Source organism: Paenirhodobacter sp. (assembly GCF_047600745.1).
In the GTDB taxonomy this organism is placed as follows: domain Bacteria; phylum Pseudomonadota; class Alphaproteobacteria; order Rhodobacterales; family Rhodobacteraceae; genus Rhodobacter.
The window spans coordinates 1-56,565 of record NZ_JASGKI010000003.1; the positions used below are offsets into that span (position 1 = coordinate 1).

The 56,565-nt window shown below is 68.1% G+C and carries 52 protein-coding genes, 1 tRNA gene and 4 pseudogenes (1 of these 57 only partly in view); 42 read left to right on the forward strand and 15 right to left on the reverse strand.

Annotated elements, in window-relative coordinates:
* Together QM789_RS06570 and QM789_RS06575 are read right to left on the reverse strand one after the other, a co-directional pair.
* The coding region (locus QM789_RS06570; protein ID WP_420351162.1) for a glutathionylspermidine synthase family protein at positions 1–378 on the reverse strand (378 nt) is incomplete at its 3' end.
* Between the two features lie 88 nt (positions 379–466).
* Positions 467–883: pseudogene (locus tag QM789_RS06575) on the reverse strand (glutathionylspermidine synthase family protein); the annotation flags it as partial.
* 84 nt (positions 884–967) lie between these two features.
* Here QM789_RS06575 and QM789_RS06580 point away from each other — a divergent pair.
* From QM789_RS06580 to QM789_RS06600, 5 genes and pseudogenes are all read left to right on the forward strand, one after another.
* Positions 968–1,276 carry a hypothetical protein gene (locus QM789_RS06580; RefSeq protein WP_420351163.1) on the forward strand — a complete coding sequence of 103 codons (309 nt, stop codon included), beginning with the start codon at positions 968–970 and terminating at the stop codon, positions 1,274–1,276.
* Between the two features lie 10 nt (positions 1,277–1,286).
* A complete protein-coding gene (locus QM789_RS06585) occupies positions 1,287–1,547 on the forward strand; it encodes a hypothetical protein (protein WP_420351164.1) in 261 nt (86 codons plus the stop codon).
* A 2-nt stretch (positions 1,548–1,549) separates the two neighbouring features.
* Positions 1,550–1,984, forward strand: coding sequence for a hypothetical protein (locus tag QM789_RS06590; RefSeq protein WP_420351165.1), 435 nt, complete (start codon positions 1,550–1,552; stop codon positions 1,982–1,984).
* Between the two features lie 472 nt (positions 1,985–2,456).
* A pseudogene (locus QM789_RS06595) lies at positions 2,457–2,720 on the forward strand (heavy metal translocating P-type ATPase); the annotation flags it as partial.
* A 49-nt stretch (positions 2,721–2,769) separates the two neighbouring features.
* Complete coding sequence (locus QM789_RS06600; RefSeq protein ID WP_420351166.1) at positions 2,770–4,038, forward strand: HAD-IC family P-type ATPase; 1,269 nt, start codon at positions 2,770–2,772, stop codon at positions 4,036–4,038.
* Here the strand turns inward: QM789_RS06600 and QM789_RS06605 are convergent.
* The 3 genes from QM789_RS06605 to QM789_RS06615 form a co-directional block, all read right to left on the reverse strand.
* Positions 4,035–4,967 carry a dihydrodipicolinate synthase family protein gene (locus tag QM789_RS06605; RefSeq protein WP_420351167.1) on the reverse strand — a complete coding sequence of 311 codons (933 nt, stop codon included), beginning with the start codon at positions 4,965–4,967 and terminating at the stop codon, positions 4,035–4,037. The two genes, QM789_RS06600 and QM789_RS06605, sit on opposite strands and share 4 nt — an antisense overlap.
* A gap of 43 nt (positions 4,968–5,010) precedes the next feature.
* Positions 5,011–5,718, reverse strand: a complete 708-nt coding sequence (locus QM789_RS06610) for a GntR family transcriptional regulator (RefSeq protein ID WP_420351168.1) — start codon at positions 5,716–5,718, stop codon at positions 5,011–5,013.
* A gap of 27 nt (positions 5,719–5,745) precedes the next feature.
* A tRNA-Leu gene (locus tag QM789_RS06615) sits at positions 5,746–5,829 on the reverse strand.
* 210 nt (positions 5,830–6,039) lie between these two features.
* Here QM789_RS06615 and QM789_RS06620 point away from each other — a divergent pair.
* From QM789_RS06620 to QM789_RS06695, 16 genes and pseudogenes are all read left to right on the forward strand, one after another.
* Positions 6,040–6,747 carry a hypothetical protein gene (locus QM789_RS06620; RefSeq protein ID WP_420351169.1) on the forward strand — a complete coding sequence of 236 codons (708 nt, stop codon included), beginning with the start codon at positions 6,040–6,042 and terminating at the stop codon, positions 6,745–6,747.
* Positions 6,748–6,961: 214 nt separating this feature from the next.
* Entirely contained in the window at positions 6,962–8,539 is a 1,578-nt protein-coding gene (locus tag QM789_RS06625) for a GMC family oxidoreductase (RefSeq protein ID WP_420351170.1), read from the forward strand.
* A 69-nt stretch (positions 8,540–8,608) separates the two neighbouring features.
* The gene (locus QM789_RS06630) at positions 8,609–9,733 is read left to right on the forward strand and encodes an aromatic ring-hydroxylating oxygenase subunit alpha (RefSeq protein WP_420351171.1); all 1,125 of its coding nucleotides are present in this window, start codon (positions 8,609–8,611) and stop codon (positions 9,731–9,733) included.
* A pseudogene (locus QM789_RS06635) lies at positions 9,730–10,305 on the forward strand (flavin-containing monooxygenase); the annotation flags it as partial. The gene QM789_RS06630 and the pseudogene QM789_RS06635, both read left to right, overlap by 4 nt.
* Positions 10,306–10,977: 672 nt before the next feature.
* On the forward strand, positions 10,978–11,391 hold the full coding sequence (locus QM789_RS06640) for a RidA family protein (protein ID WP_420351496.1): 414 nt from the start codon (positions 10,978–10,980) through the stop codon (positions 11,389–11,391).
* Positions 11,392–11,513: 122 nt separating this feature from the next.
* Entirely contained in the window at positions 11,514–12,185 is a 672-nt protein-coding gene (locus tag QM789_RS06645; RefSeq protein ID WP_420351172.1) for a DUF1028 domain-containing protein, read from the forward strand.
* On the forward strand, positions 12,182–13,666 hold the full coding sequence (locus QM789_RS06650; protein WP_420351173.1) for an aldehyde dehydrogenase: 1,485 nt from the start codon (positions 12,182–12,184) through the stop codon (positions 13,664–13,666). The genes QM789_RS06645 and QM789_RS06650 overlap by 4 nt, the downstream gene beginning before the upstream one ends.
* Positions 13,667–13,687: 21 nt before the next feature.
* Positions 13,688–14,626: a LysR family transcriptional regulator gene (locus QM789_RS06655; protein ID WP_420351174.1), complete on the forward strand. Its 939-nt coding sequence runs from the start codon at positions 13,688–13,690 to the stop codon at positions 14,624–14,626.
* A gap of 150 nt (positions 14,627–14,776) precedes the next feature.
* On the forward strand, positions 14,777–16,840 hold the full coding sequence (locus tag QM789_RS06660) for an NAD(P)-binding protein (RefSeq protein WP_420351175.1): 2,064 nt from the start codon (positions 14,777–14,779) through the stop codon (positions 16,838–16,840).
* A 22-nt stretch (positions 16,841–16,862) separates the two neighbouring features.
* Positions 16,863–17,936, forward strand: coding sequence for an ABC transporter ATP-binding protein (locus QM789_RS06665; RefSeq protein WP_420351176.1), 1,074 nt, complete (start codon positions 16,863–16,865; stop codon positions 17,934–17,936).
* Positions 17,933–18,793: an ABC transporter permease gene (locus QM789_RS06670; protein WP_420351177.1), complete on the forward strand. Its 861-nt coding sequence runs from the start codon at positions 17,933–17,935 to the stop codon at positions 18,791–18,793. The genes QM789_RS06665 and QM789_RS06670 overlap by 4 nt, the downstream gene beginning before the upstream one ends.
* 177 nt (positions 18,794–18,970) lie before the next feature.
* Entirely contained in the window at positions 18,971–19,585 is a 615-nt protein-coding gene (locus QM789_RS06675) for an ABC transporter permease (RefSeq protein ID WP_420351178.1), read from the forward strand.
* Positions 19,586–19,609: 24 nt separating this feature from the next.
* Positions 19,610–20,629, forward strand: a complete 1,020-nt coding sequence (locus QM789_RS06680; protein ID WP_420351179.1) for an extracellular solute-binding protein — start codon at positions 19,610–19,612, stop codon at positions 20,627–20,629.
* A gap of 77 nt (positions 20,630–20,706) precedes the next feature.
* Positions 20,707–22,320: an amidohydrolase gene (locus QM789_RS06685; RefSeq protein WP_420351180.1), complete on the forward strand. Its 1,614-nt coding sequence runs from the start codon at positions 20,707–20,709 to the stop codon at positions 22,318–22,320.
* Entirely contained in the window at positions 22,317–23,399 is a 1,083-nt protein-coding gene (argE, locus tag QM789_RS06690) for an acetylornithine deacetylase (RefSeq protein WP_420351181.1), read from the forward strand. The genes QM789_RS06685 and argE overlap by 4 nt, the downstream gene beginning before the upstream one ends.
* Before the next feature lie 66 nt (positions 23,400–23,465).
* Positions 23,466–24,347 (forward strand): GNAT family N-acetyltransferase, encoded by an 882-nt coding sequence (locus QM789_RS06695; RefSeq protein ID WP_420351182.1) that lies wholly within the window; start codon positions 23,466–23,468, stop codon positions 24,345–24,347.
* A gap of 12 nt (positions 24,348–24,359) precedes the next feature.
* Here the strand turns inward: QM789_RS06695 and QM789_RS06700 are convergent, their stop codons facing one another.
* Positions 24,360–25,076 carry a LysR substrate-binding domain-containing protein gene (locus tag QM789_RS06700; RefSeq protein WP_420351183.1) on the reverse strand — a complete coding sequence of 239 codons (717 nt, stop codon included), beginning with the start codon at positions 25,074–25,076 and terminating at the stop codon, positions 24,360–24,362.
* Here QM789_RS06700 and QM789_RS06705 point away from each other — a divergent pair.
* Entirely contained in the window at positions 25,075–25,203 is a 129-nt protein-coding gene (locus tag QM789_RS06705) for a hypothetical protein (RefSeq protein WP_420351184.1), read from the forward strand. The two genes, QM789_RS06700 and QM789_RS06705, sit on opposite strands and share 2 nt — an antisense overlap.
* A 481-nt stretch (positions 25,204–25,684) precedes the next feature.
* Here the strand turns inward: QM789_RS06705 and cueR are convergent, their stop codons facing one another.
* The 4 genes from cueR to QM789_RS06725 form a co-directional block, all read right to left on the reverse strand.
* Positions 25,685–26,119 carry a Cu(I)-responsive transcriptional regulator gene (cueR, locus tag QM789_RS06710; protein WP_420351185.1) on the reverse strand — a complete coding sequence of 145 codons (435 nt, stop codon included), beginning with the start codon at positions 26,117–26,119 and terminating at the stop codon, positions 25,685–25,687.
* The gene (locus QM789_RS06715) at positions 26,116–28,626 is read right to left on the reverse strand and encodes a heavy metal translocating P-type ATPase (protein WP_420351186.1); all 2,511 of its coding nucleotides are present in this window, start codon (positions 28,624–28,626) and stop codon (positions 26,116–26,118) included. Before QM789_RS06715 ends, cueR begins: the two co-directional genes overlap by 4 nt.
* Before the next feature lie 16 nt (positions 28,627–28,642).
* Positions 28,643–28,837 carry a heavy-metal-associated domain-containing protein gene (locus tag QM789_RS06720; RefSeq protein WP_420351187.1) on the reverse strand — a complete coding sequence of 65 codons (195 nt, stop codon included), beginning with the start codon at positions 28,835–28,837 and terminating at the stop codon, positions 28,643–28,645.
* 82 nt (positions 28,838–28,919) lie between these two features.
* Positions 28,920–29,876 carry a GlxA family transcriptional regulator gene (locus QM789_RS06725; RefSeq protein WP_420351188.1) on the reverse strand — a complete coding sequence of 319 codons (957 nt, stop codon included), beginning with the start codon at positions 29,874–29,876 and terminating at the stop codon, positions 28,920–28,922.
* 84 nt (positions 29,877–29,960) lie between these two features.
* Here QM789_RS06725 and QM789_RS06730 point away from each other — a divergent pair, with 84 nt between their 5' ends.
* Positions 29,961–30,503, forward strand: a complete 543-nt coding sequence (locus tag QM789_RS06730; protein WP_420351189.1) for a cysteine hydrolase family protein — start codon at positions 29,961–29,963, stop codon at positions 30,501–30,503.
* 93 nt (positions 30,504–30,596) lie between these two features.
* Here the strand turns inward: QM789_RS06730 and QM789_RS06735 are convergent, their stop codons facing one another.
* Both QM789_RS06735 and QM789_RS06740 read right to left on the reverse strand, forming a co-directional pair.
* Positions 30,597–31,283: a GntR family transcriptional regulator gene (locus QM789_RS06735; protein WP_420351190.1), complete on the reverse strand. Its 687-nt coding sequence runs from the start codon at positions 31,281–31,283 to the stop codon at positions 30,597–30,599.
* A gap of 40 nt (positions 31,284–31,323) precedes the next feature.
* Positions 31,324–31,605: a DUF1330 domain-containing protein gene (locus QM789_RS06740; RefSeq protein ID WP_420351191.1), complete on the reverse strand. Its 282-nt coding sequence runs from the start codon at positions 31,603–31,605 to the stop codon at positions 31,324–31,326.
* Between the two features lie 124 nt (positions 31,606–31,729).
* Here QM789_RS06740 and QM789_RS06745 point away from each other — a divergent pair.
* The 18 genes and pseudogenes from QM789_RS06745 to QM789_RS06830 all read left to right on the forward strand — a co-directional run bounded on the left by QM789_RS06745 (position 31,730) and on the right by QM789_RS06830 (position 50,634).
* Positions 31,730–32,333 (forward strand): annotated as a pseudogene (locus tag QM789_RS06745) (amino acid synthesis family protein).
* The gene (locus tag QM789_RS06750; protein WP_420351192.1) at positions 32,305–33,096 is read left to right on the forward strand and encodes an alpha/beta fold hydrolase; all 792 of its coding nucleotides are present in this window, start codon (positions 32,305–32,307) and stop codon (positions 33,094–33,096) included. The pseudogene QM789_RS06745 and the gene QM789_RS06750 overlap by 29 nt, the downstream one beginning before the upstream one ends.
* Positions 33,093–34,007 carry a flavin reductase family protein gene (locus QM789_RS06755; protein ID WP_420351193.1) on the forward strand — a complete coding sequence of 305 codons (915 nt, stop codon included), beginning with the start codon at positions 33,093–33,095 and terminating at the stop codon, positions 34,005–34,007. The genes QM789_RS06750 and QM789_RS06755 overlap by 4 nt, the downstream gene beginning before the upstream one ends.
* Positions 34,008–34,011: 4 nt before the next feature.
* Positions 34,012–35,049, forward strand: coding sequence for an LLM class flavin-dependent oxidoreductase (locus QM789_RS06760; RefSeq protein WP_420351194.1), 1,038 nt, complete (start codon positions 34,012–34,014; stop codon positions 35,047–35,049).
* A 7-nt stretch (positions 35,050–35,056) separates the two neighbouring features.
* Complete coding sequence (locus QM789_RS06765) at positions 35,057–36,523, forward strand: aldehyde dehydrogenase (RefSeq protein ID WP_420351195.1); 1,467 nt, start codon at positions 35,057–35,059, stop codon at positions 36,521–36,523.
* 73 nt (positions 36,524–36,596) lie between these two features.
* Positions 36,597–37,592, forward strand: a complete 996-nt coding sequence (locus tag QM789_RS06770; protein ID WP_420351196.1) for an ABC transporter substrate-binding protein — start codon at positions 36,597–36,599, stop codon at positions 37,590–37,592.
* A 22-nt stretch (positions 37,593–37,614) separates the two neighbouring features.
* On the forward strand, positions 37,615–38,415 hold the full coding sequence (locus tag QM789_RS06775; RefSeq protein WP_420351197.1) for an ABC transporter permease: 801 nt from the start codon (positions 37,615–37,617) through the stop codon (positions 38,413–38,415).
* On the forward strand, positions 38,415–39,215 hold the full coding sequence (locus QM789_RS06780) for an ABC transporter permease (protein ID WP_420351198.1): 801 nt from the start codon (positions 38,415–38,417) through the stop codon (positions 39,213–39,215). The genes QM789_RS06775 and QM789_RS06780 overlap by 1 nt, the downstream gene beginning before the upstream one ends.
* The gene (locus tag QM789_RS06785) at positions 39,212–40,282 is read left to right on the forward strand and encodes an ABC transporter ATP-binding protein (RefSeq protein ID WP_420351199.1); all 1,071 of its coding nucleotides are present in this window, start codon (positions 39,212–39,214) and stop codon (positions 40,280–40,282) included. The genes QM789_RS06780 and QM789_RS06785 overlap by 4 nt, the downstream gene beginning before the upstream one ends.
* Positions 40,283–40,337: 55 nt before the next feature.
* Complete coding sequence (locus tag QM789_RS06790; RefSeq protein ID WP_420351200.1) at positions 40,338–41,174, forward strand: transporter substrate-binding domain-containing protein; 837 nt, start codon at positions 40,338–40,340, stop codon at positions 41,172–41,174.
* Positions 41,175–41,188: 14 nt separating this feature from the next.
* Complete coding sequence (locus QM789_RS06795) at positions 41,189–41,872, forward strand: amino acid ABC transporter permease (RefSeq protein ID WP_420351201.1); 684 nt, start codon at positions 41,189–41,191, stop codon at positions 41,870–41,872.
* 10 nt (positions 41,873–41,882) lie between these two features.
* Entirely contained in the window at positions 41,883–42,629 is a 747-nt protein-coding gene (locus tag QM789_RS06800; RefSeq protein WP_420351202.1) for an amino acid ABC transporter ATP-binding protein, read from the forward strand.
* Complete coding sequence (locus QM789_RS06805) at positions 42,629–43,735, forward strand: iron-containing alcohol dehydrogenase (protein ID WP_420351203.1); 1,107 nt, start codon at positions 42,629–42,631, stop codon at positions 43,733–43,735. The genes QM789_RS06800 and QM789_RS06805 overlap by 1 nt, the downstream gene beginning before the upstream one ends.
* 64 nt (positions 43,736–43,799) lie before the next feature.
* Complete coding sequence (locus tag QM789_RS06810; protein ID WP_420351204.1) at positions 43,800–45,596, forward strand: sensor histidine kinase; 1,797 nt, start codon at positions 43,800–43,802, stop codon at positions 45,594–45,596.
* Positions 45,593–46,936, forward strand: coding sequence for a sigma-54-dependent transcriptional regulator (locus QM789_RS06815; protein WP_420351205.1), 1,344 nt, complete (start codon positions 45,593–45,595; stop codon positions 46,934–46,936). The genes QM789_RS06810 and QM789_RS06815 overlap by 4 nt, the downstream gene beginning before the upstream one ends.
* Positions 46,937–47,133: 197 nt before the next feature.
* Positions 47,134–48,087: a TAXI family TRAP transporter solute-binding subunit gene (locus QM789_RS06820; protein WP_420351206.1), complete on the forward strand. Its 954-nt coding sequence runs from the start codon at positions 47,134–47,136 to the stop codon at positions 48,085–48,087.
* Between the two features lie 61 nt (positions 48,088–48,148).
* Complete coding sequence (locus tag QM789_RS06825) at positions 48,149–50,269, forward strand: TRAP transporter permease (protein ID WP_420351207.1); 2,121 nt, start codon at positions 48,149–48,151, stop codon at positions 50,267–50,269.
* Positions 50,266–50,634 (forward strand): DUF1850 domain-containing protein, encoded by a 369-nt coding sequence (locus tag QM789_RS06830; protein WP_420351208.1) that lies wholly within the window; start codon positions 50,266–50,268, stop codon positions 50,632–50,634. Before QM789_RS06825 ends, QM789_RS06830 begins: the two co-directional genes overlap by 4 nt.
* On the opposite strand, the gene QM789_RS06835 is transcribed toward QM789_RS06830, so the two are convergent.
* The 3 genes from QM789_RS06835 to ptsP are packed head-to-tail and all read right to left on the reverse strand — an operon-like array spanning position 50,635 to position 55,796.
* A complete protein-coding gene (locus tag QM789_RS06835; protein WP_420351209.1) occupies positions 50,635–52,332 on the reverse strand; it encodes a fructose-specific PTS transporter subunit EIIC in 1,698 nt (565 codons plus the stop codon).
* Positions 52,333–52,350: 18 nt separating this feature from the next.
* Positions 52,351–53,295: a 1-phosphofructokinase family hexose kinase gene (locus QM789_RS06840; RefSeq protein WP_420351210.1), complete on the reverse strand. Its 945-nt coding sequence runs from the start codon at positions 53,293–53,295 to the stop codon at positions 52,351–52,353.
* Positions 53,292–55,796, reverse strand: a complete 2,505-nt coding sequence (gene ptsP / locus QM789_RS06845; protein WP_420351211.1) for a phosphoenolpyruvate--protein phosphotransferase — start codon at positions 55,794–55,796, stop codon at positions 53,292–53,294. The genes QM789_RS06840 and ptsP overlap by 4 nt, the downstream gene beginning before the upstream one ends.
* 180 nt (positions 55,797–55,976) lie before the next feature.
* Here ptsP and QM789_RS06850 point away from each other — a divergent pair, with 180 nt between their 5' ends.
* A protein-coding gene (locus QM789_RS06850) for a LacI family DNA-binding transcriptional regulator (protein ID WP_420351212.1) crosses the window boundary here: on the forward strand, positions 55,977–56,565 show its 5' portion. It continues 383 nt past the right edge of the window; only the first 589 of its 972 coding nucleotides appear in the window; its start codon is at positions 55,977–55,979; its stop codon lies off the right edge, out of view.

Below are 56,565 nucleotides of genomic sequence, written 5' to 3' on the forward strand. Positions count from 1 at the left end.
CAGGATCGCCTTGTTCGACACCAGCGCCTTCCACGGCGGTTCGAGGAAGGTGCAGCCGCTCCCCGCCAGATATTCGGCAAAGGGCTCGTTCAGCATGTTCTCCCAGGGATAGAGCTTGAACAGATAGCGCACCGGCCAGCCATCGGCGTCAGCAAAGCGGCCCTCCTCGGTCAGGCCGATCTTGTCCATCGTCAGGTAAAGCGGGTTGACCCCCGCCTCCTTCGCCGCCCAGGCGAGGGTCTCGACCGTGCCGTAATCCTCGCTGTTGTCGGGGACGGAGGTGAACCAGACGCTTGGCTTGTCCGGGAACAGCGCGCCGAAGCGTTCGACCAGCGCCTCCCATGTGCCGTTGAACTGATCCGCCCCGCGCGGCAGCACGCGCGCGCCCAGTTGATCCTCCAGCCAGCGCCATTGGAACGATGTGCTTCTCGAACAGGGACGTCGGCGTATCGGCGTTGTATTCCAACAGCTTCGCCGGGCCCGTCCCGTCATAGGCCAGATCCATCCGGCCATAAAGCGACGGGTCGCGGTCGTGCCAGCTTTGCGCGATGAAATCCCAATGCGCGCGCGGCAGGCCCATCCGCTCCATCAACTCCTCGGAGCCCAGGATCCGATCCACCGCATCCAGACACAGCCCATGCAGTTCCGTCACCGGATCCTCGATGTCCTCCTCGATTTCGCGCAGGGTAAACCGATAGGCGCGGAATTCGTTCCAGTAGGGTTCGCCATACATGGTGTGAAAGCTGAATCCGGCTTCCTCGGCGATCTCTTGCCAGTTCGGGCGGGGCGGCAGGGGGCGCAGTTCCACGTCTCTTCCTCTCTCGGTTCCCCCGATAAATGGGGCAGGCCGGCGGGAATTGCCAGAGCCCACCTTGACACGCATCAAGGGATTTCCCGCCGTGACGCCCTATGCTAACCGGGTAAGGGCCAGCCGCCGCCAGCCTGTTTCACAGAATTGAGGTGTCCGATGCGCGGTATACCGGATCTTGCGCCGTTCCTGCATTTACGGCGCCATATCGGCGTCGCCCATCATGTGCCGGGGCGGATCCGGCTGAAGCTCGCGCCCGCGGCGCTGGCCGAGGTGCAGGGGGTTGCGGTGGGGCCGTTCCTCGATCTGCTCAAACACCTGCCCGTGCATGTCGCGCGGGTCAATGCGGCGGCGCTGTCGGTCGTGGTCGAATACGATCCCCGGGTCGTTCCCGCGTCCGACTGGACAACGCTTCTGCGCGGCGATGCCGCACAGGCGCTGGCGGTTCTGGACCGGCATCTTGGATAGGAGAGATTTCATGAGCAACGGCACGCAAGACAATGGCTGGGGGCCGCAGGGGCCGCGCCGGGTCGATGTTCTCGACGTTCTCGAAGGCGTGATGCAGGACGGGTTCAGCTTCTCGAACCTGAGCCGGATCGCGCGGGCGAGCGGGTCGAAATTCTGGCTCGGGGCGGCGATCGGCGCGGGGGCCGTGGTGCTGGCACGCAAGCCCGAAGTGCGCGCCGCCGTCGCGGGCATCTTCCGCAATGACCACAGGAATGACCACAGGGAGGTGTGATCATGTCGAAAAAGACCACCGAAACGACCACGGACACCACCGGCGGCGTCCACTACCATTACCATTTCTACGGTGCGAACGTGCAGCCACCGCAGCAGGCGGGGCCTTCGGGCGGTTTCTCCTGCCCGCAGCCGCCCCAATTCCCGCCAACCCATGCCACGGAGCCGAACCCCCATGCCCATCCTTCGGCGGATTCGCTGGTGAAGGGGCTGGCGGTCGGGGCCGGGGCGGCCTGGCTTCTGACCAGCGAACCGGCGCAGCGGGTGGTGATGCGCACGGCGGTGCAGCTTTGGGCCGCGCTGCAAGGCGGGATCGAGGAGCTGAAGGAACGCTACCACGATGCCGAGGCCGAAGCGGCCGCCGAAACGGTTGCCGAACCGGAACCCCCCGCCCCCGAACCCAAACGCCGCAGCGGCCCGCGCCCGGTCAAGGCCTGAGCCGATGCGGATCGCGCATGAGACGCCGGGCCGCCTGCGGCTGCGGCTGACGCCGGATGCCGGGTGGCTCGCGCGGGTGGGCGCGGCGGTGCGGGCGCTGCCGGGGGTGACGGCGGTGCGGGTGAACACGCGCGGCGGTTCGGTGATCGTGTCGCATGACGGGCGCCCGGGCCTGCGGGCGCGGATCCTTGCCACCGCCGAACACCCGCCCGCGAATGCCGAGGGGTTTGTGCCCCCCGAAGGGGCCGATGGGCTGGACCTTGCCACGGCGGCGCTCGCGGTGGCGGGGGCCTTCGTGCTGCCCCGTCCGCTGGCGGGGGCGGTCACGCTCGCCAATGTCGCGCGCCCGATCCTGACCGGGGCGAAGGCCGCGCTGACCGAGGGGCTGAAGGTCGAGGTGCTGGACGCCATCGCGATGGGCCTGCCCACCCTGCGCGGCGAATATGGCACGGCGAATTTCACCCGCTTCCTGATGGAACTCGCGACCTATATCGAGGCGGGCACGGCGGAGCGCTCGGACGAGTTGCTGCGCACGTTGCTGCACCGCCGCCCCGAAGATGTCTGGGTCGAGCGCGACGGCCAGACCACCCGCATGCCCTTCGACAGCCTGAAGGGCGGCGAGCGCATCGTCGTCGGCATCGGCGAGACGGTTCCGGTCGATGGCGTGGTGCTCACCGGCGCGGCCTATGTCGACCAATCGGCGGTGACGGGCGAAAGCCTGCCGCTTTCGCGCATGGTAGGGGATGTGGTGCTTCTCGGGCAGCATCGTCACCGATGGGCGGCTGGTGATCCGGGCCGACCGGGTGGGCGATGCCACCACCACCGGCCGCATCACCCGCTACATCCAGGAGGCGCTGGAACGCCCCGCCGAAATCGAAACCGTTTCCGAACAGCTTGCGGACAAGCGCGTCGGCATCACGCTCGCCTCGGCGGCGGCGGTGTTCGGGCTGACGCGGAACTGGCGGCGGATGGAATCGGTGTTCATGGTCGATTACTCCTGCACGGTGAAGCTCGGCACGCCGATCGCGATCAAAAGCGCGATGTATCGCGCGGCAAAGGCGGGCGGGCTGATCAAATCCGGTCAGGCGCTGGAGGCGCTGGCGGGTATCGACACCGTGGTCTTTGACAAGACCGGCACGCTGACCCACAACACCTTGCAGGTCACCGATGTCCTGCCGCTGGCCAAGGGGCTGGACGAGGGGCAGGCGGTGGCGATGGTGGCGTCCCTGGGCGAACACACCGCCCATCCGATCGCGCGGGCGGTGGTGGAACTGGCACAGGCCCGCCATCTGGCCCATGTCGCGCATGAAGAGGTGGATTTCATCGTCGGTCATGGCGTCGCGGGCCGGATCGGCGACAATGTGATCCGCTTCGGCAGCCGCCGCTATATCGAGGATGACGAGCACGTTTCCTTCGCCGCCGCGCGCGACAAGGTGGCCAAGCTGAAGGCCGAGGGCAAGTCGATGCTTTACGCCGCGCGCGACAACGAACCGCTTGCCATGTTCGCCCTGCGCGACCGCCTGCGCGAGGAGGCGGCACCCACGCTTGCCCGGCTGCGGGCGATGGGGGTGAAGCGGCTGGTGATGATCACCGGCGATGCGCGGGAAAAGGCGCTGGCCCTTGGCGAGGCGCTAGGGCTGGACGAGGTGCATTACGAGCAGCAGCCCGAGGACAAGGCCCGGCTGATCACCGCGCTGCGCGAGGGGGGCGCGAAGGTCGCCTATGTCGGCGATGGGGTGAACGACGGCCCCGCGCTGATGGCGGCGGATGTCGGGCTGGCGATGCCGCGCGCCGCCGACATTGCGCGGGCGACGGCGGATGTGCTGCTGGTCGAGGACCGGCTCGACGCGCTGGCCGATGTGGTGGCGATCGCACAGGACACGATGGCGCTGATCCGCTCGAACTTCCGCGTGGCGGTGGGGGTGAATTCGGCGATCCTCGCCGGAGCGGCGACGGGGCGGTTCGCGCCCGTCACCACCGCGCTTTTGCACAACGGCACCACTATCGCGGTGCTGCTGCGGTCAATGGCGCATGGGCGCGGCGCGATGGCCTAGCGCGACCAGTCGGCATACCAGGTATCGAACAGCTTCAGCTGGGCTTCGATGAAGCCCTGCTGACTGGGCGAAAGCGCATCCGTTTCGTTGAAATGCAGCGCATATTCCGGATTCCCCTTCAGCACCATCATATGCTTGAAGAACAGGACCAGATCCGGCCCGGCATCGACCTTGGCGAGTTCATGCAGCGCGGCGTCCAGTTCCTGCGCCCGGCGGCGTGCCGTGGCATCGCCCGCCGCAGCGGCCCTGGACAGTTCGACCAGATGCAGCACCTCGCGCGGCAGAACGCAGCCGATCCCGGTGATCGCCCCCGAGGCGCCGCAGTTCACGAACCCATGCACCACCGCCGTATCGACGCCGACCATCAGCGTCACATCGTCGTCGCGCGAGGTGATGTGCTCCGCCGCATAGGACAGATCGTCATTACCGCCGAATTCCTTGAACCCGATCAGGTTCGGATGCTCTGCCCGCAGCGCGAAGAACAGATCCGCCCGGGTGGCGAACCCGTAATAGGGGCTGTTGTAGATCACCGCCGGCAGGTTCGGCGCCGCCGACAGGATCGCCTTGAAATGCGCCTTCTGCGCCGCGATGACGGACCCGCGCGACAGCACCCGCGGGATCACCATCAGCCCCTTCGCCCCTACCTTCTGCGCATGCGCCGCATGGGCGACGGCGGTTTTCGTATTCACCGCCCCGGTGCCGACGATGACCGGGATCCCCGCCGCGACCAGCCGCTCGACCCCCTCCATCCGCTCGGCATCGGTGAGCAGCGGCCAGTCCCCCATCGAACCGCAATAGACCACCGCCGACATGCCCAGCCCGATCAGTTCCGTGGCCTTGCGCACCAGCGCGTCGAAATCCGGCGTCCGGTCCGGTTTGCAGGGGGTCATCAGGGCGGGGATCGTTCCGGTGAAGATCGTCGAGCGCATGGAATCATCCTCTCATGGAATGCCCCACTGTAGCGCGTGTATTTTATTTGTCGACAGGATTCAGCGGCACCGCCTGCCGGTCGTCCCGCGCGATGAAGGCCCGGATCTGCCCGACGATCTGATCGGCATGCGCCGTGGCCAACAGGTCGGCGCGGTCGATGTCCCCCGCCTCGATCGCGGCGATCATCTCCTCATGTTCCTCGACAAAGCGCAGCGGCAGCCGGTCCTGATAGGAGGAATAATAGATCCGCAGGATGCGCCGCCCCTCGTCCAGCAGCCGCGCGAACAGCCCGATGTAATAGGGGTTGCGCCCGGCCTCGGCGATGGCAACATGGAAATCGCGGTTGGTGGCGATCATCGCCAGCGCGTCCTGCGCCACCACCGCGCGACGGAACGCCTCCTGTTGCGCGCGGATCCGGGTCAGGTCATCGTCCTGCCGGTATTGCGCCGCCAGCCGCGTCGTCACCCGATACATCAGTGTCAGCGCGTCGAAGAAATGATGCAGGTTGAGAAAGTCGATCTGCGCCACCACGGTCGAGCGGTTCGGCAACGTTGTCACCAGCCCCTCCGCCGCCAGCCGCACCAGCGCCTCTCGCACCGGCGTGCGCGACATCGACAGCCGCTCGGCCAGGTGCACCTCGTCAATCGGCGCGCCGGGCGGCAGGGTCAGGCAAAGGATCTCGTCGCGCAGCACGTCATAGACATGCTTCACCCCGGAGCCGCGCTTGCGGTCGGACATCGGTTCGGTCATGCGGCCCCCTTGCCTGCGGGATAATTCTGGTAGCGGCGGCGGGAGTCGAACCCGCACTCCGTTCGGAAGGGCATTTTAAGTGCCTTGTGTCTACCGTTCCACCACGCCGCCACACCTGCCGGGCCGCCTGCGACGGGCCCGGGATGCGTTCACCCAATCCATAAACCACCGCAGCGCGTTAGCCAATGCGCGTTCATGCCCGCCATAGCTTCGATGCGGGCCGGGTTCGCAACGGGCACGGGGCCATGGCGGGCGATCGGGCGGGAAAACCACAGAGTCATGGCGCGGAACGCTGACCACCCCCCATGGCGCGCGGACCCCATGGTGCGCGGGAACGCGACGCCCTATCCTGCGCCGATGCGCCCGACGACCCTCCGCCCCCTGCCGGTCCCGCCGCCGTTCCGGATCCTGTTCGCCGACGGTCCGGGCGCGGATCTGGTCATCGCCTTTTCGTCGGTCGGGCATGATCCGGAGCGCGTGCCCTCGCCCGAATTCGTCGCCACCGCCACCAATGGCGGGCGCCGGGCGCTGTTCGTCGCGGATGAAAGCCGCAGCTGGGCGAACCATCCGGGCTTTGCCCCGGCGCTGCAACAGGCACTGGCCCATGTCGGGACGGTGCGGCGGATCGCCACCACGGGGCTTTCGATGGGCGGGTTCTGCGCGCTGGCGGCGGCCGAGGTGCTGCCGGTGGATGTGGCGCTGGCCTTTTCGCCGCAATGGTCTTTAAGGAACGAAACCCGCTGGACGCGCTGGACAGATGCGCTGCCGCCCATCCGCTACCCCACCGCGCCGATTGCCGCGCGCTGGACCGTGCTGTTTCATGGCGCGCTGGACGACCTGCCGCAGGCCCTGCCCTTCCCGCAATGTCCCGGCCTCGACCATCTGATCTTCCCGGACCTCGCTCATTCCAGCCTTGTGCCCCATCTGAAATCGCGCGGGGTGCTGGCCGGGCTGATGGACTCGGCGCTGGCGGGGGACCGGCGCAGGCTGCTTCGGATCGCGGCTTCGGCGGGCGGGCGGCGGCGCTGAGGTTCGCGAACTGCCCATGCACCGGGCATATCGCCACAGGGACAGGCCAATGCCCTGCGCGCCGCCACCGCCGGGCCGGACGGCGCCCGGCATTTTCCACGATAATCCATATAGTTACGCATATACTTAGGATTATCCGAAGTCCGGCCAAGGAAAATACTTCTGCCGCCTAACCAGGCCCCGCCGCATGGTGCCCAGAACTTCGGGACAGGACATGATGCAGCAAGATTTCGACATCCTCATCATCGGCGCAGGCTCAGCGGGCTGCGTTCTGGCCAACCGGCTTTCGGCGCGGGGCGAAAAGGTCTGCGTGATCGAGGGCGGCGGTTCGGAAAGCGCGCCGAATGTGCGCGTACCGGCGGGGATCCTGTCGCTGTATGGCAATCCGAAATACGATTACGCCTATGTCGGCGTGCCGCAGCCCGCGCTGAACAACCGCCGGATTCCGGTGAACCGGGGCAAGGCGCTTGGCGGCTCGTCCACGATCAATTCGATGCTGTTCATCCGGGGCGCCTGTTCGGATTACGACGAATGGCGGGATCTGGGCTGTGCGGGCTGGGGCTGGGATGACGTCCTGCCGGTGTTCAAGAGCCTTGAGCGCAACGTGATCGGCCAGTCGCCCGATTGGCACGGCTTTGATGGCGAGGTCTATGTCGACCGCGCCCGCGATCCGAACCCGGTGTCGCGGATGTTCGTCACCGCCGGGCGGGCCGTCAACCTGCCCGAGAACACCGATTTCAACGCCGGGGTGCAGGAAGGCGTCGGCATCTACAACGTGACGCAGCATGACGGGCTGCGCTGGTCCTCCTATCGCGCATTCCTCAAGCCCGTGCTGGAGCGCCCCAACCTGACGGTGATGAGCGGGGCGGAGGTGAGCCGCCTGACCCTTGACGGCCGCCGCGTGACCGGGGTGCAGCTGCACAACGGGCAGGCCCTGACCGCGCGGGAGGTGATCCTGTCGGCCGGGGCGATCGGCTCGCCCGCGCTGCTGATGCGGTCGGGGATCGGGCCGGGGGAGATGCTGCGGGCGGCCGGGGTGGCGGTGGCGCATGACCTGCCCGGCGTCGGCCAGAACCTGCGCGACCATATCGACGGGATGATCACGGTGCGCTCGGACTCGACGCAGACGCTGGGCCTGTCGGTGCCGAACCTGCCCGCGATGCTCGCCGCGCCGTTCCGGTTTCTGTTGCAGCGCAAGGGGATGCTGACCACCAACTATGTCGAGGCGGGCGGCTTTGCCCGCACGAAATACGCGGGGGCCGAGCCGGATATCCAGTTCCATTTCGTCCCCGGCTACCGCAGCCATCGCGGGCGGCTGGTCGAATACGGCCATGGCTACGCCATCCATACCTGCGTGCTGCGGCCGAAATCGGTGGGCGAAATCCGCCTGACCGGCGCGGGGACGGAGATCGACCACCGCTTCTTTACCGCGCCCGAGGATGCCGCGACGCTGGTCGAGGGGATCAAGGTCGCGCGCGCGATCCTGGCCGATCCGGTCTTCGCCCCGATCCGCAGGCGCGAGATGCTGCCCGGCGACGGTGTGCAGAGCGATGACGAGATCCTCGCCTATCTGCGGGCCGAGGCGCTGACCGTTTATCACCCCGTCGGCACCTGCAAGATGGGCACCGATCCGCTTGCCGTGATCGACCCCATCAGCATGAAGGTCCACGGGATCGGGGGGCTGCGCGTTGCCGATGCCTCGGTCATGCCCACGCTGATCGGCGGCAACACCAATGTGCCGTCTATGATGATCGGCGAGAAATGCGCCCGCGCGATCTTAGGCACAACCTAATCAATGATGACGAATGATGTTCTTTTCCTGAAGCACGCCCTGCGCCATTGAACCCCGGAGGAGCCCGCCATGAATGCCGCCACTGAACTCGCCGCTTCGGTCGCCGTGCCGTTTGAGCGGGCACATGCGATGCCGGTGTCCGTCTATACCTCGCCCGAATTCCTGCGGCTGGAGGAGGAGCGGATCTTTGCGCGCAGCTGGCTTTGCGCCGGGCGGGCGGATGGGCTGAAGGCGCCGGGGGATTACCTGACGCTGGACATCGCGGGGGAGCCGGTGATCGTGCTGCGCGACCGCGACGGGGTGTTGCGGGCAATGTCGAACGTCTGCCGGCACCGGATGTCGGTCCTGCTCGAAGGGCGGGGCAACGCGCGGGTCATCACCTGCCCCTATCACGCCTGGACCTACAACCTCGACGGCAGCCTGCGCGGCGCCCCGGCGATGGATCGCAACGAAAGTTTCTGCAAAAGCGATGTCCGCCTGCCTCCGGTGCGCTGCGTCGACTGGCAGGGCTGGATCATGGTCACGCTGAACCCCGACCTGCCCGACCCCGCCGGGATGTTCGCCGAGGTCGAGGCGCTGGTCGGCCCCCTCGACATGGGCAGCTATACCGAGACCTTCCGCGAGGAACACCGCTGGAACACCAACTGGAAGATCCTCGCCGAGAATTTCATGGAAAGCTACCACCTGCCGATGTGCCATGGCGGCACCATCGGCGGCGCGGTCAGCCTGCGGGACATGACCTGCCCGGAGGGGTTCGCGGCGTTCAACTACCACCATATCCTGAAGGATGACTCGGTGGCGCTGGCGCTCGCGCACCCCACGAACACCCGGCTGGTGGGGGAGGAGCGGCGGCGGACATGGCTGCTGGCGCTTTATCCGGCGCTGCTGATCACGCTGACGCCCGGATATTTCTGGTATCTGTCGCTGATGCCCGACGGGCCGGACCATGTGAAGATCCTGTATGGCGGCGGGCTGTCGCCCGATTTCATCGCCGATCCGCAGGCCGAGGCGCATTTCGCCGCGCTCAAGGGCCTTCTGGATGCGGTCAACGACGAAGACAAGGGCTGCACCGAGCGCGTCTGGCGCGGCATGCAGGGGCGGCTGGCCGCGCCCGGCGCGCTGTCGCATCTGGAACGGCCGAATTACGAATTTGCCCGCTGGATCAGCGGGATGATAGCACGAGAGGCGGCATGACCGAGAAGACAGAAGTTCTGGTGGTAGGGGCCGGACAGGCCGGGATCGCGATGAGCCAACACCTGACGCGGGAGGGCATCGCGCATATCGTGCTGGAACGCGCGCGGGTGGCCGAGGCCTGGCGCACGGCGCGGTGGGATTCGCTGGTGGCGAACGGCCCGGCCTGGCATGACCGGTTTCCGGACATGAAATTCCCGGGCGATGGCGATGCCTTCGTGCCGAAGGAGCAGGTGGCCGATTATCTTGCGGATTACGCGCGGAAATTCGGCGGTGAGATCCGCACGGGGGTTTCCGTCACCGCGCTCAGCCGCAACGACGGGCGGCCGGGCTTCACGGTCGAGACTTCGGCCGGGCCGGTCGAGGCGGATTATGTGGTGGCGGCGACCGGGGCCTATCAGGTGCCGGTGATCCCGCCCCTGGTGCCGCAGGATGCCGGGTTCGCGCAGCTGCATTCGGCGCAATACCGCAACCCGGAGCAGCTTCCCGAAGGGGCGGTGCTGGTGGTGGGCGCGGGCTCTTCGGGCGTGCAGATCGCCGAGGAACTGATGCGGGCGGGGCGCAAGGTCTATCTGTCCGTCGGCCAGCACGACCGCCCGCCGCGCGCCTATCGCGGACGGGACAATGTGTGGTGGCTGGGCGTGCTGAACAAATGGGACATGGAGGCGAGCCCTGGGTCCGAGCACACCACCATCGCGGTCACCGGCGCGCGCGGCGGCTATACCATCGACTTCCGGCGGCTGGCGGAACAGGGGATGGTGCTGACCGGGCGGCTGAACGGGTATGAGAACGGCGCGGTGACCTTCGCCGATGACCTCAAGCGGAATCTGGATGCGGGGGATGCGAACTACCTCTCAGTGCTGGACGAGGCGGATGCCTATATCGCGCGCAACGGGCTCAACCTGCCCGAAGAGCCCGAGGCGCGGGTGATCCCGGCCGATCCGCCCTGCGTCACCGATCCGCTGCGCAAGCTGGACCTGAAGGGCGTGGGCGCGATCATCTGGGCCACCGGTTTTGCGCAGGATCACCGCTGGATGCAGGTCGATGCCTTTGACAAAAACGGCCGGCCCCGGCACAAGCGCGGCGTGTCGGAAGAGCCGGGGCTCTATTTCCTCGGCCTGCCATGGCAGTCACGGCGGGGGTCTTCGTTCATCTGGGGCGTCTGGCATGACGCCAAATTCATCGCCGATCATATCGTCAAGCAGCGCGGCTACCTTTCCTACCGCGCCGAACCCATGGAGAGCCCGATGGCCCACACCCGTATCCGCCCGTTCAACACCAAGGACACCTATCCGGAGCAGAAGCTCGACAACGACCTGTGTCAGGCGGTGGTGGCGCGCGGCACGACGATCTTCCTGCGCGGGCAATGTCCGCAGGATCTGGACACCGCCGAGGATATCGGCAGCCCGGATCCGGTCGAACAGACCCACAAGGTGATGCAGAACATCCGCCAGCTGATCGAGGAAGCGGGGGGCTCGATGGAGCATCTGTGCAAGGTGGTGGTCTACCTGACCGATGTGCGCCACCGCGAGGCGGTCTACCGGACGATGGGCGAATACATCAAGGGCGTGCATCCCGTTTCGACCGGGGTGGTGGTGACCTGCCTCGCGCGGCCGTCCTGGCTGGTGGAAATCGACGCGACGGCGGTGATCCCGGACTGAGGGGGGCTCCCGCGCGGTCGCGGTGCCTTGCGGCACGGCGACCCCTTGGGCCGCGCGCGGGGGACGCCCCCCGCGACCCCCGACCGCGCCGTTGCACGAAACCGGAGAGGAAAGGAAAGCGGATGACTTTTTCCATCGTCGCGCGTTGCGCGCAAAGCGGACAATTCGGGGTGGCGATTTCGTCTTCCTCTCCCGCAGTGGCGGCGCGCTGTGCCTGGGCGCGGGCCGGGGTGGGCGCGGTTTCGACGCAGAACGTGACCAATCCGGCGCTTGGGCCGCTGATGCTCGACCGGATGGCGGGGGGCGCGGCGGAAGCGGTGGCGGCGGCGCGCGATGCGGATGGCTATCCGGACTACCGGCAGTTGCTGGCGGTGGATGGCGCGGGGCGGAGCGCGGTGCATTCCGGGGCGAAGGCGCTTGGCCTGTGGTCGGCGGCGCAGGGGGCGGATTGCGCGGCGGGGGGCAACATGCTGGCCGATGCCGGGATTCCGGCGGCGATGGTCGCGGCCTTCGAGGCGGCGGATGGCCCGCTGGGCGACCGGCTGATCGCGGCGATGCGGGCGGCGGTGGCGCTTGGCGGTGAGGCTGGGCCGGTGCATTCGGCGGGGCTTCTGATCGTGGACCGGCAGGCCTGGCCCTATGCGGAGCTGCGGGTGGATTGGCTCGATGAAGGCTGCCCGATCGAGGCGGTCGCCCGTGCCTGGGAGGTCTACAAGCCCCAGGCGGATGATTATGTGACGCGCGCGCTGAACCCCACCGCCGCGCCCTCTTATGGCGTGCCCGGAGACGAATGATGCAGAGCCTTGCCCATTACACCGCCCGCGCGGCGGCGATGACCTTGCGCAACCAGTGCTGGATCGGGGGGCGGTTCGTGCCCGCCGCCTCCGGCGCGCGGTTCGACTGTGTGAACCCTGCCACCGCGCAGGTTCTGACCGATGTGGCGCGCGGCGGCGCCGAGGATATCGACCGCGCCGTGGCGGTGGCCCGCGCAGCCTTCGACGATGGCCGCTGGTCGCGCAAGACGCCGGGCGAGCGCAAGGAGGTGCTGCTGCGGCTGGCCGCACTGCTGCGCGAGAACCTTGAGGAATTCGCCCTGCTCGATACGCTCGACATGGGCAAGCCGATTGCGGAAACCGTGAATGTGGATGTGCCCGGTTCGGCGCATTTCTTTCAGTGGCACGCCGAAGCGGTGGACAAGATCTATGACGAGGTGGCCCCCACCGGCGGGCGCGATGTGGCGATGATCCGGCGGGTGCCCCTGGGTGTCGTCGGCGCGGTGGTGCCGTGGAACTATCCGCTCGACATGGCGACGTGGAAATTGGCGCCCGCGCTGGCGGTGGGGAACTCCGTGGTGCTGAAGCCCGCCGAACAATCGCCGCTGTCGGCGCTGCGGCTGGCGGAACTGGCCGCCGAGGCCGGGCTGCCCGACGGCGTGCTGAACGTCGTGCCGGGGTTCGGCGAGGATGCGGGGCAGGCGCTTGGCCGGCACCCGGATGTGGATTGTCTCGTTTTCACCGGCTCGACGGACGTCGGCAAGATGTTCCAGCGCTATGCCGGTGAAAGCAACATGAAGCAGGTCTGGCTGGAGACCGGCGGCAAGAGCCCGAACCTGATTTTCCCGGATGCCGATCTGGATCAGGCGGCGGATATGGCGGCCTTCGGCATCTTCTTCAATCAGGGCGAGGTCTGTTCCGCCAACAGCCGGATGCTGGTGCATCGCGACGTGGCCGAAGAGATGACCGCACGGATGAAGACCCGGGCCGAGGCGATCCTGCCGGGCAATCCGCTCGACCCGGACACGAAGATGGGCGCGATGGTGGATCACCGGCACGCGGCGCGGGTGGCGGAGTTCCTCGCCTCGGGCAAGGAACAGGCGCGGCTGGTGGCGGGGGGCGAGCGGCTGACGATCGGCGGCTCGGACGCCTTCATCCAGCCCACGGTCTTCGCCGATGTGCCCCATGACGCCCGGATCGCGCGAGAGGAGATCTTCGGCCCCGTTCTGTCGATCCAGACCTTCGCGGACGAGGGCGAAGCGGTACGGATGGCCAATGACAGCCCCTATGGCCTTGCCGCCTCGGTCTGGACCCGCGACCTGAGCCGGGCGATGGACCTGTCCGACCGGCTGCATGTCGGCACCGTCTCGGTCAACACGGTCGATGCGCTGTCGGCGATGACCCCCTTCGGCGGGATGAAACAGTCGGGCATCGGGCGCGACCTGTCGATCCATAGCTTCGACAAATACACCGCGCTGAAAACCGTCTGGATCCGGTATTGATCCCGGCGCTATAGTCTGCCCATGCCCCTGCGTTTCACCCTGCGACAACTGGAATATTTCGTGGCCGTGGGGGAATGCGGTTCGATCGCGCTGGCGGCGGAGAAGGTCAATGTCTCCTCGCCCTCGATTTCGGCGGCGATTGCGCAGCTGGAGAGTGAATTCGGGCTGCAACTCTTCGTGCGCCGTCATGCACAGGGGCTGTCGCTGACGCAGGGCGGGTTGCGGTTTCTGGACAGCGCGCGCGATCTGCTCGACCGGGCGCGCGGGCTGAACGATCTGGCCAATGACATCACCGGCAAGGTGCGCGGGCCGCTGAACGTCGGCTGTCTGGTGACCTTCGCGCAGATCGTTCTGCCGCAGTTGCGGCGCAGCTTCGTTGACCTCTGGCCCGAGGTCGAGTTTCATCAGTTCGAGCGCGACCAACAGGAAATCTTCGAGGGGCTGCGCTCCGCCCGGCTGGACATCGCGCTCAGCTACGACCTGAACATCCCGGCCGATGTGCGCTTCACGCCGCTGATCGACCTGCCGCCCTTCGCGATGCTGAACGATACGCATGAGCTTGCCCGGCTGGGCAGCGTGACCCCGGCGGAACTGGCCGATTATCCGATGGTGCTGCTCGACCTGCCGATGAGCGCGGATTACTTCCTGTCGTTCTTCACGCAGCTGGGCATCTCGCCGATCATCGCGGAACGCACGCGCGACATCGCGGTGATGCGCTCGCTGGTGGCGAATGGCTTCGGCTATGGCGTGGCGAATATCCGGCCGCTGACGGATCTGGCGCCGGACGGGCGGCGGCTGCGCTTCGTGCCGCTGAGCGGGCCGGTGAAGGCGCTGCGGCTTGGCCTGCTGACATCGGATGGCGAGGCGTCGCGCTCCGTGCGGGCCTTCATTGAACACGCCCGGGCGGAAATCACGCCGACCAGCGCGCCGGGCCTTCAGGTGCTGCCGGGGGCGGAGTGAGTTTTCATTCCGCTTATTCGGAAGGCCCTTTGCCAGCATAACCAGCAATTAGGATCAGCCTAACTCGGGCTTCCGCAACCTGTAATTTACGGGGGGTGCGACATTATGGATCGTCCGCCCTGCCCCGGAAATACCGGCAAGGGAGACATGATGCGCAACCCAGCCTACGACATTCTGTTCGAGCCCGCGAAGATCGGCCCGCTGACCGCGAAGAACCGCTTCTACCAGGTGCCGCATTGCAACGGCGGCGGCTACCGCGACCCGACGGCGGCGGCCACGATGCGGGGGATCAAGGCCGAAGGCGGCTGGGGCGTGATCTTCACCGAGCAGACCGAGATGCACCACACCTCGGAAATCACGCCCTTCATCGAACTGCGGCTGTGGGACGATGCCGATATTCCCGCGCTGCGGCGGATGTCGGAGGCGATGAAAACGCAGGGCGCGCTGGCGGGGATTCAGCTCGCCTATTCCGGCATCAACGGGCCGAACCTGTATACGAAGGAGGTGCCGCTCGCGCCCTCCGCCCTGCCGATCCGGACTTTCACCAATGATCCGGTGCAGGCCCGCGCGATGGACCGGACCGATATCCGCAACCTGCGCCGCTGGTTCGTGAATGCGGCGAAACGCTCGAAACTGGCGGGGTTCGATCTGATCTGCCTGTATGGCGCGCATGGGTTCGGGATCTTCCAGCATTTCCTGAGCCGCGCGACGAACCAGCGCTCGGACGAATACGGCGGGTCGCTGGAAAACCGCTCCCGCTTCGTCAATGAGGTGGTGGCCGATATGCGCGATGCGGTGGGCGATACGATGGGGATCACGCTGCGCGTGAGCCTTGACGAAACCATCGGCGCGCTTGGCTTTTCCAACGCCGAGGTGCGCGAGTTCATCGAGATGAACCGCGACCTGCCGGACCTGTGGGATCTGGCGCAGGGGACATGGGAGGACTGCTCCGGCCCCTCGCGCTTCAAGGAAGAGGCGGCGCAGGAGGTTCTGGTCAGGGGCATCCGGGAGCTGACCTCGCGCCCCGTGGTCGGCGTGGGGCGGTTCACCTCGCCCGATGTGATGGCGCGGCTGATCCGGCAGGGGACGCTCGATTTCATCGGCTGCGCGCGGCCCTCGATCGCCGACCCCTTCCTGCCGAAAAAGGTCGAGGAAGGCCGGATCGAGGATATCCGCGAATGTATCGGCTGCAACATCTGCATCACCGGCGACATGACGATGAGCATCAGCCGCTGCACCCAGAACCCGACCTTCATGGAGGAATGGCGCAAGGGCTGGCACCCCGAAAGGATGAACCCGAAGGGCGACAGTTCCAACGTGCTGATCGTCGGCGCCGGACCCGCCGGGCTGGAGGCCGCCCGCGCGCTGTCCCTGCGCGGCTATGACGTGGCGCTGGCCGAGGCGGGCACCGCGCTTGGCGGGCGGGTGGCGCGCGAACGGCTGCTGCCGGGGCTGTCGGCCTGGGGCCGGGTGGCGGATTACCGCGCCTATCAGATCGGCCAGCGCCCGAATGTCGAGACCTATTTCGACAGTCCGCTGAGCGCGGAGGAGGTTCTGGACTTCGGCTTTGAAAACGTCGCCATCGCCACCGGGGCAAAATGGCGGGCGGATGGCGTGGCGCGGCTGCATGTCGTGCCGATGCCGATGGATGCGGCGCTGCCGGTGTTCACGCCCGATGACATCATGGCGGGGCGGCTGCCCACGGGTAATGTCGTGCTGTTCGACGACGATCACTATTACATGGGCGGGGTGATTGCCGAACTGCTGGCCAAGGCGGGCTGTGCGGTGACGCTGGTCACGCCTTCGGCCTATGTGTCGGACTGGACGCTGAACACGCTCGAACAGGGCGCGATCCACCGGCGGCTGGTCGACTGCGGCGTGAAGATCGTGCTGAACACCGGGATCGCGGCGCTGCATGCGGATGGCGCCGAAACCGCCTGTGTCTACACCGATGCGCGGGGCCGGATCGGCTGTGACGCGGCGGTGATGGTGACCTCGCGCGTCTCTGACGACGGGCTGTATCAGGCGCTGAAGGCGCGGGAGGCGGATTGGGCCGATGCCGGGATCCGCTCGGTGCGGGTGATCGGCGATGCCTGCGCCCCCGGCCCGATCGCCTGGGCCACTTATGCCGGGCACCGCTATGCCCGCGAACTCGACCAGCCCGACATCGGCGATGCGCTGCCCTTCCGGCGCGAAGTGACGCAACTGGCCTGAGGCCAACACAGGGAGCCGGAAAATGACACGCGGAAAAGCGGTCGAAGTCTATAACGTGACGAAACGGTTCGGCGACTATCAGGCGCTGGATCGGGTCAGCTTCACCATCGACGCCAACGAGTTCTTCACCCTGCTGGGGCCTTCGGGCTGCGGCAAGACCACGCTTTTGCGGATGATCGCCGGGTTCGAAACCCCGACCGAAGGCTCGATCAGCCTCTTCGGGCAGGAGATCGCCACCCTGCCGCCGCACAAGCGCCGGGTGAACACGGTGTTCCAAAGCTATGCGCTGTTCCCGCATATGACGCTGGCGCAGAACATCGCCTTCGGGTTGGAGAACCTCGGCTGGGACAAGGCGAAGCGCGCGGCCCGCGTGGCGGAGATGCTGGAACTGGTCCACATGACCCCCTTCGCCGCGCGCCGCCCCGCGCAGCTTTCGGGCGGGCAACGGCAGCGGATCGCGCTGGCGCGCGCGCTGGCCCCCGAACCGCAGGTGCTGCTGCTCGACGAACCCCTCTCCGCGCTGGACCTGAAGCTGCGGCAGGCGATGCGCGACGAATTGCGCAGCTTGCAGCGCAAGACCGGCATCACCTTCATCTTCGTCACCCATGATCAGGACGAGGCGCTGGACATGTCCGACCGGATCTGTGTCCTGGGCAAGGGCCAGATCCAGCAGATCGGCACGCCCGCCGAAATCTACGAGGAACCCGCCAACCGCTTCGTGGCGGATTTCATCGGCGAGACGAATTTCATGGAGGTCGAGGTGCTCTCCGTCTCGGGTGGCGTCGCCCGTGTCCGGACCCCCTTCGGCTTTGACATCACCGCCGCGCAGAAGGGCATTTCCGGCCCCGGCCCCGCCACCCTGTCGCTGCGCCCCGAAAAGATCGGGCTGGAGGATCAGGCCACCGGCAACACCCTGACCGGGCGGATCGCGGCGCGCAACTACATGGGCGGCTATACCCATTACACGGTCGAAACGGCGGGCCGCAGCCTGCGGGTCTCGCGCCGGAACGACGGTGCGGTGTCCGAGGGCTATCCCATCGGGCGCGACGTGCGGTTGGGCTTTGACCCCGCCAATGCCCGGGTGCTGGCGCAATGAGGGGGTTCCGCTTCTGGGGCCTGATGCCGGCCTGGGTGCTGATGGGGGCGACGCTGATCATCCCCGTCGCCATCGTGCTGCTCGTCTCCGTCTCCACCCGGGGCGCCTATGGCGGGTTCGAGTGGGGCTTTTCAACGGACAGCTACCGCGAGATCCTGTTCACCACGGGCTGGTCGGACGAGCTGGAATTCGATCCGAAATACCTGATCATCATCGGCCGGACGCTGGCACTCGCGGCGGTGACGACGGTGCTGTGCATGGCGCTGGCGCTGCCCACGGCCTATGTCATCTCGACCTGCGCGCCACGGACCAAGGCGGTGCTGCTCTACCTCGTCACCCTGCCGTTCTGGGTGTCGATGATCGTGCGGGTCTATGCCTGGCTGATCATTCTGGGACAGGACGGGATCGGCGGGCGGCTGTGGCAGGCGGTGGGCGGCGGGCAGTTGCTGTTCACGCCGGGCGCGATGCTGATCGGCATGGTCTACACCTGCTTCCCGCTGATGGTGCTGCCGGTCTATGCGGCGATCGAAAAGCTGGACCCGGCACTGCTTGAGGCCGGGGCGGATCTGTATGGCAGCCGCTGGACCACGGCGCGGCGGGTGATCCTGCCGCTGACCTGGCCCGGGCTGGCGGCGGGGGCGATCCTTGTTTTCGTGCCCGCGCTCGGCACCGTGCTGGAGCCGATGCTTCTGGGCGGCGGCAAGCAGATGATGATGGGCACGCTGATCCAGACGCAGTTCGGCGGCGGCCGCAACTGGCCCTTCGGCGCGGCGATCGCGATCGTGCTGATGGCGATGGTGGTGATCGTTCTGCTGCTGAGCGCACAGCGCGCGCGGCGCAAGGAGGCCCGCGCATGAATACCGACATCCGCCACTACCCGGGGGCAAAGCTGATCGCCTGGGCCGTGTTCCTGTGGCTTTACCTGCCGATTGCGGTGGTGATCTGGTTTTCCTTCAACGAAAACCGCATCGTTCTCGGTCTGGACCGGGTTTTCGACGAAATGGTATGTCGCCGCGTTGCAGAACAAGGCGCTGATGGATGCGCTGCGGGTCTCGCTCACCGTCGCAGTGATTGCCACGGTGATCGCCACGGTGACCGCGCTGATGGCGGCGATGGTGCTGACTCGGCATGCCGACCTGAAGTTCCGACGCCTGTCCGAAACCGTGGTGAACCTGCCGCTGCTGCTGCCGGAAATCGTGGTGGCGGTCGCGGTGCTGATCCTGTTTTCGCAGCTTGGCATCACCAACGGGCTGCTGAAGCTGTCGCTCGCGCATTCGGCCTTCTGCACGCCCTTCGCCTTCCTGCCGATCCGCGCCCGGCTTCAGGGCATGAGCGCGGATTTCGAGGAGGCGGCGCAGGATCTTTACGCCACGCCCTGGACCGCCTTTCGCCGGGTGACGCTGCCCCTGATCGCGCCGGGGGTGTTTGCGGGGGCGATGCTGGCCTTCGTGATCTCGATGGACGATTTCATCACGTCGAGCCTGCTCAACACCGGCGGCACCACCACCCTGCCGGTCTATATCTTCAGCCTGATCAAACAGGGCACGACGCCGGAACTCAACGCCGTCTCGACGCTCCTGATCCTTGCCTCCCTCATCATCGCGACCGTCGCGCTGAGCCTTTCCGCCCGCGCGATGCGGCGCGGCTGACCAGAATCCAACAGGAGAAACGCAATGAAAACAAGACTGATCCTTGGCACTGCGCTGTCTGCCGCGCTGGCGCTGCCTGCCTTTGCCGAAGGCACGCTGAACCTTTACGTCTGGTCGGATTCGATCGCGCCCGAACTGATCGAGAAGTTCTCGAAAGAGAACGACGTGAAGGTCAACGTCGATGCCTACAACTCGAACGAAGACGCGCTGACGAAACTTCAGGCCGGGTCTTCGGGCTATGACATCGTGACCCCTTCGCAGCATTTCGTGAAGATCATGGTCGATCAGGGCCTGCTTGAGGACATCGGCGCGAAGGACATGCCCGCCTATGCCCAGGTCGATGACAAGTGGAAGGGTCAGTGGTGGGATCCGACCAACGCCTATTCGATCCCCTCGGCCTATGGCACGGCGGGCTTTGCGGTGAACCGCGACATCTACAAGGGGCCGATCGACAGTTGGGCGCTTTACTTCGATCCGCCGGCGGAGTTGCAGGGCAAGATCGGCTCGCTGTCCTACCCGGATGAGGTCGTGGGCGCGGCGGAACTGCTCCTCAAGGTGCCGTTCTGTTCGGATGACAAGGGCGAGATGAAGAAGGTCTACGACCTGCTGATGGCGCAAAAGCCTTCGGTCGCCGCCTATTCCTCGGACAATATCGAAAACCGGCTGGGCTCGGGCGAGGTCGCGGTGCATTTCTGGTGGGACGGCAATGTGCTGAAAACCCGGCAGGAGGGCGCGAACCTCGAATATGCGATGCCGAAGGAAGGGCTGGTCGGCTGGCTCGACAGTTTCGTCGTGCCGAAGGGCGCGGCCAATGTCGAGAACGCGAAGAAGTTCATCAACTTCATGGCCGAGCCGGGCAATGCCACGGTGCAGGCGAACTACTATTCGCATTCCTCGCCGATGCAGCTTGACCCCGCAAAGGCGAAATACACGCCCGAGAACGCGCCCGAACTGTTCCCGACCGTGCCGGTGATCTTCTCCGAGACCTGCTCGCCCGAGGCGCAGGATCTGGTCACCAAGGTCTGGACCGACCTGCTGCGCTGATCCGCCGCCCATCCCCAGCGGCACGCCCAAATGCCGCCCGTCCCTTTGGGGGCGGGCCAACCCCCGAGGCGAGAGACATGAGCGAAACCATCGAGATCCACAACGCCCGCCGGCTGGACGGCACGCCCACGGCGGTCACCTTCCGCGACGGGCGGATCCTTGCGGGCGGCACGCCCGACCGGCGGATCGACGCGGGCGGGCGGGTGCTGCTGCCCGGGCTGTGCGAAAGCCACCTGCATCTGTTTCCGGGGGGCGTGACGCTTGATCAGCTCTGCCTTCTGGGCATCGACAATGCCGAAGACGCCAGCGCCGCGCTCATCGCCTATCGCAAGGGGCACGAGGGCGAACCGCTCCTGGGCACCTGGTCGGCGAATTACGAAATCCTTGGTCCCGGCACCCGGCCGGACCGGCACGCGCTGGACCGGATCGTGCCGGATCAGCCGCTCCTGATGCTGGCGGTCGATCTGCATACCGCATGGGCCAATACCGCCGCGCTGACCGCCGCCGGGCTGATGGCGCATGTGCCCGAGGTGGTGAATGCCGAGGTCGTGCTTGGCCCCGATGGCAAGCCGAACGGCGAATTGCGCGAGGGCAATGCGATGCGCCTCGTCTCGCGGCTCTCGGTCACCGGCGGGCGCGAGGGGATCTGCATGGCGGGCGAGGAGCCCGAGAACGTCACCCCCGCACAGCGCGCCGCCGACAAGGCCGCGCTGCGGCGCGCGCTCGACACCTGCGCCGCCTTTGGCATCACCACCGCCGTGAACATGGACGGCAACCTGTATCAGGCCGATCTGCTGACCGAAATGGCCATGGCCGATGAACTGCCGATCCGCGTCAGCCTGCCGATGCGGATCGTCGGCGGCCATTCCGATGCCCGTGTGGCCGAGCTGATCGAGGCCGCCTGCCGCCCGCCGGTGGGGATGCTGTCCTTCGGCCGGATCAAGATGTTCATGGATGGCGTGTTCGACACCTGGACCGCGCTGCGCACCGACGATTATCCGGGCCGCCCGGGGTTCCGCAGCCATCCGCTGTTCGAGCCTGCCCGCTTCGCCGACATCTGCACCCGCGCCGATGCGAAGGGGCTGAACATTCAGGTCCATTGCGTGGGCGATGGCGCCGTGCGCGCGACGCTGGATGGCTACGCCGCCGCCCGCGCGGCGAATGGCGCGCGCGATGCCCGCCACCGGATCGAACATATCGACATGCTGCACCCCGACGACCTGCCGCGGATCGTCGATCTGGGCGTCGTGGCCTCGATGCAGCCCGTCCATCCGCCGGGGTCGAGCGGGCTGCCCCTGGAACCCACCGTGTCGATCATGGGGCGCAACCGCTGGAAGGATGCCTTCCCGTGGAAGGCGCTGCGCGATGCGGGCGTGCCGCTGGCCTTTGGCACGGACTGGCCCACGGCGCCGCTCTCGCCCTTCAACGCGATCCATTCGACGCTGTCGCGGCAGCCCTGGGCCGCGGATGTCCCCGATCAGCGCATCCCGTTCGAGGCGGTCTTTGCCGCCTATACCGAGGGCGGGGCCTATCCGCTGTTTGCCGAAACCGAACGCGGGCGGCTGGACCCCGGCATGGCGGCGGATATGACCCTGCTGGACGGCAACCCGCGCGATCTGGCACAGTCCGCCGATGCCTGCCGCGCCGTGCTGACCATCTGCGCCGGGCGTATTGTCCACGAGGCATCATGACCCGGATTCTGGAAATCCTTGCCCGGCTGATCGCCTTTCCCACGGTGACGAACGGGCCGAACCTTGCGCTCATCGACTGGGTGGAGGGGTTCCTGCGCGATGCGGGCTTTGCCGTGACCCGGGTGCCGTCGCGCGATGGCATGAAGGCCGGGCTGCTGGCGCGGATCGGCGAAGGGCCGGGGGGCGTGCTGCTTTCGGCCCATACCGATGTCGTGCCGGTCGATGGGCAGGACTGGACGCTTGACCCCTTCGCCCTGACCCGGCGCGGCGAGCGGCTGCATGGCCGCGGCACGACCGACATGAAGGGCTTCATCGCCTGCGTGCTGGCGCTTGCGGAAACGCTGCGCGCCCCCGCCCGGCCGGTGATGATCGCGCTGAGCTGGGACGAGGAAATCGGCTGCAAGGGCATCCCCGAGATGATCGACCGGGTGATCCCGGTTCTGGGCCGCCCCGATCTGTGCGTGGTCGGCGAACCCACGCTGATGCGCCCCGCCATCGGCCACAAGGGCAAGGCGAGCTACCGCGCCACCTGCACCGGCGAGGCCGGGCATTCCGCGATGGCGCCGCATTACCGCAACGCTCTGCACGGCGCCGCCGCGCTGATCCTGTCGCTGCGCGACGAACAGGCGCGGCTGCTGCGCGAGGGGGCACAGGATCCGATGCAGGATCCGCCCTGCTCGACGGTCCATGCCGGGGTGATGCGCGGTGGCGTCGCGCTCAACATCGTGCCCGACAGCGCGGAGGTGCTGTTCGAGATCCGCCATCTGGCGAGCGAGCCGCCCGGCGCGATCCTGTCCCGCATCGCGCTCCCCGAAGGGGTAACGGTCGCTGAAACCGGCAGCTATCCGGGGCTGGAAACCGACCCCGCCACCATCGCGCCGCTGCTCTCGGTCCTGCCCGATCCGACCCCGTGCAAGATCGCCTATGGCACCGAGGCGGGCTTCTTCGCCGCGCTCGGCATTCCCACCGTGGTCTGCGGCCCCGGCACGATGGCGGATGGCCACCAGCCCGATGAATCCATCGCGGAAAGCGAGCTTGCGCTCTGCGCTACGGTGCTGCGCCGCCTGACCGCGCCCTGAGTTTCGGCCTTGCGCAGCGCCGGGATATGCCTGACATAAGTCAGGTATATTCCCGAAAGGTGCCGCATGCCCGATCCCATTGCCCGCCTCCGCCGGTTTCAGCGCGCCGTCACGACCGAAGTCGGCGCGCTGGACGACTCCTTCCTCGGCCTTGGCCGACCGCTCGGCGTGGCGCGCGTGCTGAACGCCATTGGCTCCGGCATCACCGAAGTGCGCGAAATCCGCCACTATCTGAACCTTGATTCCGGGCTGATGAGCCGGATGCTGCGCAGCCTTGAGGCAGAGGGGCTGATCGCGCTCGACAAGGGCGCGGGGGATGGCCGGCGCCGCGCGGCGCGGCTGACCATGGCGGGGCAACGCGAATATGCCGCCTACGAAGCGCTGTCGGATGCGCGGGCGCGGGCGCTGCTCGACCGCCATCCCCACCCCGAACGGCTGCTTGCGGCGATGGACACCGTGGCGGTCGCGCTCGGGCAGGAGCGGGTGACGTTTCGCGAAACCGATCCCCGCGACCCGCGCGCCCGGGCCTGCATGACGGCCTATTATGACGAGCTTGCCCACAGGTTCGACCGGGGCTTCGACGTGGCCCTGTCAAAGGATCCCGATGCCGCGGAGATGATCCGCCCACGGGGCGCGTTTCTGCTCGCGCTTTCGGATGGGCTGCCGGTCGGCTGCGGCGGACTGAAGGGGACGGATCACGGCTTTGCCGAGGTCAAGCGGCTCTGGATCGCGCCCGCCGCGCGGGGGCTGGGCCTGTCGCGGCGCCTGATGGCCGAACTGGAACGGATCGCCGCCGAACTGGGGGTTGCGGTGCTGCGCCTTGATACCAACAGCGCGCTGCCGGAGGCCGTGGCCCTTTACCGCAACACCGGCTGGCACGAGATCCCCCGCTTCAACGACGATCCCTATCCGGACCTGTTCTTCGAGAAACGGCTTCCGGCGGCCTGATCCGCCGCGTGGTTACCCGGCCGTACCCAGATCACGCAGCAGGGCATCCTCCAGCCGTTGCGCGGCGGCGGTGGGCCGTGGGCCGCGCAGCAGGCCGATTTCCAGCTCGGGGATCGGCGGCAGGCCCTCGGCCTCGCCCACCACCCGAAGGCCGGGCGGCGCGCTGCACCGCGCCACGCCCGCGACCGCCAGTCCGGCCTGAACGATGGCGATCATCCCGGCCAGATTGGCGCTAGAATAGGTGCAGCGGAAGGGGCGCTCGGCCTCGGACAGGGCCTTCAGAATGGTCACCCATGCTGCGCAGAAACAGCGCGACCGGCAGCGGCGCGATGCCCCAGGCCGCATGAGCCAGACCATCGGTTCGCGCCGGATGACCGTCGCCGGGACTTCGCCAAAGCGCGTCACGATCGCCAGGTCGATCCGCTGCGCCTCGATCGCGCGGGTCAGGGAGATCGTCGGTTCACAGACCAGCTCCACCGTCACCTTCGGGAAATCCCGCCCGAACCGTTCCAGCGTTCCGGGCAGCAGCATCGCGTAATCCTCGGGCACGCCCAGCCGCACGGTGCCGGTTTCCTCGGGCCGGGTGACGCTGGCCCAGGCTTCGTCCGAAATCGTCAGCAACCGGCGCGCATAGGCCAGCAGGTCCGTCCCCGCCGAGGTTGGCGCCACCTTCGGCTCGCGCAGCAGAAGCGGCCGGCCCAGCGTCTCCTCCAGCTTCCCAATCTGCATGCTCACCGCAGACTGGCCGTTCCATGGCCGGCTGATCGGCCCGGCACAGGCGGCGGGGATGGCGCGGATCATCCTCGGCACGCTCGGGGTGCGGCACGGATGGCGTTTCGCGGGGCGCAGATCATGACCACGCGCCCTGCTCGCCGTTCTCCTCGGCATCGTCACGCCCAACATTTCGCTGACCAGCGCCGCGCTTCTGGCTATGACGCCGCAGGATGCGGGTGCGTTGGGCATCGGCTGGCGGCTGGCCCATCGGTCGCCGCACTGAGGTTCGGCGCCGGTGTCGCCGTGCTGGGGATGGGCGCGAGCTTGCTGCGCCTGCGCCCCCGGCTAGACACGCCAGCGCCGCCTTTCGATAGCAGGCTGAAGGCGGCTGGAATCGGCCTATACCCTCGCCTGGCAGCGTGGCGGAGACGCGCCGCTGATGGCGGGGATTATGGCGATGCAGACGGTGCTGGCGCTGGTGCTGATCGGGCTGGGGGCGTGGATCGGCTGAATGTGCGTGTGGCTGCGGGTCCGTTCCCATCCCACGGGCACCCGACCGTTTCATGTCCATGACGGTCATGCCGCCGAACTCGAACTTCGGTCCCACGGGCACCGGGCCGTTTCTACCTGAGGCCGCCTCTTGGCCGGATGGTGAGGTCTTCGCCCGGCGGGTCGGTTTCGAGGCGTTCGAGGATCGGGCAGTCGGGGCGGTGGTCGCCGTGGCAGCAGTGGACCAGTTCCTTCAACGTCCGGGTCATGTCCTGAAGGGTGCGGATCTTGTCCTCCAGCGCGGCGATGTGGTCGGTGGCGATGCGGCGGACCTCGCTGCTGTGGCGGGCGGTGTCGCGCCACAGGCTCAGCAGGTCGGCGATCTCGGCGACGGCAAAGCCCAGGTCGCGCGCCCGGCGGATGAACCGCAGCATGTGCACGTCGCTGTCGGAATAATCGCGGTAGCCCGCCGCCGTACGCCCGGCCGGGGGGATCAGGCCGGTCTCCTCGTAATAGCGGATCATCTTCGCCGACACGCCCGAAGCCTTTGCCGCCTGCCCGATATTCATGACCGCCCCCCCGGCACCGCAAACCGGCGCAGCCGCAGCGCATTGCCCAGCACGAAGACGCTCGACAGCGCCATCGCCGCCGCCGCAAACACCGGCGACAGCAGGATGCCGAAGCCGGGATAGAGCGCCCCCGCCGCCACCGGGATCAGCGCGGTGTTGTAGGCGAAGGCCCAGAACAGGTTCTGCCGGATGTTGCCGATGGTCGCCCGGGACAGCGCGATGGCATTCGGCACGCCTTGCAGGCTTCCGGACATCAGCACGACATCCGCCGCCTCGATCGCGATGTCGGTGCCGGTGCCGATGGCGAGGCCCACATCCGCCTCGGCGAGCGCGGGGGCGTCGTTGATGCCGTCGCCGACGAAGGCCACCTTGCCATGCGCCGCGCGCAGCCGCCGGATCGCCGCGACCTTGCCATCGGGCAGGACTTCGGCCACCACCTCGTCGATGCCGAGCCGCGCGGCGATGGCCCGGGCGGTGCGGGCGTTGTCGCCGGTGATCATCGCCACCTTCAGGCCGAGGCCGTGCAGCGCCGCGATGGCCTGCGGCGTGGTGTCCTTGATCGGGTCGGCGACGGCGATGATCGCCGCCAGCCGGCCGCCGATCGCGGCGTAAAGCGGCGATTTGCCCTCGGTTCCCAGCCGCTCCGCCACCGTCGCGAAGGGGGCGACGTCCAGGCCAAGCTGCGCCATGTGCCGGTCCGCGCCGATTTCAACCGGCGTGCCGTCCACCAGCGCGCGCACGCCGTAGCCGGTGACGGATTCAAACGCGCTCACCGGCGGCAGGGCGGTGCCGTTTGCCGCCGCGACGATGGCACGGGCGATCGGATGTTCGGACTTCGCCTCAACCGCCGCGACCATGCCCAGAACGTCGGCCCGGTCGAACCCGGGGGCCAGTTCCAGATCGGTCAGCGCGGGGCGGCCCTCGGTCAGGGTGCCGGTCTTGTCCACCGCGACGACCCGCGCATCCTTCAGCAGTTGCAGCGCCTCGCCCTTGCGAAACAGCACGCCCAGTTCGGCCCCCCGCCCGGTGCCCACCATGATCGAGGTCGGCGTCGCCAGGCCCATCGCGCAGGGGCAGGCGATGATCAGCACCGAGACCGCATTGACCAGCGCGAAGGTCAGCGCGGGCGTCGGCCCGAACCACATCCACGCCGCAAAGGTCAGCGCCGCCGCCGCCATCACCGCCGGGACGAAATACATCGTCACCCGGTCCACCAGCGTCTGGATCGGCAGTTTCGAGCCCTGCGCCGCCTCGACCATGCGGATGATCTGCGACAGCACCGTATCGCCGCCCACCGCCGTCGCGCGGAAGGCGAAGGCGCCGGTCTGGTTCACCGTGCCGCCGACGACCGTCGCACCCGGGGCCTTTTGCACCGGGACGGGCTCGCCGGTGATCATGGATTCATCGACATAGCTCTCGCCCTCGGTCACCGTGCCATCGACGGGCACGCGCTCGCCGGGGCGGACCTCGATGATGTCGCCGGTGATGACCGAGGCGATCGGCAGGTCCGTCACCGCGCCGTCGCGCCGCACCCGGGCGGTGCGGGCCTGTAGGCCGACCAGCCGGGTGATCGCCTCGGACGTGCGGCCCTTCGCCCGCGCCTCCAGCATCCGGCCGAGCAGGATCAGCGTGACGATCACCGCCGCCGCCTCGTAATAGACATGGATCGTGCCGGGCGGCAGCAGCCCGGGCGCAAAGGTTGCCACCAGCGAATAGCCATAGGCCGCGAGCGATCCCACCGCGACCAGCGAATTCATGTCCGGCGCACGCCGCCACAGCGCGGGCAGGCCCTTCCTGTAGAACCGCAGCCCCGGCAGGAACAGAACCAGCGTCGTCAGCGCAAATTGCAGATACCAGCTGTTGCGCATCCCGATCGTCGCGTCGATCAGGTGGTGCATGCCGGGGATCATATGCGAACCCATCTCCAGCACGAACACCGGCAGGGTCAGCACGAAGGCAAGGCCGAAATCGCGTTTCAGGGCGCGCAGCTCGGCATCCTTGCGGTCGGTGGTCGCGGCGGTCTCGACCGGCGCGGCCTCATAGCCCACACGCTCCACGGCGGCGATCAGGCTGGCCGGATCCGCCGTGCCCTGCACGGTCGCCCGCTCGGTCGCGAGGTTCACCACCGCGTCGCTCACCCCCGGCACCGCCTTCAGCGCGCGTTCCACCCGCCCCACGCAGGACGCACAGGTCATCCCCTGCACCGCAAGCTCGACCGTCCGCGCGGGCACCGCATAGCCCACCTTTTCCACCGCCGCGACCAGTTGCGGGCGCGGCGCGCTGCCCTGAACCGTGGCGCTTTCGGTCGCAAGGTTCACCACGGCCTCCGTCACCCCCGGCACCGCCTTCAGCGCACGCTCCACCCGCCCCACGCAGGATGCGCAGGTCATCCCCTCGATCGGCAGGGTGATGCTCGCCGCGCCGGGCCGGGATCCCTGAGCGGGGAAATCCTTCGCCTGGTCCGCGGGGTGAGTCCGATGGGTGATGTCATGCGCGGGCGTCGTCATCGCCGCCTCCTTCCGTTCAGGCTTCAGTCGCCGGGAACCCGGCCTCGCTCAGCGCGGCCAGCACCGCCGGAACCGCCGCCGTGGTCTCGACCGAGATCACCCGCGCCTCCAGATCGGCCGTCACCCGCGCCCCTTCATCCAGCACCGTCAGCGCCTTCGTCACCGAACGCAGGCAGCCGCCACAGGACATGTCGGGAACATGGAATTTCATCGCAAACCTCCTGATCCATAGCTCAGGCCCCCGATGTAGGCCTTCCAACCGTGGGAAGGTCAAGGGGCCGCGGAAAATAAGATCAGGCCCGGAACCTCTGCCGGTATTCCCCCGGCGGCAGGCCGACGATGCGCAAGAAGACCTTGCGGAAGGCGCCGGGGTCGGAATAGCCGACCTCCCAGGCGATGCGCTCGACCGGTATCTGGCCGAATTGCAGCAGCTCCTGCGCCTTGGCCACCCGCAGGCGCTGCGCATAATCGGTCGCGGTCAGGCCGGTCGCCTTCTGGAACCGGCGCAGGAAGGTGCGCGGCTCCAGCCCGGCCTCGGCCGCCAGAACGGAGAGCCGCGCCTCCCTGCCCTCCCCCGCTTGCAGGAAATGCTGCGCCTTCAGAATCGCGGCATCGCCGTGGCTCAGCCGGGGCACGAAGCCGCTGTAATAGCGCTGCTCCCGCCCCGGCGGATCGACCAGCAGCATCCGCGCGGTTTCGGCCATGACGCCGGGGCCCAGGAACCGCGCCACCAGCCTCAGCCCGAGGTCGGTCCAGGACAGCAGCCCGCCCGCCGAAAGGATGTCGCCGCCGTCGATGATCAGCCGATCGGCATCCACCCTCGCCTCGGGGAAGCGCGCCTGAAGCGTCTGGGCATAGGTCCAATGCGTGGTCACCGCCCGCCCGGCCAGCAGCCCGGTTTCCCCCAGCACAAACGCCCCGGCACAGACCGAGGCCAGCACCGCCCCCTCGGCATGCCGATCCCGCAGCCAGCGCGCGATCGGCGCGGCGGCCCCGGGCCCGATCGGCGGCTCCAGCGAGGGCGGCAGGATCAGCACGTCGCAAGGGGTTGCCTCATACGCCTGCGGATCGCTGTCGAAGACGGTCTGCGCAGGGGCGCCATCTTCCACGCGAAGGTGGAGGACACGCAACCGCTGGTCTTCCCGCGCGATCCGGGTTGCGATGCGAAACAGGTCGGTCAGCCCCAGCACCGCCGAAAGCTGCGCACCGGGATAGAGCAGGATGCCGATCCGCGCCATTGTCGTTATCACCCCGGTTTCTGTCGGTTGCGCCAATGGTAGCCATCCTCGCCGATGGACATGATCGCGGCAAGCACCAACCCGAAGGGAGACCCCATGCCGAACCGCGCCATCCTCGTCGTCGATCTGCAAAACGAATACTGGCCGCAGGGCAAATTCCCGCTGGTGGGAATCGAACCCGCCGCCGCCAATGCCGCCCGGGTCATCGCCCATGCCCGCGCGCAGGGGGATCTGGTGGTGAACATCCGCCATGAAGCGCCGGGCGGGCCGATCTTCGTGCCCGGCACCGATGGGGTGCGGATCAACGAGGCCGTTGCGCCGCAGGACGGCGAGCCGGTGATCACCAAGGCTTTCGCCAATTCCTTCCGCGAAACCGGGCTGGATGCGCTGTTGCGCGACAAGGGCATCGCCGAGGTCGTCGTCATCGGCGCGATGAGCCACATGTGCGTGGACGCGACCACGCGCGGGGCGAACGATCTGGGCTATCGCACCACCACCATCCACGACGCCTGCGCCACCCGCGACCTTGAGTTCAACGGCGTGACCACCCCCGCCGCACAGGTTCAGGCCGCCTTCATGGCCGCCCTCGCCTTCCTTTACGGCGAGGTCATCAGCACCGAGGACTTCATCGCCCGCTGAACCGGATACCTCCGTAGCGCCCCCGGTGCTACGGGGGTGTCAGGAAAACGATCCCGTAGCTGCCCCACGCCCCGGTTGGCGACGCGCGCGCGTTCAGGCGGTCTGATCCCCATCCGCAAGCAACTGTTGCCGCGCGAGTTCGGAGGCTTCCTCGATATGCTCGCGCACTGCGGTTTCGGCGGCTTCCGGGAGGTTCGCGTCGATCGCGTCGAAAATCCGCCGCATCCGGGCGTAGCCCGCGCGGTGCCGGTCCGCCGTCGAGAGCGTCATCCCCCGCAGCCGGCTGATCCGGCCATTCAGGCGGTTGACCACCTCCCAGGAAATATCGTGCCCGGCGGCGTAGAAGATGTGGCGATAAAACTCCGCCGACGCCTCGAACAGCTGATGGGCCGAGCCGCTGTCATAGGCCGCCCGCAGGGTTTCCAGCGCGGCGCGCAGATCGGCCTTCACCGCCGCGTCGGCGATCCGCGCGCAATCCCGCGCCGCGTCGGATTCCAGAAGCAGCCGGATGCGGTAGATCTGCCGCGCCTGCGACCAGTCCAGCCGCGCGACGATCGGCCCCCGGTTGCTGAGGAATTCGACCAGCCCCTCCGCCTCAAGATACCGGATGGATTCACGCACCACCGTGCGCGACACGCCCAGTTGATCGCACAGCGTGCGTTCGACCAGCCGGTCGCCGGATTTGAACAGCCCGCTCAGAATCGCGTCGCGCAGCCGCTCCGTCGCGATTTCGCGCAGCGTCTGCGGCAGGGTTTCGATTTTGAGGCTGGCACTGTCCATTGACTGATCCTATGGCATCCGCCGATCCGGGCCAAGGTGTTCAGGGCGCGGCGACGAAGCTGATCTGCACCTGAGCCGCCCCCGCGCGCAAGGCCCGCGCCGCGCGATATTGCGCGGAATCGTAGCAGGCATGCGCCGCTTCCAGCGTGGGAAAGGCGATGACGACATGGCGCGCGAAGGGCGTGCCCTCGACCGTTTCGCCCGGGCCGCGCACGACGAATGCGCCCCCGAACTCCTCGAACACGCCCCGGGCGGCCTCCTGATAACGGGCATAGGCGGTGGGTTCGGTCACGGTGACATGGGCAATCCAATAGGCGGTCATGTGTTCCCCTCAGTTGCCCGTTTTCCGGGCATGTAAATGGCTGGTTCTGTCCGGAGGTGCAAGATGCTTGACTTGCCGTATTATGGTATACCACCATACCATCAAGTCAAACGAGGATTTGGAAATGAATGGCTCCCTGCGCAAGACATTGCTGCATGTCGAAACGACGCTGATCGAAGGCGGCAAACCCGCCGCCACGCCGCTCAAGCTGATCGCGGCGGCGGCGGTGCTGAAGAACCCCTGGGCCGGGCGCGGCTTCGTCGAGGATCTGCGCCCCGAGATCCACGCGATCGCGCCGGAACTCGGCCAGCTGCTCACCGCGATGGTGATCGAGGCGGCGGGCGGCGGCGACAAGGTGGAGGGCTACGGCAAGGCCGCCGTCGTCGGGCTGGATGGCGAGGTCGAGCATGCCTCGGCGCTGATCCACACCCTGCGCTTCGGCAATTACTACCGCGATGCGGTGGGGGCGAAAAGCTGACCTGTCCTTCTGCAACACCCGGGGCGGGGCCGATGCGCCGGTGATGATCCCGCTGATGGACAAGAACGACGCCGGGCGGCGGTCGCATTACCTGACGATCCAGTTCTCGATCCCGGATGCCCCGGCGGCGGATGAGATCGTGGTGGCGCTTGGGGCCTCCATCGGCGGGCGTCCGCATCACCGCATCGGCGACCGCTATCAGGATCTGAAGGAACTGGGCCATGACGTCGACAATCCTGCGGGCCTCTGACGGCAGCCGCTTCGGCGTGACCGAGGCCGGGGCGGGCGCGCCCTTGGTGCTGTTCCACGGCGTCGGCATGTGCGCCGAGGCCTGGACGCCGCAGATGGATGTTCTGGCGGCGCAGGGGCGGGTGATCGCGGTCGATCTGCCGGGGCATGGCAACAGCGACGTGCTGCCCGGCGCGCCGGGGCTGGCGGATTACGTCCGCTGGGCCGCAGGGGTGATCGCGGCGCTGGACGTGGCGCCCACGGCGGTGGCGGGGCATTCGATGGGCGCGCTGATCGCGATGGGGCTGGCGGTCGAATATCCTGATCTGGTCGCGCGGGCCTGCCTGCTGAACCCGGTCTACCGGCGCGATGCGGCGGCGCGGGCGGCGGTGATGGAACGTGCCCGCGCGCTCGCGGATGGCGGCGGCGATCCGGAGGCCCCTCTGGCGCGCTGGTTCGCGCCGGGCGAGGCGCCCGAGGCCCGCGCCCGCGTCGCGCGCTGGCTGCGGCAGGTGAACCCGGAGGGCTATGCGAAAACCTATGCCGCCTTTGCCGCGGGCGATGCGGTCTATGCCGGACGGCTGGGCGAAATCCGCTGCCCGGTCCTCGTCCTGACCAGCGAATTCGACCACAATTCAAGCCCTGCGATGACCCGGCAGATCGCCGGTGCCATCCCTGGCGCGCGCGCGGTCGTCATCCCCGGCGAGCGCCACATGGTCGGCCTGACCGCGCCCGTGGCGGTCAACCGCGAACTGCTGCTCTGGCTGAAGGAACCCGTCGCATGACCGAAGCGGAACAACGCCAATTGCGCGATGCCTTCGGCTGTTTCATGACCGGGGTGACGGTCGTCACCACCACCGGGCCAGAGGGCACGCCGCTCGGCTTCACCGCGAATTCGTTCAGTTCGGTGTCGCTCGACCCGCCGCTGCTGCTGGTGTCGATCGCGAACCGTTCGGCCAATCTGGCGGCCTTTACGGAGGGGCGCGGCTTTGCGGTGAATGTCCTGAGCGAGGCGCAGAAGCCGGTGTCGAACACCTTCGCCCGCCCCGGCACCGACCGTTTCGCCGATATCGGCTGGGCGCCCGGGCCGTTCGGCGGGCCGGTGATCGCCGGGGCCTCGGCCTGGTTCGATTGCAGTCTGGAACAGGCGATCCCGGCGGGGGACCACACGATCCTGATCGGCCGGGTGCAGGGGTTCGAGGCCAGCACCGCCCCCGGCCTTGGCTATTACCGCGGCGCCTATATGACGCCCGCAGGCACCGCGCTCGCGGCGGATGCCGGGCCGCGTGTGGTGATCTCGGCCATCGTCGAACATGAGGGCCGGGTGCTTCTGGTCGATGACGGCACCGGGGGCGTGCAGCTGCCGGAAATCCGCGTCCGGCAGGGTGGGACGCGCGCGACGCTGAAAACCCTGCTCGACAGTCTGGGTGCCGATGCGGAACCGGCGCTTGTCTATGCGATCTATGACGATGTGCAGCGCGGGCTGCAATTCATCGCCCATCTGTGCCCGGCGCGCAGCGATGCCTGCACCCGGGGCGCCTTCGTGCCGCTCGACGACAGCACGATGGCCGATGTCACCGACCCGGCGCAACAGGCGATGCTGGCCCGTTTCGCGCAGGAAACCCGGCTGGGCAATTTCGGACAATATGTCGGCTCGCACGAAACCGGCGCGGTCCGCCCCTTCCTGAAAGGCTGAGACGATGAAGTTTTCCCTCTTCATTCACATGGAGCGCACCGATCCCGCCGAGGATCAGCAGCAGCTTTACGAAGAAATGATCGAACTGTGCCAGATCGCCGACGAAGGCGGGATGCACGCGATCTGGTCGGGCGAACACCATGCGATGAACTTCACCATCGCGCCCAATCCGTTCCTGACGCTGGTGGATCTGGCGCGGCGGACGAAGAACGTGCGTCTGGGCACCGGGACGGTGATGGCGCCGCTGTGGCATCCGATCCGGCTCGCGGGGGAAACCGCGATGGCCGACATCATGACCGGCGGGCGGATCGACCTGGGCGTGGCGCGCGGCGCCTATATGTTTGAATACGAACGGATGATGCCGGGTCTGGATGCCTGGACCGGCGGGCAGATGATGCGCGAGCTGATCCCGGCGGTCGAGGAACTGTGGAAGGGCGATTACACCCACGACGGCCAGTTCTGGAAATTCCCGAAATCGACCTCGGCGCCGATGCCGGTGCAACAGCCGCATCCGCCGATCTGGGTCGCGGCGCGCGATCCGAACAGCCACGAATTCGCGGTCTCGCATGGCTACAACGTGCAGGTCACGCCGCTGCACCTGGGCGATGACGAGGTGGTTTCGCTGATGGACCGCTTCACCGCCGCCTGCGCGAAATTCCCCGAGGTGCCGCGCCCGAAGATCATGCTGCTGCGGCACACCTATGTCGCCGCCGACGAGGCCGACGCACAGCGCGGGGCCGAGGAAATCAACCGCTTTTACAACTACTTCGGCGCCTGGTTCAAGAACGAGCGCGAGATCAGCAAGGGCCTGATCGCGCCGCTGTCGGAGGCCGAGATCGCCGCCCATCCGTTCTACTCGCCCGAAGCGATGCGGGCGAACAACGTCATCGGTCCGGCGGCGGAGGTGATCGAGCGGCTGCGGCGCTACGAGGCGATGGGCTACGACGAATATTCCTTCTGGATCGACTCCGGCATGCCCTTCGCGCGCAAGAAGGCGTCGCTGGAGCGGTTCATCGCCGATGTCATGCCGGCTTTCGCGTGAGGGGATGATGGAACAGTTCGACCTTTACATCGACGGCGCCTTCACGCCGGGCGCGGCGCGGTTCGAAAGCCGCGATCCGTCGACCGGCACCCCCTGGGCGCTGATCGCCGAAGCCCGCGCGGCGGAGGTGGATGCGGCCGTCGCGGCGGCCAAACGCGCCTTCCGCTCCGGCCCCTGGCCCGCGATGACGGCGACGGCACGGGGCAAGCTGCTGCATCGTCTTGCCGATCTGGTGCAGGCGGCGGCGCCGGAGCTCGCGCGGATCGAGACCCGCGACACCGGCAAGATCATCCGCGAGACCTCGGCCCAGATCGCCTATGTCGCCGATTACTACCGCTATTACGCGGGGCTGGCGGACAAGATCGAGGGCGCGCATCTGCCGATCGACAAGCCCGACATGGAGGTCTGGCTGCGGCGCGAACCGATCGGCGTGGTGGCGGCGATCGTGCCGTGGAACAGCCAGCTTTTCCTCTCGGCGGTGAAGCTCGGCCCGGCGCTGGCGGCGGGCTGCACGGTGGTGCTGAAGGCATCCGAAGACGGCCCCGCGCCGCTCCTCGCCTTTGCCCGGCTGGTGCATGAGGCGGGCTTTCCGCCCGGCGTGGTCAATGTGATCACGGGTTTCGCACCCGATTGCGGCGCCGTGCTGACCGCCCATCCCGACATCGACCATATCGCCTTTACCGGCGGGCCGGAGACGGCGCGCCATGTGCTGCGGTCCTCGGCGGAGAACCTCGCCTCGACCTCGCTGGAACTCGGGGGGAAATCGCCCTTCATCATCTTCGCCGATGCCGATCTGGACAGCGCGGTCAACGCGCAGATCGCCGGGATCTTCGCCGCGACGGGGCAAAGCTGCGTCGCCGGATCGCGGCTGCTGGTGCAGGACAGCATCCGCGAAAAGGTGCTGGCAACGCTCGCGGACCGCGCCGCCCGGATCGTCTCCGGCCCGCCGGGCGACAGCGCGACCGAGATCGGCCCCCTTTGCACCGAACGGCAGCGCGCCCAACTGCACGGGATCGTCACCGCCTCCGTCGCCGCCGGGGCGCGGCTGATCTGCGGCGGGGTGCTCCCCGAAGGGCCGGGCAGCTACTACCCGCCGACGATCCTCGACTGCACCGAGACCCCCGATGCGCCCTGCCTGCGGCAGGAACTGTTCGGCCCGGTCCTTTCGGTCACCGGCTTCACCGACGAGGCCGATGCGATCCGGATCGCCAATGACACCGCCTATGGGCTGGCCTCGGGCGTCTTCACCCGCGACCTGACGCGGGCGCATCGGATGATCCGGGCGATCCGCGCCGGGATCGTCTGGGTCAACACCTATCGCGCGGTCTCTCCCATCGCGCCCTTCGGCGGGCATGGCCTGTCGGGGCACGGGCGCGAAGGCGGGCTGGCGGCGGCGCTGGATTTCACCACGGTCAAGACGGTCTGGCTGCGCACCTCGGACGATCCGATCCCGGATCCCTTCGTGATGCGCTGACCCAAAGACCCGCCGCCGCGCCACGGACGGGACAGAACCAACAAGGCGCACCCCAACAACAGCGGAGATCCCGATGCGCATTCTGAAATTCACGGCGGCGATGGTCCTCGCGGCACAGCCCGCGCTGGCCGATATCGTCTTCACCAGCTGGGGCGGCACGACGCAGGACGCCCAGACCGAATTCTGGGCCGCACCCTTCGCCGCCACGGGCACGAAGGTCGTGCAGGACGGGCCGACCGATTACGGCAAGCTGAAGGCGATGGTCGAAGGCGGCGCCACCGCCTGGGATGTGGTCGATGTCGAATTCGACTATGCGCTTCAGGCCGGGGCGGACGGGCTGCTCGAACCCCTTGATTTCACGGTGATCGACAAGGCCGCGCTGGATCCGCGCTTTGTGTCGGATTACGCGGTGGGGTCGTTCTACTATGCTTTCGTGCTGGGCTACAATCCGGCGGCCTTTGCGGACAAACCCGCCACGCTCGCCGATCTGTTCGATCTGGAGAAATTCCCCGGCAAGCGGACCTTCTACAAATGGGCGGCGCCCGGGGTGCTGGAGGCCGCGCTGATCGCCGATGGCGTGGCGCCCGATGCGCTCTATCCGCTGGACCTCGACCGGGCGTTCCGGAAACTGGACACGATCAAGTCGGAAATCATCTGGTGGACCGGCGGCGCACAGTCGCAACAGCTTCTGGCCTCGGGCGAGGCGCCGATCGGCTTCTTCTGGAACGGGCGGCTCGCGGCGTTGCAGGCGGATGGCGAGGATGTCGGCATCGTCTGGGACCAGAACATCACCGCCGCCGATGCGCTGGTCGTGCCGAAGGGCACGAAGAACAAGGCCGAAGCGATGCGCTTCATCGCCGCCGCGACCTCGGCGCAGGCGCAGGCCGATTTCGCCGCCGCCACCGGCTATGCGCCGATCAACACGGGATCGCCCGCGCTGATGGATCCGGCCGTGCGCGCCACCCTGCCCGATGCCCATGGCGAGAGCCGGATCGACGCGGACATGGCCTGGTGGGCCGCGCATCGCGAGGAGATCGGCAACCGCTGGTATGCCTGGCAGGCCGAATGATCCGCCCGGAAAGGAGCCGCTCATGATCCCGATCCCGGCCCGGATCCTGGGCCTTACCCTGCCCATTCTGGTGCTGCTGCTGGCGTTCTTCGTGGCGCCGGTGGCGGGGCTGCTCGCGCGTCCGGGGATGGCGGATTACGCCGCCGTCTTCAGCACGCCGACCTATGCGCGGGTGTTTCTCAACACCTTCACCGTTTCGGCGCTGGTCACGGTGGTGACGGCGCTGATCGCCTTCCCGCTGGCCTGGGGGCTGACGGTGTTTCCGCGCCGGGTCGCGGCGGGGCTGTTCGCGCTGATCCTCTTGTCGATGTGGACGAACCTTCTGGCGCGGACCTACGCCTGGATGGTGCTGCTGCAACGCACCGGGCCGATCAACCGCTGGCTTCAGGACATGGGGCTGATCGACGGGCCGCTGGCGCTGGTGAACAACCTCACCGGGGTGACGATCGGCATGGTCTATATCATGCTGCCCTTCATGGTGATGCCGCTCTATGGCGTGCTGTCAAAGATCGACCCGGCGATCCTACAGGCCGCGGCGCTGTGCGGTGCGACGCGCGGGCAGGCGCTGCGCCGGGTACTCTGGCCGCTGGCCCGGTCGGGGATCGCCTCGGGCGCGCTGATGGTTTTCGTGATGTCGCTGGGCTATTACGTCACCCCCGCGCTGCTGGGCGGGACGTCCAACATGATGCTGGCCGAACTGATCGCGCAACAGGTGCAGAGCCTGACGAACTGGGGCCTCGGGGGCGCGCTGGCCTTCGTGCTGCTGGTGGTGACGCTCGGCCTTTATGCGCTGCAACTGCGCTTTGCCAAGGGGGCTGCGTGATGCTGCTGGATTTCGACCGTCTGGGATGGTGGCGCTGGTGGCTGGGCGGGGTGGCGGCGCTGGCGGGGCTGTTCCTGCTGCTGCCGGTGGTGTTCATCGTCGCGCTGTCCTTCGGCTCGTCGCGCTGGATGCAGTTCCCGCCGCCGAAATGGACCACGAGATGGTATGAGGAACTGTTCGCCGATCCGCGCTGGATCGAGGCGGCGCTGACCTCGGCCAAGATCGGCGTGCTGGTGACGGTGCTGTCGGTGGTGATCGGCGGGCTTGCGGCGCTGGCGTTGACGCGCTGGCGGTTCCGGGGGCGCGAAGTGCTGCGCGCGCTGTTCCTGACGCCGATGGTCCTGCCGGTGGTGGTGTTTGCCGTCGCGGTCTATGCGCTGTTCCTGCGGATCGGGCTTGGCGGCACGCTGGCGGGGTTCGTGATCGCGCATCTGGTGCTGGCGGTGCCGTTTTCGGTGATGGCGATCTCCGGCGCGCTCGAAACCTTCGACCCGGCGATCGAGGATGCCGCGATCCTGTGCGGCGCCACGCCCTGGCAGGCGCGGCTGCGCGTCACCCTCCCCGCGATCCGCCACGGCGTGTTTTCCGCCGCGCTGTTTTCCTTCCTCGTCAGCTGGGACGAGGTGGTGGTGGCGATCTTCATGGCGAGCCCCACGCTGCAAACCCTGCCGGTGCGGATCTGGGCCACGCTGCGGCAGGATCTGACCCCGGTGATTGCCGCCGCCTCGACGCTGCTGATCGGGGTGACGGTGCTGCTGATGATTGGCGCGGCGCTGCTGCGCAAGGGAGCGACGAAATGACCGCCTATCTGCATATCCACGGCCTGCGCAAAACCTTCGGCGATGTCGTGGCGACCGAACATGTCGAACTGGAAATCGCGCAGGGCGAGTTCATGACCTTCCTCGGGCCGTCCGGGTCGGGCAAATCGACGACGCTCTATATCCTCGCCGGGTTTCAGGATCCGACGGCGGGGGACATCCTGCTCAATGGCCGGTCGATCCTGAAGGTGCCGTCGAACAAGCGCAACATCGGCATGGTGTTTCAGCGCTATACGCTGTTCCCGCATCTCACCGTGGCCGAGAATGTCGCCTTTCCGCTGCGGGTGCGGGGGGTTCCGGGGCATGAGATCGCCACCCGGGTCGCCCGTGCGCTCGACCTCGTGCGGCTGAAGGGCTTTGGGGACCGGATGCCCGCGCGGATGTCGGGTGGGCAGCAACAGCGCGTGGCGCTGGCCCGCGCGCTGATCTACGATCCGCCGGTGCTGCTGATGGACGAACCACTTTCCGCGCTGGACAAGAAGCTGCGCGAGGAGATCCAGCACGAGATCCGCCGCATCCATCAGGAAACCGGCGTCACCATCCTGTACGTCACCCACGATCAGGAAGAGGCGCTGCGGCTTTCCGACCGGATCGCGATCTTCAACAAGGGCCGGATCGAGCAGGTCGGCACCGGGCCGGAACTGTATTCCCATCCCGCAACGCATTTCGTCGCGGATTTCATCGGCGACAGCGCCTTCCTTCGCGCGACGGTGCAGGCGCCGGGGGTGGTGGAATTCCCGGACGGCACGCAGGTGGCGGGGGTGCCGGTGCATGGCTTCGCCCACCCCGGATCGGCGGTCGAGGTGATGCTGCGCCCCGAACGGATCGACCTTGCCGCCGAGGGCGCGGGCATGCCCGTCACCGTGCGCGACCTGACGTTTCTGGGCAACAACACCTCGGTCGAGGTCGCAACCGGCTGGGGTGATACGCTGCCGGTGCGGCTGAACTTCGGCCATCCGCTCACCGGCCGGATCGCGCGGGGCGACCGGCTGATGCTGCGCTGGCAACCCGAGGCCGCCCATGCCTTCGCCGGTCCGGGAATCTGTTGACGGGTCAAATTTCCCATGTGATGGTATGCCATAATACAATAAACAGGGGGTGCGGATGACGCAAATGTGGGATCACGGCCGGGCCGCCGTGTTCGCGATGATGCTGGCCGGTCTGGGCACGGCGGCGCAGGCGCAGGGCTGCGCGCCGCGGATCGCCGATGAATTCCTGGTCAAGCCGGGCCATCTGCTGATGGCGACCAGCCCGACCCTGCCGCCGATGGCCTATGCCGATGCGCAGGGCAACCTGAAGGGGCTGCGGATCGAGCTTGGGGCCGAGGTCGCGAAGCGGCTCTGCCTGACGCCCGAATATATCAGCATCGAATATGCCGCGATGGTGCCGGGGCTACAGGGCGGCCGCTGGGATCTGATCGACGCCGGGCTGTTCGTGACCGAGGAGCGGCGCAAGATCCTGCTGATGATCCCCTATGAAAACCTGGCGATTTCGATCTCCACCCGGATCGACGACGACACGGTGAAGACGGCGGATGACCTTGCGGGGAAGGCAGTCAGCACCGACATCGGCGGCTATGCCGAAGTGAAGATCAAGCAGCACAACGCCGATTTCAAGGCGCGCGGGCTGGCGGAAATGACCATCGGCCTGTTCGACAACTACGCCACCGTCTATCAGGCCCTGCGCGCCGGGCAGGTCGATGCCGCCGTCTCCATCGACCCGGTGGCGAAGCAATACGAACAGCGCGGCGACTTCCGGCAGGCGCTCTCCGGCATGTATCCGACGCCCGGCTCGCTGGCGATGAAGACGCCCGAAATCGCGCAGGCCGTTTCCGACGCGCTGAAGGAAATGAAGGCCGACGGCACCTTCGACCGGCTGATGGAGCAATACGGCGTCACCCCCGCGCCGGGCGACCTGAGCTATCTGCCCCTCAAGAACTGAGAAGGACGCCCGCGGTGAAAGGCTGGAACTGGGAAGGTTTCTTCGAGTACCTGACGAATTACTACCTGTTTCAGGGCGCGCTGGTGACGCTCGGCCTGACGGTCTTCGCGATTTCGGCGGGGCTGGTGATCGGCTTCTTCGTCGCGCTGATGCGGATGTCACGGCACCGGGTGCTGTCGGGTCCGGCGTCGTTCTACATCTGGATCTTTCGCGGCACGCCGCTGCTGGTGCAGTTGATCATCATCTACACCGGCCTGCCGCAGATCGGCATCCGCTTCACCGTGCTGCAATCGACGCTGATCGGCCTGGCGCTGTGCGAGGCGGCCTATCTGGCCGAGATCGTCCGCGCCGGCATCTCCGCCGTGCCAAAGGGACAGGTCGCCGCCGCCCGCGCCATCGGCATGACCGAACCGCAGGTGATGCGCTATGTCGTGGCGCCGCAGGCGCTGCGCATCATCATCCCGCCCCTGGGCAATTCGGTGAACAGCGTGCTGAAGACCACCTCCATCGCCTCGATCATCTCGATGGAGGAACTGCTGCGCCGCACGCAGGTGCTGATTCAGGAGCGGTTTCTGGTGCTGGAACTCTTCGTCGTCGCGGCGCTCTATTACCTCGCGATGACCACCGCATGGGATCTGGTGCAGCGCCGGATCGAACGCCGTTTCGGCCGCGCCTATGGCGCCGCCCCCAATCCGTAAGGAGACCGCCATGCCCGGTGAAAGCGTCATCGACCTGCAATCGGTCAACAAATGGTATGGGCCGACGTTTCAGGTGCTGAAGGATTGCTCGCTTTCCGTCGCGCGGGGCGAGGTGGTGGTGATCTGCGGCCCCTCCGGTTCGGGAAAATCGACGCTGATCAAATGCGTGAACGCGCTGGAGCCGGTCGACAGCGGGCGCATCACCGTGGCGGGCGCCACCGTGACCGACCCGAAGACCAACCTGCCACGGCTGCGCGCCCGCGTCGGCATGGTGTTCCAGCATTTCGAGCTGTTCCCGCATATGACGATCACGGAAAACCTCTGTATCGGGCAGGAAAAGGTGCTGCGCCGCCCGCCGGATCAGGCCCGCGCCAAGGCCGCCGCATTGCTGGACCGGGTGGGCCTCGCGGCCCATGCGCATAAATACCCCGGGCAGCTTTCGGGCGGGCAGCAGCAGCGCGTCGCCATTGCCCGCGCGCTGGCGATGGACCCCGATGCGATGCTGTTCGACGAACCGACCTCCGCGCTCGACCCCGAGATGATCAACGAGGTGCTGGATGTCATGGTGGCGCTGGCGCAGGACGGGATGACGATGATGGTGGTGACGCATGAGATGGGCTTCGCGCGCAAGGTCGCCGACCGGATCGTGTTCATGGACGGCGGCGAGATCGTGGAAATCGGCGACCGCGCGACCTTCTTCGACCATCCGCAGAGCGAACGCGCCCGCTCCTTCCTGTCAAAGATCCTGGTGCATTGATGGCCATCCGCCTGCTGCAACCGCGCGAAATCCTGATCGGCGGCGGGGTGCGCCACCGGCTGGGCGACCTGCTCGCCGCGCTTTCGGCCACCCGCCCGCTGCTCGTGACGGATCCGGCGATGCTGCGCCTCGGCCCGGCGCAGGCACTGGCCGAAACCCTCGGCGCCGCGATCTTCGCCGATGTGGTCGAGGATCCGACCGATACCTCCGTCGCCGCCCTCGCGGCCGCGGTGCGGCTGGGCCGCCATGACGCCCTGGTTGCGCTTGGTGGCGGCAGCGCAATTGACACCGCCAAGGCCGCCGCGATCGTGCTGGCCACCGGTGAGGCACTGCGCGCGCTCAAGGTGCCCCGGATCGTCGATCTTCCGGTGATGCCGGTGATCGCCGTGCCGACCACCGCAGGAACCGGGTCGGAGGTCACCCGCGCCGCCGTGGTGACCGATACCGCCGCGCAGGAGAAGATGCTGATCCTCGGCACCGCCGCGCTGCCGGTGGCGGCGGTGGTGGATTACGAACTGACGCTCACCTGCCCGTTCCGGGTGACGGTGGACACCGGCATCGACGCGATGACCCATGCGCTGGAGGCGCTGGTCAACCGCAATGCCAATCCCCATTCCGATGCGCTGGCGCTGTCGGCGCTGCGGCTGATCGGCGGGCATCTGGAAACCGCCGCGCGCGCGCCGCTGAACCACCCGGCGCGCGAAGCGGTGATGCTGGGCGCGACACAGGCGGGGATCGCGGTCTCCAACACCTCCACCGCGCTGATCCACGGGCTCAGCCGCCCGATCGGCGCCTTCTTCCACGTTCCGCATGGCATGTCGAATGCGATGGTCCTGCCGCTGGTGACACAATTCTCGCTGGCGGCGGCGCTTGGCCTTTCTGGCGCGGCGGATCTGGTCCCGGCCTTCGCGGCGATGACCCGTCGACTGGAGGTGCCGACGCCCGCCGGTTTCGGCATCGACCGCGCGCGCTATCACGCGCTGATCCCGGAGATGGTGCGCCAGGGGCTGGCCTCCGGCACCCCGGCGAACAACCCGCGCATCCCCACGCCCGAGGAAATGGCCCGGCTTTACGAACTGGCCTTCGACGGCACCCTCGCCCCCTGACCCGCCGCCCGGAAAGATCGGGCGCAGTCTTGCGCTGCCCGTGAAATGCGCAAAGATGGCGGGCATGACGGGCGGGACAGACGACATCGGACAGGGGCGCGGCACGGCAGCGGGGGCCGGGCGGCTGCTCGCAGCGGTGCTCGCCGTGCTGGCCGTTGCGGGGCTGTCCGGCATGGCGACGCAGCAATGGGCGCTGGCACGGCTTGACCGGCAGTTGGAGGACCGCTTCTCGATCACCGCGCATGTCCTCGCGGCGGAGGTCGCCCGGCTGCGCCACCTGCCGCGCGTGCTGGGGGAGGACAGCCGTCTGTGGCAGGCGCTGGATGCCCCGCGCGACCCGGACCGGCTGGGCGCCGCGAATGACTACCTGCGGCGCGCGCGCGACCTGACCGATGCCGACGAAGCCTATCTGATCGGGACGGACGGGGTGACCATCGCGGCGTCGAACTGGAACGAGCCGGGCAGTTTCGTGGGGTTCGACTACGGCTTCCGCCCCTATTTCCGCGAGGCGATCGCGGCGGGCGAGGCCTATTACTACGCCATCGGCATCACCACCGGCCGCCCCGGGGCCTTTCTTTCGGCGCGGATCGGCCCGGCTTCCGCGCCGCGCGGGGTGTCGGTGGTGAAGATGGAATTCACCCAACTCGAATCCGCCTGGACCCGGGCGGGGGAGACGACCTTCGTCGTCGATGCCGAGGGAATGGTGTTCCTGTCGGCCGTTCCGGAATGGCGCTTCCGGCCGCTGGCGGCGCTGCCGCCGCAGACCATCGCGCGGCTGACGGCGGAAAGACGCTATGCCGGGCTGGCGCTGGAGGGGGCGCGGCCCCTGCCGATCCGGGGCGACCGACTGACCTCCGCAGGCGGCGCGATGCGGCTGCGGCTCGGGCCGGTGGCGGGCACGGATTGGCGGCTGGCGGTGGCGCTGCCGCTCGCGCCGGTGCGCGATCAGGCGGTGCTGGCGGCGGTTTTCGCGGGGGCGGCGGGGGCGCTGCTGGCGGTTCTCACGGTCGCGCTGCGGCAGCGGCGGCAGATCCTGCGGCTGCGGCTCGACGAGGCGGACCGGCTGGAGGCGCGGGTCGAGGAACGCACCCGCGCGCTCGCGCAGGAGATCGAGGAGCGCCGCCGCACCGAAGAAAAGCTGCTTCACACGCAGGAAAGCCTGATCCATGCGGCGAAACTCGCCGTGCTGGGCCGGATGTCCGCCGCCATCGTGCATGAGGTCGGGCAGTCGCTTTCCGCTCTCGACAACAATCTGGCGGCGGCGGGGCTGCATGGCCGTTCGGGCGATGCCGCGCGGCTGGCCACGGCGCTCGACCGGGCGCGGGCGATGCTGCGGCGGTTGCAGGGCGTGGTCGCGCGGCTGCGCGGCTTCGGCAGCCGTCAGGTGCCGGTGGCGCTGGTGCCCGTTGCGCTCGCCCCGGTGATCCAGACCGCCGCCGAACTGGTGCGGCCGAGCGCGCGCGACACCGGGGTGGAGCTGACCCTGCCGGTGGGCGACCTGCCGCCCCTGATCGGCGATGCGCCGCGTCTGGAACAGGTGCTGACCAATCTGATGCTGAACGGGGTGGAGGCGGCGGCCCGCGCCCCGGCCCCGCGCGCGGTCCGGGTTTCCGCGGCGCGCGCGGGCGGCGTGGTCGAGATCACCATCACCGACACCGGCCCCGGCCTGCCCGAGGCGCTGCACGACACCGTGCGCGAGCCGTTCTTCACCACCCGCGGCGCGGAGGGGATGGGCCTTGGCCTTTACATCGTCCAGTCGCTGCTGGAACAGATGAGAGGCAGCCTGCGCTATGCGCCGGGGCCGGAGGGACGGGGCACCTCCGCCATCGTCACCCTGCCCGCACCGGAGGAACCCGCATGAGCCGTGGCCGCATCGCCTTTATCGACGACGAACCGGACCTTTGCGCCGCCGCGCAGGACTGGCTAGAGGCGTCGGGGTTCGAGGTCGCGACATGGGACGCGCCGCTGCGGGCGCTCGACGCGATCGACCCGGCGGCGTTCGACGTGGTGCTGACCGATCTGCGCATGCCCGACCTGCCGGGGGACCGGCTGATGGCGGCGCTGCGCGGACGCGACCCGGATCTGCCGGTGATCCTGATGTCGGCCCATGCCGATGTGCCCGAGGCCGTGGGCGCGATGCGCGACGGCGCGCATGATTTCGTCGAAAAGCCCTATCTGGCGGAATATCTGGTCGCCGTGCTGGACCGGGCGGTCGAATGGCGGCGGCTGCGGCGCGAACTGGCGCAGGTTCGCACGCCGCAGAACCGCCGCGAGCGGGTGGAGGCGGCGATCCCCGGGGTTTCGCCCCTCGTGCGGCAGCTGCGCGAATCCGTTCTGCAACTGGCCGATGTGCCGGTCGATCTGCTGATTTCCGGGCCGCCGGGGACGGGGCGGGAACTCCTGGCGCGGCTGATCCATGAAAGCTCGCGCCGGGCGCGGCGGCCCTTCGCCGCGCTCGACTGTGCCGCGATTTCCGAAGAGGCGATGCTGGCCGAACTCTTCGGCCATGAGCGCGGCGCCCTTCCGGGCAGTGGCGGCGAGCGGCGGAGCCTGCTGGAATTCGTTCAGGGCGGTACGCTCTACCTCGCGGAAATCCATGCGCTTTCCGCCGCGATTCAGGCCCGGCTGTTCCGCGCGCTGCACGACCGCAGCGTGACCCGGATCGGCGGCACAAGGCCCCATGCGGTGGATGTCCGGCTGATCGCCAGCAGTTCGGAGGATCCGGAGGCGCTGATGCGGACGGGGCAGTTCCGGCAGGATCTCTATTTCCGGCTGGAGGGTGCGCGGCTGCGGATGCCGACGCTGGCCGAGCGGCCAGAGGACGTGCCGCTGCTTTACGTCCAGTACCTGCACGAAGCCGCCCGCCGGTTCCGCCGCCCGGCGCCCGATCCGGGGCCCGCCGAACTCGCCGCGCTGCGCGCCCGGCCCTGGCCCGGCAACCTCGCACAGCTTCACGCCGTGGCCGAGCGCCATGTCCTCGGGCTGGCCGGAGCGGACAGGCCCGGCCCGGTGGCCGATGCGGCGCAGGAGGCCGATGAACACCTGCCGCTGTCGCAGCGCGTCGCGGCCTTCGAGGCGCGGATCATCTCCGAGATGCTGGCCCGCTGCGGCGGCTCCTCCGCCGAAACGGCGGAAAGGCTGGGCGTGCCGCGCCGCACCCTGAACGAAAAGATCGCCCGTTACGGATTGCGGCAGGGCTGAAACGCTGGCGGATTTTTGCCCGGTGCCGGTTTCTGGCAAGAATCCGCCAGGGTCCGGCCGCACAGGCATCCGCCTATCGCCCTGAAAACAGACGGTTTTCATCCACACCGCCGCGAGAATTCGCAGAAAAGAAAAACGCTTTCCCTCCGTGCCGCCGGGATTCCATCTTGGGGATCACAAGATCGGGAGGATCCATCATGTCCAGAATGTTCCAGTTTCTCGCTGGGGCCGCGCTTGGCGTTGCCGGCCTGAGTGCCGCGACCGATGCGCGGGCCGAGTTCATCAACGTGCTGACCGGCGGCACCTCGGGGGTGTATTATCCGCTCGGCGTGGCGCTGTCGGAGCTTTATGCCGAGGGCATCCCCGGCGCGCGCACGCAGGTGCAGGCCACGAAGGCGTCGGTCGAGAACCTCAACCTGCTGGCCGCGGGCCGGGGTGAGGTCGCCTTTTCGATCGGGGATTCGGTCGTCGCGGCCTGGGAGGGCAATACCGAAGCGGGCTTCAAGCGCGAGCTGAAGAACCTGCGCGCGATCGGCGGTTTCTACGACAATTACATCCAGATCATCGCCGAGGGGTCGTCGGGGATCAAGACGCTCGCCGATCTGAAGGGCCGCTCGATTTCCGTCGGCGCGCCCGCTTCGGGCACCGAACTCAACGCGCGCGAAATCTTCGCCGCCGCCGGGATGAGCTATGACGATGTGGGGCGGCTCGAATACCTGCCCTATTCGGAATCGGCCGAACTGATCAAGAACCGCCAGCTTGAATCGACGCTGCAAAGCTCGGGCCTCGGCGCGGCCTTCATCAAGGATCTGGCAACCACCCACGGCATCAACATCGTCGAAATCCCCGCCGAAGTGGTGGAGAAGATCGGCCCGCCGTTCAAATCGGTGGTGATCCCGGCGGGCACCTACGAAGGCCAGGACACCGACGTCATGACCGCGGCGGTGACCAATATCCTCGTCACCTCCGAGGCGGTGCCCGAGGAAACCGTCTATCTGATGACGAAGCTGATGTTCGAGAACAAGAGCAAGCTGGTCTCCGCCCATAACGCCGCCTCGGCGCTCGATCCGGCCAATGCGGTCGCGAACCTGCCGATCCCGCTGCATCCGGGCGCCGAACGCTACTACCGCGAAATCGGTGTGCTGAAATAAGGCCCGCCCGCCGGGCGCCTAGCCCGGCGGGGAATACAGCCCTTCGCCAAGGATTGCCCAAGTGACCGATCAGATCAGCCTGTCCGACAGCCACCACAATGCCGAAGAGCAGATCGAGGGCCTGCCCTCCGGCTTCGGCGACGGCTGGACCGGAACCATAACCTACTGGATCGCCTTCACCTTTTCCCTGTTTCAGATCTGGGTCGCCTCCTATGGCACATTGCCCAGCCAGATCGTGCGGGCGATGCATGTGGGGTTCCTGCTGCTGCTGGGCTTCGCGCTGATCGCCAACCTGCTGACCCGCAGCCGCGCGGGCAAGGTGTTCTACTGGATCCTCGCGCTTCTCGGCTTCGGCACGGGTCTTTACAACTGGGTGTTCTACAAGGACATCATCATGCGGTCGAATTTCCTGACCGCCACCGACCTGACGATGGGCGCGCTGCTGATCGCGCTGGTGTTCTGGCTGGCGCGGCGGCTGATGGGCTGGCCGCTGGTGATCATCGCGGGCGCCTTCCTGGCCTATTGCGCCTTCGGCCAGCACCTGCCCGGCATCTTCGGCCACCGCGGCTATGACGCCGAGATGCTGATCGAGCATTTCGGCTTCGGGACCGAAGGGATCTACGGCTCGCCGATTTATGTCTCCTCGGCCTATATCTTCATCTTCGTGGTCTTCGCGGCGTTTCTGGAACGCGCGGGGATGCTGGATCTGTTCAACGACGTGGCGCTCGGGCTTGTCGGCCACTGGCGCGGCGGGGCGGCGCAGGTCTGCACGCTGTCCTCCGCGCTGATGGGGACGGTATCGGGTTCGGGCGTGGCCAATGTGGTGGCCTCGGGGCAGTTTACGATCCCGCTGATGAAGAAATCCGGCTTCCGCGCCAGTTTCGCGGGCGGGATCGAGGCCACCTCGTCGATGGGCGGGCAGATCATGCCGCCGATCATGGGCGCCGTCGCCTTCATCATGGCCGAAACGCTGGGCATTCCCTATGGCGATGTGGTGCGCGCCGCCATCATCCCGGCGATCATGTATTTCGCCACCTGCTTCTGGAGCGTCTATCTGGAATCCGGCAAGCTGGGCCTGCTCGGCCTGCCGAAGGACCAGTTGCCCAGCCCGTGGCAGGCGATCAAGAAGCAATGGGGCCTGCTGATCCCGCTCGGTGCGTTGGTCTACCTGCTGTTCGCGGATTACACGCCGATCTTCGCAGGGTCGATGGGGCTGGCGCTGGTGGTGGTGCTGATCCTGGGCACGGCCATCGCCGCCTCCATCGGGCCCTTCGCCTTCCGGGTGGCGTTCTGGGTCTCGGTCGGGCTCGCCTCCGCCGCCTTCCTGAAATACGGGGTGAACCTGCTGTTCATCGTCATCGGCGTGCTGCTGGTCGCCTGTTTCGTGGTCAAGGGCGGGCGGCACGCGCTGGTGATCGTACGCGACAGCCTTGCGCTCGGCGCGCGCAACGCGCTCCCGGTGGCCGCCGCCTGCGCCATCGTCGGCATCGTGATCGGCACAATGACGCTGACCGGCATCGCCTCCACCTTCATCGGCGTGGTGCTGAAGATCGGCGAGAACAACCTGTTCCTGTCGCTGGTTCTGGTGATGATCACCTGCCTGGTTCTGGGCATGGGGATCCCGACGATCCCGAACTACATCATCACCTCGTCGCTCGCGGGTCCGGCGCTGGAACAGTTGGGCGTGCCGCTGCTGGTCAGCCATATGTTCGTGTTCTACTTCGGCATCATGGCGGATCTGACGCCGCCGGTCGCACTGGCCTGTTTCGCGGCGGCGCCGATGGCCCGGGTCTCCGGCCTGCGGATCTCCATCGACGCGACGAAGCTGGCGATCGCGGGCTTCGTCATGCCGTTCATCGCGGTCTACTCCCCGGCCCTGATGTTGCAAGACGCCGCCCCCGGCAGCTTCTTCGCCGAGAATGTGGGCTACTGGGCCGAGGTCGCCTTCGTCACGCTGAAGGCCGCGCTGGCCGTGGGCCTGTGGGGGATCGCCGTGGTCGGCTGGCTGATCGGCCGGGCGACCTGGTTCGAGCGGGCGCTGGCGCTGGCGGGCGGGATCACCCTCGTCCTGCCGAGCCTTGCCACCGACCTCGCCGGGATCGCGATGGCGGTGGCCCTCGTGCTGATCCACTGGCTGCGCCAGCGGGGCGGCGCCTCGCGCGGGCCGGTCGGGGCGGCATGATCTGCCTTGCCACCGGCGCCGCGCTGCTTGCACTGACCGGGCCGGAGTTCACTCTGGCCTGGTCGCATTCCGTCGCCCATACCCGCTGGGAAGAGGTCTGGCAGGCCGGACCGGAGGGCCTGCGCCCGGTCCGGGCCTTCGTCCAGGGCCCCGGCGCCGGGATGGAACTGCCCGAGGGCGCCGAGCGGGTCGCGGGCGGCTGGACCTACCGCCCCACCCTGCCGCCGCAGCGCGACATATATTTAGCCGCCTCCGGCATGACCGGGGGCGGCTGGACCCTCTGCGCGGAGGGCCGATGTCAGGAAGTCGGTGCCGAGCCGGGCGCGCCGCTCCACCTGTGGCAGGCGGAGCGCTGCGCCCCCTAGTCAGGCCGCGGCAGGGGCCGGGGCGTCGATCCGCCGTTTCGCCAGCCCGAGCGCCACGACCGAAACCGCCGTACCCACCAGCAACGCGATCACGAAGCCGCCGAGGTTGCCCACCGCATTCGGGATCGGCAGCACGAAGACCCCGCCATGCGGCACCCGCATTTGCACGCCCGTCGCCATGCAGATCGCGCCCGCGACCGCCGAACCCACCGCCAGCGCCGGGATCACCCGCAGCGGATCGCGCGCGGCGAAGGGGATCGCGCCCTCGGTGACGAAGGCGAGGCCCAGCACGAAGGCGGAGTTGCCCGCCTCCCGCTCCTCGGCCGTGAAGCGCGAGGCGAAGAGCCGCGTCGCGATCGCCAGCGCCAGAGGCGGGGTCATGCCGCCGCACATCACCGCAGCCATCGGCTCGGTCACATTCGCGGCGATCAGCGTGGTGCCAAAGGCATAGGCCGCCTTGTTGATCGGCCCGCCCATGTCGATCGCCATCATCCCGCCCAGCAGCAGCCCGAGGATCGCCGCCGAAGACCCCTGCATCCCTTGCAGATAGGCCGTCATCGCCGCCAGGATCTTCGCCGTCGGCGTGCCGACGATGTAATACATCAGCAGCCCGGTCAGCGCCGTGCCCAGCAGTGGCAGGATCAGCACCGGCTTCAGCCCTTGCAGGGTCTTCGGCAGCTTGATCCACTTGTTCAGGAGCAGAACGCCATAGCCCGCGATGAACCCGGCCAGAATCCCGCCCAGGAACCCGGCGCCGATGGTCGTCGCGATCACGCCCCCCGTCATGCCGGGGGCGATGCCGGGCCGGTCGACGATGGAATAGGCGATATAGCCCGCCAGCGCGGGCACCATCAGCGTCATCGCGCCCTTGGAACCGATCTGGAACAGGGTGTGCCCCAGCGTCCCGGCATATTGGTCTTCGAAGACATAGATCCCGCCAAGCGCGAAGGCGATGGCGATCAGCAGCCCTCCCGCCACCACGAAGGGCAGCATGAAGGACACGCCGGTCATCAGGTGTTTATAAACGCCCACCCGCTGCGGCGCTGCGGCCTCGGTGGCTTCCGCCACAGCGCCCTGCACGGTCGCCTCGGCCTGCGCCTTGCGGATCAGCGCGGCGCCGTCGTTGATGGCGGGCTTGGTCGGCCCCGAATAGACCTTCTTGCCCGCGAACCGGCCCAGTTCCACCTGTTTGTCGGCGGCGATGATGACCAGATCGGCGGCGGCGATTTCCTCGGGCGTCAGCGCGTCCTGCGCACCGACCGAACCCTGCGTCTCGACCCGGATCTGATGGCCAAGCGCCCGCGCGCCCTCCTGCAACCCTTCGGCCGCCATGAAGGTATGCGCGATGCCGGTGGGACAGGAGGTGATCGCCACGATCTTCAGCCCGGCCGCCGGCGCCGTGGCCGCCCCGGACAGGCCCGCGAGCGCCGCGCCCGCGTCATGCAGCACATCCGTCACCGGCACCCGCACCTGCCGCAGCGCACCAAAGCGCGCGTCGCTCACATCGCCCACCAGCAGCACCGCCTCGGCGCTGTCGATGGCGGCGGGGTCGAGCGGCTCCAGCACGCCCGTCTCCGTCTCCACTTCCACGGCCAGCGGCCAGCCAAGCGTCTTCGCCGCCGTCTTCAGCGCCTCTCCGGCCAGAACCGCATGGGTGCCCAGTTCCCCGGCCCCGACCACGGCAATGTATTTCGTCATGCCTTCCTCCTCCCGGGGTCAGTGCCCGGCCATCCATGCTTCCACCGGGCACAGCGCGACCTGTTGCGCCAGCGCCTCCACCTCTGCCTTCGGCGGCAGATGGGGGCCCGCATTGCGCAGCTTGCCCGCCGCGAAGGCCGTGGCCCGGCGCGCGAGATCCGCGAGCGGCAGGCCCTCGGACAGGCCGGCGGTGATCCCCGCGACCATCGCATCGCCCGCGCCCACCGTGCTGCCGGTCGCGAGCGCAAGCGGACGCACCTGCACCCCGCCCTCGGCCGAAAGGAACACCGCCCCCTCGGTCCCGAGCGACACGACCACCAGCCCGATCCCGCGCGCGAGCAGATCCCGCGCCACCGCCACCAGCTCCGCCCGATCCGCGAGCGACCGCCCGGCGAAGGCTTCGAGTTCATGCCGGTTCGGCTTGACCGCATAGGGCAGAACCGGCGCGCTCAGCGCCTCGGTCAGCGGCGCGCCGCTGACATCAAGCACCACCCGCGCGCCCTGCCCCGCCAGATCCGCCACGATCCGCGCCGTGGTATCGGCCGGAAGGCCCGCGGGCTGGCTGCCCGAAACCACGGCCAGCCCCGTCACCGCATTCAGCCCGGCCCGCACCGCATCCGCAGCCGCCGCATCGGCGGCAAAGCCCGGCAGGTTCACATCCGTCGTGCGCCCGCCGGTTTCCAGGATCTTGATATTGGTCCGCGTCGCGCCCGGCATCCGGATCATCGCATCGGCGATGCCCTTGCGGGTGAACAGCGCCTCGAACCCATCGGCATTATCGGCGCCCAGCAGCCCGTGCACCGTCACCGGCAGGCCCCAATCGGCCAGCACCGAGGCCACGTTCACCGCCTTGCCGCCCGGATCCAGCCGCACGAAATCCGCGCGCAGCACCTCGCCCGGAACCAGTTCGGCCAGCCCCACGGTCTGGTCGATGGCGGGGTTGAGGCAAATGGTATGGATCATGCCCGCACCTCCGCCGCCATCGCCCGCACCGAAGCCGCATCCGGGCAGGCCAGCGCCCGCGCCGCAAGCGCCTGTAGCCCCGTCAGATCGGCATGGCGCAGCGTGTCCTTCACCGCCGGAATGTCGCGCGGCGTCATCGACAGCTCGTCAACCCCGATCCCCGCCAGCAGCGCGGCGCCAAAGGCATCGCCCGCGATCCCGCCGCAGACACCGACCCAGCGGCCATGCGCATGCGCGCCCGCCACCGTGCGTTCGATCAGCCGCAGCACCGCCGGATGCAGGCTGTCCGCCTCGGGCGCCAGAACCGGGTTCTGCCGGTCGATCGCCAGCGTGTATTGCGTCAGGTCATTGGTGCCGATCGAGAAGAAATCGGCATGCCGCGCCAGTTCCTCCGCCAGCAGCGCGGCGGAAGGCACCTCGATCATGATGCCGAGCGGCACCTCCGGCGCACCGATATCCTCGCGGATCCGGCCGCAGGTCTCGCGCAGCGCGAGCAGTTCCGCCGCCGAGGTGATCATCGGGAACATCACCGAAATATCGGCCCCGTCCTTTGCCGCGCGATAGAGCGCGCGCAGCTGCGGCACCAGCAGTTCCGGCCGGCGCAGCAGCAGCCGCGCGCCCCGCACACCGAGGAACGGGTTTTCCTCGCGCGGCAGGTCCAGATAGCTGACCTGCTTGTCGCCGCCGATGTCCAGCGCCCGGATCACCAGTTGCCGCCCGCCCATCGCCTGCGACATGGCGGAATAGGCGCGGTACTGGTCCTCCTCGGTCGGGCTGTCGCCGCGTTCGAGGAACAGGAATTCGGTCCGCATCAGGCCGACACCCTCGGCGCCCTGTTCGAGCGCAAAGGCCGCCTGTTCGGCGAGGTTGATATTCGCCCCGATCGCCACCCGATGCCCGTCGCGCGTGGTCGCCGGAAGGGCACGCGCCTCGGCGGCCTTGGCGCGGCGTTCTGCCTCGACGGCGATGAAATCGCGCGCGGATGCCAGATCGGCCTCAGACGGCGACAGATACAGCCGCCCCGAGGTGCCGTCGATGATCGCCGCGCTATCCTCCGCCAGCCGCGCCAGCGCCGCCCCCGCGCCCACCACCGCAGGCAGGCCCAGCGTGCGCGCCAGAATCGCGGTGTGCGAGGTCGGCCCGCCCTGCGCCGTCACCAGCCCGGCGATACGCTCCGGATCGAGCCCCGCGGTATCGGTCGGCGTCAGGTCGTCGGCGATCAGGATCGTGCCCACCGGAACCTCCGCCGGAGCGGGACGCGACAGTTCCGGGTCGATCAGCGCCAGCACCCGGTGGCCGACGTCGCGCAGGTCCGTCGCCCGCCCGGCCAGCACCGCATTGCCCACCGCCATCAACTGGTTCGCCGTCTCCTCGACCGCCGCGTTCCAGGACCAGGCCAGCCCATGCCCCGCCACCAGCTTCTGCGAGGCCAGCGTGATCAGCCCCGGATCGTTCAGCAATTCGGCCTGCGCGCGGAAGATCCCGGCATCGGCCTCGCCCAGACGGCGGGCGGTGTCATCGGCCAGCGCGCGCAACTGTTCGCGCGCCCGGGCCAGCGCCCCGTGCAACTGATCCGCCGCCGTCGCAAGGTCGACCGGCGCATCCGGGATTTCGACCGGACCGGCCACCATCCGGTGCAACTGCCCGATGGCAAGGCCCGGCGAAGCCGAAACCCCCTCGACCACCTCGGGCGAACCGGGCGGCACCCAGCCCCCGGCACCGGCCGAAGCGGCGCGTTTTTCCTCGGCCTTGCGGGCCTCGGCCTTTTCGCGCGCGCTCAGCCCGGACAGCACGACCTTCAGCGTCGAGAGCGCATCCGCCGCGTCCGGACCCTCTGCCGAAACGGTGATCGTCTCGCCCGCCTTCAGGCCCAGTTGCAGCAGCGAAATCATGCTGCGCGCATCCGCCGCCTCGGCGCCATGGCGCACCCGGATCCGCGACGCGAAACGGCGCGCGGTCTCGGCCCATTCGGTGGCGGGGCGGGCGTGCAGCCCGTTCGGGTAATCCACCACCCACTCGAACCCCTGCGCCAGATCGGTCGCCGGGGCATCCGCCGCCTCGGGCGTGGCGCCGCTCAGCGCGGCGATGACCGCGCCGGTGTCGTCGGTGACCAGCAGCGAAGCGATCCGCTCTTCGTCCTGCAACAGCCGCGTCAGGCGGCGCAGGATGCCGATATGCGCGTCCGAACGCGCCGCGATCGCCACCACCAGTTGCGCCCGCTGCCCGGCGTTCCATTCGACCCCGCCGCGGACCTGCAACACCGCGATGCCGTCGCGCAGGATCATGTCGCGGTCCTCGACCATGCCATGGGGGATCGCGATCCCCTTGCCGAGGTAGGTGTTCGATGCCGCCTCGCGCCGCGTCATGCTGTCGTCGAAACCGGAGCGGACACAGCCCGCCGCCGTGAGCAGCGCCGCCGCCTGACGGATCGCATCCGCCTTGTCCGCCACCACCGCATCAAGCCGCACGAGTTCGCGCGGAAGGATATCCATTTCGCTCATTTGGGACACTGGCTCCTCCCAATCTCCATTTTTCCAATCCCTACAGGAAAGCTGGAAACGTTTCCACGATATTTTGAACGGATTTTACCAGACCTTCACCGCACCCGGGCATCCTCGTTGCAAAGCGGGCGGAGAAGGGCCATGCTCGCGCGATCGCAAACCGGGAACGTTTCCACGAAAATGGCGGTCAGTATCAAGGATGTTGCGCGGCAGGCGGGGGTTGCACCCTCGACGGTATCACGCGCGCTCGGCAAGGGCCCGGTGAGCGAGGACGTGCGGCGCAAGGTCGCGGATGCCGTGATCCAGACCGGCTACCGCCCGAATCTGGCGGCGCGGCGGCTGCGCTCGCGGCAGTCGATGACGGTGGGGCTGGTGGTCGCCGACATTCGCAACCCGTTCTTCACCGAACTCGCCCGCGCGGTGGAAACCGCCGCCTATGAATCCGGCATGCGCGTCCTGCTGTGCAACACCGACGAGGATCCGGGGCGCGAGGCGATGTATCTGGGCCTGATGGCGGAGGAACGGGCCAGCGGGCTGATCCTCGCGCCGACACGGGCGCTCGATCCGGCGCGGCTGGCGGAGTTCGAGATCCCGGTGGTGCTGGTGGACCGTGGCCTGCCGGGGGCGCGGCGCGATACGGTGGTGCTGGACAATCGCGCGGCGGCGGAAACGCTGGTGGACCATCTGGTCGCCACCGGACGGCGCCGGATCGCCGGGCTGTTCGGCGTGACCTCCGCCACCGGGGACGAACGCCGCGCGGGGTTCGAGG

Coding starts and splice junctions, on each gene's coding strand:
- QM789_RS06645 (WP_420351172.1), top strand. CDS start 11,514: ATGACTTTTTCCATCGTCGCGCGTTGCGCGCAAAGCGGACAATTCGGG.
- QM789_RS06720 (WP_420351187.1), bottom strand. CDS start 28,837: ATGAAATTCCATGTTCCCGACATGTCCTGTGGCGGCTGCCTGCGTTCG.
- QM789_RS06775 (WP_420351197.1), top strand. CDS start 37,615: ATGATCCCGATCCCGGCCCGGATCCTGGGCCTTACCCTGCCCATTCTG.
- QM789_RS06785 (WP_420351199.1), top strand. CDS start 39,212: ATGACCGCCTATCTGCATATCCACGGCCTGCGCAAAACCTTCGGCGAT.
- QM789_RS06585 (WP_420351164.1), top strand. CDS start 1,287: ATGAGCAACGGCACGCAAGACAATGGCTGGGGGCCGCAGGGGCCGCGC.
- QM789_RS06680 (WP_420351179.1), top strand. CDS start 19,610: ATGAAAACAAGACTGATCCTTGGCACTGCGCTGTCTGCCGCGCTGGCG.
- QM789_RS06695 (WP_420351182.1), top strand. CDS start 23,466: ATGCCCGATCCCATTGCCCGCCTCCGCCGGTTTCAGCGCGCCGTCACG.
- QM789_RS06605 (WP_420351167.1), bottom strand. CDS start 4,967: ATGCGCTCGACGATCTTCACCGGAACGATCCCCGCCCTGATGACCCCC.
- QM789_RS06610 (WP_420351168.1), bottom strand. CDS start 5,718: ATGACCGAACCGATGTCCGACCGCAAGCGCGGCTCCGGGGTGAAGCAT.
- QM789_RS06705 (WP_420351184.1), top strand. CDS start 25,075: ATGCTCACCGCAGACTGGCCGTTCCATGGCCGGCTGATCGGCCCGGCA.
- QM789_RS06700 (WP_420351183.1), bottom strand. CDS start 25,076: ATGCAGATTGGGAAGCTGGAGGAGACGCTGGGCCGGCCGCTTCTGCTG.
- QM789_RS06840 (WP_420351210.1), bottom strand. CDS start 53,295: ATGATCCATACCATTTGCCTCAACCCCGCCATCGACCAGACCGTGGGG.
- QM789_RS06670 (WP_420351177.1), top strand. CDS start 17,933: ATGAGGGGGTTCCGCTTCTGGGGCCTGATGCCGGCCTGGGTGCTGATG.
- QM789_RS06730 (WP_420351189.1), top strand. CDS start 29,961: ATGCCGAACCGCGCCATCCTCGTCGTCGATCTGCAAAACGAATACTGG.
- QM789_RS06620 (WP_420351169.1), top strand. CDS start 6,040: ATGGTGCGCGGGAACGCGACGCCCTATCCTGCGCCGATGCGCCCGACG.
- QM789_RS06755 (WP_420351193.1), top strand. CDS start 33,093: ATGACCGAAGCGGAACAACGCCAATTGCGCGATGCCTTCGGCTGTTTC.
- QM789_RS06760 (WP_420351194.1), top strand. CDS start 34,012: ATGAAGTTTTCCCTCTTCATTCACATGGAGCGCACCGATCCCGCCGAG.
- QM789_RS06800 (WP_420351202.1), top strand. CDS start 41,883: ATGCCCGGTGAAAGCGTCATCGACCTGCAATCGGTCAACAAATGGTAT.
- QM789_RS06665 (WP_420351176.1), top strand. CDS start 16,863: ATGACACGCGGAAAAGCGGTCGAAGTCTATAACGTGACGAAACGGTTC.
- QM789_RS06740 (WP_420351191.1), bottom strand. CDS start 31,605: ATGACCGCCTATTGGATTGCCCATGTCACCGTGACCGAACCCACCGCC.
- QM789_RS06780 (WP_420351198.1), top strand. CDS start 38,415: ATGCTGCTGGATTTCGACCGTCTGGGATGGTGGCGCTGGTGGCTGGGC.
- QM789_RS06655 (WP_420351174.1), top strand. CDS start 13,688: ATGCCCCTGCGTTTCACCCTGCGACAACTGGAATATTTCGTGGCCGTG.
- QM789_RS06810 (WP_420351204.1), top strand. CDS start 43,800: ATGACGGGCGGGACAGACGACATCGGACAGGGGCGCGGCACGGCAGCG.
- QM789_RS06820 (WP_420351206.1), top strand. CDS start 47,134: ATGTCCAGAATGTTCCAGTTTCTCGCTGGGGCCGCGCTTGGCGTTGCC.
- QM789_RS06750 (WP_420351192.1), top strand. CDS start 32,305: ATGACGTCGACAATCCTGCGGGCCTCTGACGGCAGCCGCTTCGGCGTG.
- QM789_RS06805 (WP_420351203.1), top strand. CDS start 42,629: ATGGCCATCCGCCTGCTGCAACCGCGCGAAATCCTGATCGGCGGCGGG.
- QM789_RS06650 (WP_420351173.1), top strand. CDS start 12,182: ATGATGCAGAGCCTTGCCCATTACACCGCCCGCGCGGCGGCGATGACC.
- QM789_RS06630 (WP_420351171.1), top strand. CDS start 8,609: ATGAATGCCGCCACTGAACTCGCCGCTTCGGTCGCCGTGCCGTTTGAG.
- QM789_RS06685 (WP_420351180.1), top strand. CDS start 20,707: ATGAGCGAAACCATCGAGATCCACAACGCCCGCCGGCTGGACGGCACG.
- QM789_RS06815 (WP_420351205.1), top strand. CDS start 45,593: ATGAGCCGTGGCCGCATCGCCTTTATCGACGACGAACCGGACCTTTGC.
- argE (WP_420351181.1), top strand. CDS start 22,317: ATGACCCGGATTCTGGAAATCCTTGCCCGGCTGATCGCCTTTCCCACG.
- QM789_RS06660 (WP_420351175.1), top strand. CDS start 14,777: ATGCGCAACCCAGCCTACGACATTCTGTTCGAGCCCGCGAAGATCGGC.
- QM789_RS06765 (WP_420351195.1), top strand. CDS start 35,057: ATGGAACAGTTCGACCTTTACATCGACGGCGCCTTCACGCCGGGCGCG.
- QM789_RS06715 (WP_420351186.1), bottom strand. CDS start 28,626: ATGACGACGCCCGCGCATGACATCACCCATCGGACTCACCCCGCGGAC.
- QM789_RS06640 (WP_420351496.1), top strand. CDS start 10,978: ATGGCCCACACCCGTATCCGCCCGTTCAACACCAAGGACACCTATCCG.
- QM789_RS06830 (WP_420351208.1), top strand. CDS start 50,266: ATGATCTGCCTTGCCACCGGCGCCGCGCTGCTTGCACTGACCGGGCCG.
- QM789_RS06625 (WP_420351170.1), top strand. CDS start 6,962: ATGATGCAGCAAGATTTCGACATCCTCATCATCGGCGCAGGCTCAGCG.
- cueR (WP_420351185.1), bottom strand. CDS start 26,119: ATGAATATCGGGCAGGCGGCAAAGGCTTCGGGCGTGTCGGCGAAGATG.
- QM789_RS06770 (WP_420351196.1), top strand. CDS start 36,597: ATGCGCATTCTGAAATTCACGGCGGCGATGGTCCTCGCGGCACAGCCC.
- QM789_RS06580 (WP_420351163.1), top strand. CDS start 968: ATGCGCGGTATACCGGATCTTGCGCCGTTCCTGCATTTACGGCGCCAT.
- QM789_RS06675 (WP_420351178.1), top strand. CDS start 18,971: ATGGATGCGCTGCGGGTCTCGCTCACCGTCGCAGTGATTGCCACGGTG.
- QM789_RS06590 (WP_420351165.1), top strand. CDS start 1,550: ATGTCGAAAAAGACCACCGAAACGACCACGGACACCACCGGCGGCGTC.
- ptsP (WP_420351211.1), bottom strand. CDS start 55,796: ATGAGCGAAATGGATATCCTTCCGCGCGAACTCGTGCGGCTTGATGCG.
- QM789_RS06790 (WP_420351200.1), top strand. CDS start 40,338: ATGACGCAAATGTGGGATCACGGCCGGGCCGCCGTGTTCGCGATGATG.
- QM789_RS06735 (WP_420351190.1), bottom strand. CDS start 31,283: ATGGACAGTGCCAGCCTCAAAATCGAAACCCTGCCGCAGACGCTGCGC.
- QM789_RS06835 (WP_420351209.1), bottom strand. CDS start 52,332: ATGACGAAATACATTGCCGTGGTCGGGGCCGGGGAACTGGGCACCCAT.